The sequence below is a fragment of the Halorientalis litorea genome, assembly GCF_023028225.1.
Lineage (GTDB): Archaea > Halobacteriota > Halobacteria > Halobacteriales > Haloarculaceae > Halorientalis > Halorientalis litorea.
Genome location: NZ_CP095482.1, coordinates 2,307,811 through 2,363,220, shown reverse-complemented (window position 1 = coordinate 2,363,220; position 55,410 = coordinate 2,307,811). Strand labels below are relative to the sequence as shown.

Here is a 55,410-nt window from a genome sequence, read left to right as displayed (position 1 = left end):
ACAGGTCTCGAACTCGCCGTGGCTGCAGTCGTCGTCTTCTACGCCCCTCAGTACCTCCCGCAGAACGTCGTCGAGGGGAGTCTGACGTTACTGGGATTCTAGGCCCGAACGTCGCCGAACCGGCCGTCGTAAAAGATGTGTTCTGGGTGGGTCGGCTCGGTTCCCTGTAGATAGATTCGGTCGAACTTCTTGTACGTGTTCTCCCAGCCGAGGTGGGCGAACTCGGCGGCACACCGCATCCCGTGTGTCGGGCCGTCCCGGTGGAAGACTCGCCGTGGCGCGCCGTCCCTGAGGAGGTCGACGAACGCCTCCTCGTCCGCGGGCGTCTCGGCGAACGCAGTCCACACCTCGCCGACGGTTCGCGGAAGGTGCGCGTACGAGGACCCGAAGGCCGGGAGTCCCGTCTCGCGGGCTATCTCGCGCGCCCGGTCGTTGTGTCGCGCCCAGTGTTTCGGGTTGTACACCTCCACTCCGTCCAACGTCTCCCGGTACTGTCTGATATCGGCGATGTCGAGACTAACCGTGAGGAACTCGGGGTGCGGGACGAGGACGGCGGCGTCCTGTCGGCGGAGTTCTTCCATCACCCCGGCCAGCGTGAGGAAGTCGGGAATCGGGTCCGAGAGTCCGACCGCGAGGACGTGTTTGCGCGTCCGCCACGTCCCGGTGAACAGTTCACGGGCTGGAACGACGAGCAACTCGTCGTCGGAGAACCGCCGTGCAGTCTCGCGAATGTCCGGCAGGCGGGTGAAGTGGGGCGCGTACACCAGCGCGTCCAATCCCCGTTGTTTCGCCCGGCGGACCACCGACTCGTCGAGAACCTTCACGTGCATATCGACACGGAACTCGTCTCCCTCGCCGACGCTCTCTGCCATCGGAGCGGCGATTCTGCGGGTCGAGACATAGGGATTCTGGTTCACACTCGCCCGACTGGCCAACGTTTATGCCCACCCGCCGAGATTCCTCGGGCAATGCCACACTGGGAGTGCGCGATTGCGGGCGACGGGGAGCAGTTCGAGCGCGTCGAGGACCTCATCGTCCACCAAGCGACCGACCACGAGCGCGTCGAGTGTGCGGTCTGTGGGACCGTCCTCCCGGACGGCTACTTCGCCATCCGGCACGCCTTCGACGAACACACCCGCGCCGAGTACGTCCGTGCCTACGACGCCGCGAGCGACGAAGTGCGCCAGCGCGAACAGGTCAAAGAAGCCATCGAGAGCGAAGCAGACATCAAAGAAGTCATCGACCGTCTCGAAGGGAACGGCAGCGGTGTCTAACCACCTTTTTCTGTCGTTCGAGAGAGTGTAGCTCTCTCGTGATGACGAAAGACGCCGCTGGCGTCTTTCGAACCACTCCTCGAAAAACGTGGGCGAAAAAGCGGAACTCGCGAAGCGAGTTCCGTGAACCGCGCATCACCGGCGCGCGGATGCTCTCGTACCGCTCCACACTGTTCTGGTAAGCAAAGCGAACGGGAGCACGAGGAACGTGTTAGCGTTCCTCGGAGTCTGCTCACGGTTACACCGTTCGCAGGTCAGAGGAGCTACCGCTCCTCACTATCCAGCACCCGAATCTGGTCTCCGCGCACGGTGACGGGAATCGGGACCGTCGCCTCGTACAGTTCGACTGTCACTTGGTCCTTGCCCTCGTCGATGCGCTGGACTTGCGCTTTCTCGCCTTTGAACGGTCCGGCGACGAGTTCCACGATGTCCCCTTCGGCGATGCCCTCCACGTCTGGTTTCGGCGAGAGGAAGTGCTCGACTTCCGCGAGCGAACTCTCGCCGGGGACGACGCCGCGCATGTGGGGAATCTCGTCGGCAATGCGCTCGAACACCGCCTCGTCGTCAGCCTCGACCATCACGTAACTGGTCAGGCTGTCGGGCGCGAGGGCCGCGTGAATCGACGGCTCCTCGCGGTTCATAATCATGTCCGCGACGGTGCGTTCTTGGCTGGCCGTTGTCTTGACTGCGTAGATACCCATGGTCAGGCGGGGATGAAACTCATGATGACGAAGATGATGAACCCCAGCAAGCCGACGAGGACGATACCCGCGCCCGCGATTTTGGCGACTTGCGAGAACTCTTCCCACGACGGCGTGCTGGCGAGTTTCAGCACCCTGACGTAGGACGTGAGGTCGTACGGTACTTGCATACGCGGTTGTACTCTCTCACCCTTTTTCTATCTATTGATGCCGACCCTCGACTCACGACGGTCGGCGACACGGCAGAAATCACGGCACCGCACCCCTCGGGGCCGCCGCGTTACTCCACGTAGTCGATGTCGTCGCCGAGGTTCTGGGCGGCCTGTTCGGCCTCGGTTTCGTTCTGCCCGTATATCTGGGGGCTCTCGACGCCGGTGACGACGATCATCGTCTCCATCTTGCCCTCGAAGTCGTCGTTGACCGACGCCCCCCAGATGATGCGGGCGTCCGGGTCGATGCGGTCGTAAATCTCCTCGACGACGCCTTCGGCCTCCTCGATTGCCATGTCGGGACCGCCGACGACGTTGACCAGCGCGGAGTTCGCGCCGTCGAACTCCACGTCCAACAGCGGCGAGCGCAGTGCCGACCGAATCGAGTCCTGAGCCTTGTTCTCGGAATCGCTCTCGCCCAACCCTATCATCGCGACGCCGCCGTTCTCCATGATGGTGCGAACGTCGGCGAAGTCCACGTTGACCAGTCCGGGCTTGGTGATGAGTTCCGTCATGCCCTTGACCGAGCGCATCAACACGCGGTCACAGATTTTGAACGCGTCCTGCAGGGGCATCGAAGGGGCGTAGTCCAGCAGACGGTCGTTCGGCACGACGATGACCGTGTCGGAGACTGCGCGCAGTCGTTCCAGCCCGGCGTCGGCGTTGGCACGACGGCGTTCACCTTCCGCAGTGAACGGGATAGTGACGATAGAGATAGTGAGTGCCCCGGCCTCCTGTGCGGCCTGTGCGACGACGGGGGCCGCACCCGTCCCCGTCCCGCCGCCGAGACCGGCAGTGACGAACACCATGTCGGAGCCGTCGATAGACTGCTGGATGTCCTCGATGTTCTCCTGTGCGGCCTCTTCGCCGATTTTGGGGACCGACCCCGCACCGCGTCCGCCGGTGCGTTTCTTCCCGATGAGAATCTTGGTGTCGGCTTTCACCTCGTCGGCGAGGTGCTGGGCGTCGGTGTTGGCGGCGACGAGTTTCGCCCCGTGGATGCCCTCCTCCATCATCCGCGTGACCGTGTTCCCACCCGCACCGCCACACCCCACGACGGTGATTTTCGTCTCGAGGTCTTTGACGACGCTGGCGAGTTCCTCGTCCGTCATCTGTCCGGACGTGGAGACGTCCTCCGCTGCAGCCGTTCCGCTCCCGTCCGTCGCCTCGTCTCTCCCCGACTGCTCGCGCTCCGCTTCGGCGTCCTCCATTGCGTCGTCGATAATCGAATCCATATTTAAATATCCGATTGTGTACCAGTCATAATTATCTTTCCCATCGTGTCAAATTCACTGTGGTTTCGGCGACGCAGCTGTAAGCACGAGTTACGCCCTAGACGGGGAACCGATAGACTTCCTCGGTCCGCACCACGTCGGGCGGGATGGTCGAGCCGTCGACTTCGACGGCCTCACCGTCCGCGAGGCGGCCGTAGGCGGGTCCTTCCGGCACGCCGAGGGACGCTGCCTTCGACGGGTCGAACCGCGTCGTCCGGACGACGAGTTCGTCCTCGCGGCGTTCCACGTCGTCGTACGCCATCCGGAGTACGTCGAGGAAACCGTCGAGCAGTGTGTCGTAATCTCCACGTGAAAGGAACGCCCCCCGGTCGCCGACGCGGGTCCCGCCCTCGCGGGTCTCGAACGCGAGGGCTGTCTCGGCGACGAGCGTGCGCGTCCGCTCCCGGTCGATGCCCTGCACCTCTGCGAGCAACTCGGCGGGGAACTCGATTGTCTCGACGGACACGTCCGGGGTGACTTCGGTGGCGGCCGTCCCGAACCGGAGACCCGCCGAAACCGGCTGCAGTACCGATTCGAGGCGGTCGACGAGCGTGAGGGGCACGCCCGCGACGGCCCGGACCCACGTCTCCCCGACGACGCGGCACCCGAGGTCCGAGACGACCGCTTCGAGAGTCGGCCGGTCGCCGTCCACGACGGCGTAGTCGGCACTGCTCGCCTCGATTGCGTCCCGGAGCACCGCCCGGTTGGCCTCGGGGTCGCCCATCGCATCGAGTCCCCAGTCGGCGGCGACGTGTCCGACCGCCCACTCCGTCTCGCGGACGATTCGCTCGAACCGCGGGGTGTAGTGGCCGCCGCCGAACCCGACGATGTGGCGGCGCGTAGCACCGTCGCCGCTGTCCTCGACCGGCCGGTCGGGGTCCGCGTCACGCAAATCGAGGATGGCGTTCGCCACCGCCCGGGCCGCGTCGGGGTCCTCCCACTGCGGTTCGGCACTGCCGAGTTCCACGAACATCGAGGGGACACCCACGTCGGATGGGCCGTGATGGGTACACTCCATGCCCACGTCGTAGCCCTCTGGTGCGTGCTCCCGGAGCGCGTCGAGGACCCGACTGTGTGCGTTCGGACACGCCCGTGCGAGGGCGTTCGAGTCCCCGCCGTGTTCGGCCGGCCCGAAGTTCCCGGTGTGGTGGGCCGTCAGGAGTTTTCCCGTCTCGCCGGCGTGGCGGGATGCGAACACGAGCAAGTCCGGGTCGTCGAACACGTCGGCCACGCCGTCGAGGCGGAGGTGCAGTCGCTCGAACGTTCGGAGTTCGACGCCGTCGAGGCGGTAGACGGTGCCGCCGCCCTCGGCAGGGGGACGGGTCTCGTCGGACGTTTCGGTCCAGTCCCGCAGGTCGAGCAGGTGGTCACCGATGTGTGTCGAGGCACTGTCGGCGTGACTGACGACGATTCCCAGCATCAGTCGGCCCTCTCGACGTGGACGGGGTCCCGCCCCATCGCAGTTCTGACCGTATCTCCGGCGATGCCGAACAGTCGGGCGACGGCCCGCCGCCGGGCCACGAACAGGGCCGTCCCCACGAGGAGGTAGAGGGCGGTGTAGGCGAGCAACAGGTCGTGGCTCGACACCGGCAGTGCCACCCAGTCGCGGATGATGGCGAACTCCAAGAGGACCTGCGAGATGAACAGGGCGAACAGCAAGAGTGCCTCGCGGATGGAAATCTCGAAGTTACAGATGACCGCCAGCGCGAAGAAGGACTGGGCCGCAGTAATCCAGATTTCCGCGCTCTGTCGGAGGTCGAACGGGAGGGTGCCGTACTGTCCGAGGGCGATGGAGTACACCACGGCGATGGTCCCGATGAGGAGCGTCCACTGGTTCAGCTTCGAGGAGATGAGGGCGTTGAACCCCGCCGTCGAGCGGGCCTTGTTGACGAGGACGGCGACGACGATGAGTTCCGGCGACTCGCTGGCGAGCGGCGCGACCCACTGAATCATGAAGAACTCGGGGATGCCGTTCTGGATACCGATTTCCTCCAGTCCGTGCGCGAACGGTTCGACGGCACTGAATATCATCGCGCCGGAGTAGCCAAAGAGGACGAGGACGGCGAGCGGTCGCCACGGCACGGACCACTCTTGCAGATACCTGGGGACGCCGACGGTGTGTTCGGAGGGTTCCACGTCGGATTTCAGGACCAGACCGATGTAGGCGACGTACAGGCCGACGAGGAACAAGGTATCGAACAGGCCGATGCCGCCGCCCAGCGGGACGAGAAACGCCCACAGTGTGGCGAGCGTGAGAAAGGCGATTTCGGTTGCGATGTCGGTGTCGAGTTGTACGGCGTCGGTGAACCGCCCCGGCCGCTTCTGCACGGCGGGGTCCTTCGTCCGGGTGGCGCGCCAGACCGTAAAGACGGCGATGCCGGCCCAGCCGATGCCGATGAGGATGCGGTTCGCGCCAGTCATGTTGGCGATGGCGAGGTTGGCTTTGTGGCACGCCTCCGCCAGCGGCGTCGCCTGTGCTTCTATCTGGGCGGCGGTCAACTGCCCGCAGGCCGCCGTCGTCGCGCCGCCAGCCCCGGCGTTCCACGCGTACAGGGCGTCAACCGCGTACTCGGGTGCGACGGCCAGCACCGCGAGGACGGCGATGGCGAAGGCTCGGGGCACGTCCTTCTCGGCCGTCTCGGCACCCCACGCGAGGAGGAACGACGCCCCGAGAATGGAGAGTCCGCTGACGGCTACGACCGTGCCGAGACCGAGAGCGAGGCCGGTCGCGGCGACGACGACCCACGGCAGTGTCAGTAGCATCGCGCCGGCCACCGCGACGAGCGGATGACGGAGACGGGTCACTACACGGAGTGAGACAACACCCGCACGAGTGTCTTACGGAACTTCGAGCGGTGCGTTCATGTCGGTCCCGTCGGTGGCGTCTGACATGGACGTGTACGGACTCGTCGGGAACCCGGTCGGCCACTCCCTCTCGCCACCGATGCACGAAGCGGCGTACGAGGTAGTCGGACTGGACGCGCGATACGTCACCTTCGAACCGCCCGCCGACGCCGGCGGAGCCGCGGTCACGGCCGCCGAGACGCTCGGTGTCGCGGGGTTGAACGTCACCATCCCGTTCAAACAGGACGTACTCGATGCGGTCGACCCGGCCGACATGGCGGCCCGCATCGGTGCGGTGAACACCATCGATTTCAGCACGGACCCACCGACCGGCTACAACACCGACGCGGTCGGTGCCACACGCGCGCTTACTCATCACGGTGTCGGCCTCGCCGGACGGGCAGTCGTCGTCGGTGCTGGCGGTGCAGGCCGGGCCGTCGCGTTCGGTCTCGCCGACGAAGGCATGGACGTGGCAATCGCCAACCGGACGGTCGAACGCGCGACGGAGTTGGCCGCGGAGGTCCCGGGCGCGACCGCTCACGGTCTCGACGGCCTCGACGAACTGGTCGCAGAGGCGGACGTGCTCGTCAACGCGACGAGCGTCGGGATGGAGGAAGACCGGTCACCGGTCCCGGCCGACGCACTCCACGCGGACCTCGCGGTGCTCGATGCGGTGTATGACCCGATTAACACACGCCTACTCCGGGACGCCGAGGCCGCCGGGGCGACGACGGTCGACGGCGCGTGGATGCTCCTGTATCAGGGGGTCGAAGCCTTCGAGCGATGGACCGACGAGGCCGCTCCGGTTGATAAAATGAACAGTGTTCTGCGGGAGCGAATTTAAGGGGGCGGGATAACTACATCGGGACATGGGATTGTTCAGTCTAGTGAAGACGGTCATGGGGCTCGGTACGGGGTCGGAGTCGCGTACTGGCAGAACCAACCACGACGACGTAGACGTGACAGTCGAGCACGAACCGGACACGGAGAGCGAAGATGCCGTCAAAGGCACCGGTGACGACCTCTCGGTCGAACCGGACGCCGAAGCCTTCGAGGAGGCCGAAGCTGCGGCCGTCGAGGGCGTGACCGAGGACGAGGAAGCGGCCGAAGACGTTGCGGCCGACGAGGACACGACAGGTGACGAGGAGAGCGACGACGCGGCCGTCACCGTCGCCCCCGACCTCGATTCGGACGACGACGTCGACACCGTCTCCGGCATCGGACCGTCCTACGCCGAACGACTCGGCGAGGCGGGCATCGAGACGGTCGGTGACCTCGCGGCGGCCGACCCGGCGGACGTGGCCACCCGCTCGGACCTCTCGGAGAAGCGCGTCACCGGGTGGGTCGCGACGGCCCGCGGCGACGAGTAGAACCGCAAGACGATTACGTTCAGTTCTCCTTCCTTCGTCCATGCAGGCGGTCGTAACTGACAGGGACGACTACCGGGACACGGCAGCGGCAGTCAGTCCCGGGACGCGCGTCCCCGTCGAACTTCGGGTCACCGTCTCGGACCCGTTCACGGCCTATCGCCGTGCCCGACGCGGTGACGGTGGCGACGCCTACCTCGCGACGACCGGCGGGCAGTCCGGGTGGGGCTACTTCGGCGTCGACCCGATAGACCGCATCAGCGTCGGCCCCGACGACGGGTCCGCGCTCGCCGCGCTGACCGACCGGCTCGCCGCAGACTCGCTCGAACGCGGCGACTGTGCCGTCCCCTACCCCTGCGGTGCAATCGGCTGGCTCTCCTACGACGTGGCACGGGAACTGGAGGCACTCCCGGCTGACGCCAACAGGGACCGCGCCCTGCCGCGCCTCCAGATGGCGGCTTACGATTGCCTCGCCGCGTGGGAAGAACCACGCGAGTCGCCGACGACGCTCCGAATCACGGCGTGTCCCCGCGTCGACCCTGCGGGCGATGCGGGGTCGCCGCCCGGCGACGCCTACGACGAGGGGGTCGCCCGCGCCCGCTGGCTCGCGGAACGCGCCACCGAGGGGGACCCGACGGTCGGGGACCCACCGGTCGACGCCCCCGCCGCGCGGTTCGAGAGCGACTGCGGGAAGACTGCGTTCGCGGACCGCGTGCGTCGCGTCAAGGAGTACGTCCGTGACGGCGATACGTTTCAGGCGAACGTCTCCCAGCGGCTGACGGCCCCGGCGGCGGTCCACCCCGTCGCGGCGTTCGACGCCCTCCGAGCGGTGAACCCCGCACCCTACTCCGCGCTGGTGGAGTTCCCCGGCGTGGACCTCGTGAGTGCCAGTCCCGAACTGCTCTTGGCGCGGGACGGGGACCGCATCGTCACCGAACCCATCGCCGGGACGCGACCCCGCGGGGAGACTCCCGAAGCCGACGAGCGGTTGGAGACGGACCTCCGGGTGGACGAGAAAGAGCGGGCCGAACACGCGATGCTGGTCGACTTGGAGCGCAACGACCTCGGGAAAGTCAGCGAGTTCGGGAGCGTCGAGGTGACGGACTACCGTCGGGTCGACCGCTACAGCGAGGTGATGCACCTCGTCTCGGAAGTGGAAGGGCGACTGCGCGAGGGTGCGGACTTGGGCGACGCCATCGCGGCCGTCTTTCCGGGCGGGACCATCACCGGGGCACCGAAACCCCGGACGATGGAGATAATCGACGAGGTGGAGGCGACCCGCCGCGGCCCCTACACCGGAAGCATCGGCATCTTCGGGTTCGACGGGCGGGCGACGCTGTCCATCGTCATCCGGACGCTAGTTCGGTACCGCGAGCAGTACCACCTCCGGGTCGGTGCGGGCGTCGTCCACGATTCGGACCCCGAGCGGGAGTACGCGGAGACGCTCGACAAGGCCCGCGCGCTGGTGACTGCGGTGGACGAGGCGTTGGGCCAACGCGGCGACCTCACGGTCGCGTCGGACGGCGGACGGGCAGTATCGCGCTCCGAGGAGGGTGAGGACACGTGAAGGTACTCGTCGTGGACAACTACGACTCGTTCGCCTACAACCTCGTCCAGTACGTCGGCGAGGTGGTGACCGACCCCGCGTGGGGCGTAGTGGACGCGCCCGACGCAGGCGACGTTCTCGTCCACCGCAACGACGCCGTGACACCCGCCGACATCCGCGAGCTGGACCCAGACGGCATCGTCGTCTCACCCGGCCCGGGCACGCCCGCCGACGCGGGCGTCTCGACGGCCGTGTTCGCGGACCTCGACTACCCGACGCTGGGTGTCTGTCTCGGCCATCAAGCGTTGTGTGCGGCACACGGGGCCACCGTCGGCCACGCCGAAGCGGTCGTCCACGGCAAGCCCTCGATGGTCGAACACGACGGGCGCGGCCTGTACGCCGACCTCCCGGAACGGTTCGAGGTGGGCCGCTACCACTCGCTGGCCGTCGAACGGGCCGAGCTACCGGACTCGTTGACGGAGACGGCGTGGACGGCTGGCGGGGCCGAGACCAGTCACCGCGAGGGGCACGTCGTGATGGGCGTCAGACACCGCGAGAGACCACACTTCGGCGTACAGTTCCACCCCGAGAGCATCCTGACGGACACGGGCAAACGACTGTTGGCGACCTTCTGTGACACATGTCAGAGTACCAGTACCACGTAGACGGGTCCCTCGTCCCGGCCGCGGACGCGACGGTGAGCGTCCGGGACCGGGGGTTCATGTACGGCGACGCGGCGTTCGAGACACTGCGGGCCTACGGCGGGACCCCCTTCGAGTGGTCCGCCCACGCCGAGCGGTTGCGACAGACCTGCGAGCTGTTGGGGTTCGCCGACGCAGTGCCCGACGACTTACGCGAGCGCGTCGAGGAAACGCTCGCGGCCAACGACCTGACCGAGGCGTACGTCCGGCTCTCGGTCACGCGGGGCGTCCAACCCGGGAAACTCACCCCCGACCCGGACGCCGACCCGACGGTGGTCGTCCTCGTGAACGAACTGCCCCGAGGCGGCGTCGACGGGACGACGCCGTGGGACGACCACGCCACCGTCCAGACGGTGAAGACCCGCCGCGTCCCCGACGACGCCGTTCCCGCGAATGCCAAGACCCACAACTACCTGAACGGCGTCCGTGCCCGCCTCGAACTCCGGCGGGCGGCGACCGAGGAGTACCGGGCCGACGAGTCACTCCTGCGGACAGTCGACGGCCACGTCGCGGAGGGGGCGACGAGCAACGTCTTCTTCGTCGACAGCGGGATTCTCAAGACGCCGAGCGAGGATTGTGACATTCTTCCGGGCGTGACGCGGGACGTGGTGCTAGACCTCGCTCGCGAGGAGGAGTTCCCTGTCGAACCCGGACAGTACAGCGTCGGGGACGTGCGCGGCGCGGACGAGGCGTTCCTGACGAACTCGACGTGGGAGATACGCCCGGTCGATACCGTCGACGGCATCGATGTCGGCACCGGCCCGATGACGAAACTGCTGACGCGACTGTTCGACCAGCGCGTCGAGGCGCGGCACTACTGACGGTACCGACCACCGGCGGCACCCCCGCCTCGCTCACCCGGCGAGGACGACGACGGCCGCGACACCGACGGTGAAGACGGCCACCGCAGTCCCGACCAGCAGGAACAGCCAGCCACCGTTGCTCATCGGTTCCCCTCCAACGTGTCGGTCGGTTGCATCGGACCAGCTTACGGGTCGGACCCACATATGCGCGTCGTCACGACGAGGGCCGGTCAGATGGTGACCCACGCCACGCCGCCGGCGAGGAGGAGGGCGACCACCCAGACCACCAGTCGCTCGACGGAGACGAGCGCGGTTCGGTCCTGACGGAGTTTCATGTCACCACGGGCGTGTGCCACGGCCGTAAGTGCCCCGGAACCGCCGACCCGTTCTTTTCAAGTGTCTCAACACAGTAGGGTTGGGCAACGAATGAGCGAGGACTTCTACGAGGTGCTGGGCGTCTCCCGGGACGCCAGCGAGGACGAGATACAGCGGGCCTATCGGGAGAAGGCACAGGAGTACCACCCCGACGTGAGCGACGACCCGAACGCCGAGGAGAAATTCAAGAAGGTACAGACCGCAAAGGAGGTGCTGAGCGACGAGGAGAAACGCCAGGCGTACGACCGCCTCGGCCACGAGCGGTTCAAGCAGGCACAGAAACAGGGTGGGTTCGACGGCGGTGCTGGCGCGGGTGGCCGCGGTGCCGGCGGCGGCAACCCGTTCGGCGGCGGCGGTGGCGGCGGCCCGTTCGGCGACATGAGCGACATCTTCGAGCAGTTCTTCGGCGGTGGCGGCGGCCGTCAAGACGGCCCACGGCAGGGTGCAGACCTCAGGACGACGATGGAGATATCCCTGTCAGATGCCCACGAAGGTATGGAAAAGCAGGTAACCATCACCCGACCCGAGACGTGCGGCGACTGCGAGGGAACCGGGCACCCGCCGGGGTCCGACGCCGAGACCTGTCCCGAGTGTGAGGGCCGCGGGCAGGTCACCCAAGTCCAGCAGACGGCGATGGGGCGCGTCCAGCAGACCACGACCTGTCGCCGGTGCAACGGCGAAGGGACGCTGTACGACGAGCGGTGTTCGACCTGTCGCGGCGAGGGGCAGGTCCGCGATGAGGTGAGTCTCTCCGTCGAGGTGCCGGCGGGCATACAGGACGGACAGACGCTCCGGATGGAGCGAGAGGGCGCGCCCGGCGAGAACGGCGGCCCGCGCGGGGACCTGCTCATCGAGGTCTCCGTCGCGGACCATCCCGACTTCGACCGCGAGGGCGAGGACCTCTACTACCGACACGCCATCTCGTTCCCGCAGGCCGTCTTCGGCGACACCGTCACCGTCCCGACCCTGTCCGGCGACGTAGAACTCGACGTGCCCGCGGGAACCCAGAGCGGCGAGGTGTTCCGCCTCGACGGCAAGGGGATGCCACGCTTGCGCCGCCGCGGCAACGGCGACCTCTACGTCCGCGTGCAGGTGGTCACCCCCGAGAGCCTCAACGACGAGCAACGCGAAGCCCTCGAAGCGTTCGCCGAGGCGGGCGGCGAGGAAGTCGAAGTCGAGCAGGGCTTCTTCGAGCGGTTGAAGAACACCTTCTGAGCGCGCTCCAGACGGCTTAAACGCCCGGGGCGGCTACATCCAGTATGGACGTTCTCGGTGACCTCGTAGCGCGCGAGCGGCGGGCCAAGGAGCCACTCGTGTACTCGGCGGCGTCACAGCCCTACACCGCACACAAGTTCTGTACGGACGCGTGGAAGGCGGCGAACCTCTTTCGCTACCACGGCGTCGGGGACGGGCGGCCCGTCGCACTCGCGGACGAGGCGCGGCCACAGACGCTGCTGGCGTTCTTCGGTGCGGCCCTGATCGGGTCGAGCGCGCGGTTCGGCTTCCCGCCGGCGACGGACGCACGGGTGGCCGTCGGCCCAGTCGCGGCAGTCGAGCCCCTGCCACCGGACGGCGGCCTGAAACGCGTCGCCATCGGCGGCGAACCGGAGAGTCCAGACGTGATTCACTTCGAGCGGGACATCTGGAGCGAGAACCCGACGATGCCGCCTGACCAGCCCTCGCCCGAGGCGACGGTGCTGACGACTGCAGAGGCGGCGTACAGTCACGCCGACCTACTGGGGGCAGCAGCACGCGTCGTCGATTCGACGGGGATAGACGACGGAGACGCCGTCGCGGTCAGAGCTCCGCTCGCTCATCCCGGAACCGTCGTCGCGGGGGTACTCGCGCCACTGTCGGTCGGCGCGGAGCTCCTGTTACCCGGCACCGACCAGACCGGGACGGTTGCGGTCGCTGACGGCGACGCACCCGAAACAACGGTCGTCAGTCCCGACGACGCGGCACCGTGACTACCGCGCGTTATCGATAGCGTCGAGCGCGCCGGGGTTCTCGATGCTGGACATGTCGCCGAGGTCCTCGCCGGTGTAGGTGGCCTCGACGGCCCGCCGGATTATCTTGCCCGACTGGGTCTTCGGGAACTCGTCGACGAACAGCACCTCACGGGGGCGGAACGGCTTGCCCAGTTCCTCGCCGACCATCGCGCGGACTTCCTCACGCAAGTCGTCGTCCTCCGTCCACCCGTCTTCGGTGATGACGTAGAGGACGACGGCCGTCCCAGTGGTGTCGTCCGGGACGCCCACCGCGGCGGCCTGATTGACGCCCTCGTGGTCCATCGCCGCGCCCTCGACTTCCGCGGGACCGACCTTCCGGCCCGCGACGTTCAGGGCGTCGTCGGCCCGGCCGTGGAGGAACCAGAACCCGTCCTCGTCCTTCTGTGCCCAGTCGCCGTGGTCCCACATGTCGTCGAAGGAACTCCAGTACTCCTCCAGATACCGCTCGTCGCCGCTCCACAGGGATTTGGTCATGGACGGACAGGAGTCACGCGCGACGAGGAACCCGCGTTCGTGGGTATCGGCGATGGACTCGCCCGCTGAATCCACGATGTCGATGTCCATTCCGAGTCCCGGCCCGCCGAGCGTGCAGGGCTTGAGGGAGTTGATGGGCATCGGCATGAGGAAACAGCCACAGATTTCGGTGCCGCCGGAGATGTTGATGATGGGCGTGTCGCCGCCGCCGACGTTCTCGTAGAACCACTGCCACGACTCGGGGTCCCACGGTTCGCCCGTCGACCCGAGCAACCGGAGCGAGGAGAGGTCGTGGCCCTCGACCCACTCGTCACCCTTCTTCCGGAGCGCGCGGATGGCAGTCGGGGAGATGCCGAACTGCGTGAGCGAGTGGCGGTCTATCATCTCCCAGAACCGGTCGGGTTCGGGGTGGTCGGGCGCGCCCTCGTACATGAACATCGTCCCGCCGAAGGTGTGGTTGCCGATGAGCGTCCACGGCCCCATCATCCAGCCGATGTCGCTGACCCAGAAGAAGCGGTCGCTGGGCTTGAGGTCGAACCCGAAGTACAGTTCCTTGGCACACTGCATCTGGACGCCGGCGTGGGTGTGGACGATGCCCTTGGGCTTACCCGTCGTCCCCGAGGAGTACAGCAGCATCGACTCCTGGTCGCTGGGCAGTTCCTTCGTGTCGTACTCGTCTGCCTCCGTGGCGACGGCGTCGGTCCACCACTCGTCGCGGCCCTCCGTCATGGGAATCGAGAGGTCCGCGTCCGGGTCGCTCGCGCCCAGTCGGTCGAAGACCACCACGGACTCCACGTCGGTGTCGGCCTGTTCGATGGCCGCGTCGGCCGTCTCCTTCAGCGTCACCGGGTCGCCCCGTCGGAGGAAGCCGTCGCCGGTGAACAGGACCGAACATTCCGGGTCCTCGATGCGTGTCGCGGTGGCGTCGACGCCGAACCCGGAGAAGATGGGCACCGCGATGGCACCGACTTTGAAACAGCCGTACAGGATGGAGATGACTTCGGGGACCATCGGCATGTACAGGCCCACGGTGTCGCCCGTCTCGATGCCGCGCGTTTCGAGGGCGTTCGCCACCTGATTGGACTGTCGCTTGAGTTCGTGGAAGGTGAGTTCCCGCACGTCGCCGTCCTCGCCCTCCCAGATGCAGGCGACCTTGTTGCGCGTCTCGCTGTCGGGAGCGGCGTGTCTGTCGACGACGTTGTGGGCGACGTTGATGGACCCGCCGGGGTACCAGTCGCTGAACTGCGGGCCGTCGGTGTCGTCCCGGACGGTGTCGTACTCCTCGTAGAAGTCGATGCCGAGGTAGTCGACCAGTTCGTCCCAGAACCAGTCGACGCCCGAGGCGTCGATGCCGTCGATGTCTGTCGTCGTCCGCCGGATGAGGTCCTCGTAGTCGTCGATGTCGTGGGTCTGCATGAACTCCCAGACGTTCGTCGACTCGACGAACTCGCGGTCCGGTTCGTGCACCACCTGGTCGATGTCTTCGAGGGACTCCGATGCCATATCCTGTCCCTCGTGGACGGGTGACAAAGTAGTTGTGTCCCACGGGCGACCCGAACCCGGCGATGGCTACGGGATGACGGGGACGCGTGTCAGTCCGCTCGGCGTCCCCGTCTCGGTGACGGCGAGGTCGAACTCCCACCGGTCGGAGCCTGCCGGTGCGGCCGAGGACAGCGAAATGACCGTCTCCGGGAGTCGCCTGCGGAGGTCGACGACGAGCGGTAGCGTCGGGAAGCAGTCGCCCGCCGTCGCGAGCGGGTACGCCGTCAGCGTGACCGTCCACGACTGGCGGCCGAGTACCGCCTCACGGTGCGGCGTGAGGCTGTGGTCGCCGAGGAGGCCGACCCGTTCGAGGCGGCCGAACGTCGCGGTCAGCGGTTCGTCCGTCGACGCCGGGGCGGGGAACGCCGCGGCCGCCCGTTCGAGGACGGTATCCTGTGCCATCGGCGGCAACCGCTCGTCGAGTTCGTTCGCCAGCGTCCTGAGCAGGTGGAGACACAGGTCGTCCGGGTCCGTGACCGACGTGGCGGACTCACAGTAGACGTCCATCACGGCCGACTCGACGCCGTCGTATCCCTCGGCAGAGAGCGTCTGGAACACCGCGGCGGCGACGTTGTGGCAGAACCCGGTGAGCGAGGCATCCGACAGTGCGTCGGTCGGCCCGGGCGACGGCCGCGTCGTCTCCGGAGTGCCGTCGACTGTCGCGGGAACCTCACAGACGATGAAGTCGTAACACGGTGCCTGCGGGTCCCACTGCCGGAGTGCGTCCCGGTACGCCGTCGCCGTCTCGGCCGCCGCCCGCGCCGTCTTGCGGTCGCGGAACCGCTTCCCGCAGACTGGCACCGGCCGTGCCCCCGTCCGCCCACAGACGACGCAGTACTCGCCGTCGGGCACGGCGAGCGTGTCGATGCGGTCCCGGATGTTGGAGAGTGTGTCACCAAGCATTTTAGGTCAGCCTAAAACGATGTCGTCAAAGTACCTTACGGTCGAGGGGACGGGCACGCAGTAAACCCTTATCCACACGGGGGGGCTATAGTCCCGTATGTACGTCCGGGACGCGAAAAACCGTGAGGAGGTCTGGTTGCTGGACCACATCGAGGAGATGGGCCTGGACGAGACGGCCTTCCGGTCGCGCGACTACGTCATCGCAATCGACGAGGAGACCAACGAGAAGGCTGGGTTCGGTCGCATCCGGGTTCACAAGACCGACGACGGCGAACACTGCGAACTCACGTCCATCGGTGTGCTCGGCGGCTGGCGCGGGCAGGGTGTCGGCGCGCACGTCGTCGAACGTCTCGTCCAGAAGGCCGGCGACGAGGGGTTCGAGACGGTGTACTCGTTGAGTGACGCACCCGACTACCTCGCGCAGTTCGGCTTCGAGCGCGTCGAGGAGAGTGCCCTCCCGGAGAAGTTACAGGCTCGCCTCGCCGACAAGCGCGAGAAGTCGGCACCCGAGGCGGTCCCGATGGCCCTGCCGGTCGTGGACTTCGAGGTGCCCGCGCGGTTCCGCGACGCGTTCAAGCACGCCGCCGCCGACGAGGGGAGCGACGAACCCGAGGAAGGCCCGGAGGACTTCGGTATCGACCCGGAGGAGGCGACGTACAAGTACGACACCGGACGCTGAGACGCGAGTCCCGGCGACCGTATCAGCCAATGCTTATGCCCGGCCACGCGTGAGAGTATCGTATGTTCGACGAGGCGGACCTCCGGGAAATCCGCTCGGCTAAAGCCGAGTGGGACGAGGAGACGGTCGGCCCGACCGTAGAGCGGTTCGGCGAGCGTAAAGCGGAGTTCACGACCGACACCGAGGGCCACAGCGTAAAGCGACTCTACACGCCCGACGACATCGGCGACATCGACTACGACGAGGACCTCGGCTTCCCCGGCGAGGCCCCCTACACCCGCGGCGTCTACTCGACCGGGTACCGCGGTCGGTTGTGGACGATGCGCCAGTACGCGGGGATGGGCACCGCACGGGAGACCAACGAGCGGTTCAACTACCTGCTCGACGAGGGACAGACCGGCCTCTCGATGGCGTTCGACCTGCCGACACAGATGGGCTACGACTCGGACAACCCCATGGCCACCGGCGAAGTCGGGAAGACCGGCGTCGCCATCGATTCGCTGGACGACATGGAGACTGTCTTCGACGGTATCCCGCTGGACGAGGTATCGACCAGCATGACCATCAACGCGCCCGCGTCGGTCCTGTTGGCGATGTACATCGCCGTGGGCGACCGGCAGGGCGTCGACCGCGAGGAGTTGCGCGGCACCATCCAGAACGACGTGCTCAAAGAGTACATCGCGCGGAACACCTACATCTACCCGCCGGAGCCGTCGATGCGTATCATCACGGACATCTTCGAGTTCTGTGCCGCCGAGACGCCGAGTTTCAACACCATCTCCATCTCGGGCTATCACATCCGGGAGGCCGGGTCCACTGCGGCACAGGAAATCGCGTTCACCCTCGGCAACGGCATCGAGTACGTGCAGGCGGCCATCGACGCAGGACTCGACGTGGACGAGTTCGCGCCCCAACTGTCCTTCTTCTTCGCGTCCTACAACAACGTCCTCGAAGAGGTGGCCAAGTTCCGGGCCGCCCGGCGGATGTGGTACAAGATAATGGAAGAGCGGTTCGACGCCGAGAACCCCAAGTCGAAACAGCTCAAGTTCCACACCCAGACTGCCGGGTCGACGCTGACCGCCCAGCAGATAGAGAACAACGTGGTCCGCGTGGCCTATCAGGCGTTGGCGGCGGTGCTGGGCGGCACCCAGAGCCTCCACACGAACGGGAAAGACGAGGCCATCGGTCTGCCCACCGAGGAGAGCGTCCGGACGGCCCTGCGCACCCAGCAGATTCTCGCCCACGAGTCGGGTGCGGCCGACACCATCGACCCGCTGGGCGGCAGTTACTACGTCGAGTCCCTGACCGACGACATCGAGGCCGAAGCCTTCGACATCCTCGACACCATCGACGACCGGGGCGGGATGCTCTCGGCCATCGAGAACCAGTACGTCCAGCGCGAGATTCAGGACGTGGCCTTCGAACGCCAGCGCGAACAGGAGGCGGGCGAGCGTATCATCGTCGGCGTCAACGAGTATCAGGTCGAGGAGGAGGGCGACGACGACATAGAGGAGGTGGACGAGGAACTCGAACAGACACAGCGCGAGTCCGTCGCGCAACTCCGCGAGTCGCGCGACGAGGAGGCCGTCGAAGCGAAACTCGACGCCGTCCGGGAGGCCGCCCGGAGCGACGAGAACATCATGCCGTACCTCATCGACGCGGTGAAAGTGTACGCGACGACGGGCGAAATCTGTGACGCGATGCGGGACGTGTTCGGCGAGTATCAGGGCGGCGGCATCTGAGCGGCGCGCTCGCTCGTTTTCGGCGGCTGTCGGTGTGACGAGCGGCGGCGACAGAATTAAGTACGAGTGTAAAGTACGTTTTACTGTAAAGCGAGCTTTACGGAACGGACGCTTTACACCGCCCTGAAACCCATGACGCAACGCCATCCAGTACAGAGAGGACAGCACTACAATCGCATCATCACGGCCGTCTTCGCGGTCGGGTTCCTGAGCTTCTTCGCCGGAATGTGGCTGGACCGGACCTTCGCCGGACTCGTCGTGTACGCGGTCACCGGTCTCGGCGGCGTCGCGGCCCTGCTGTACCTGCAGTTCGTGAGTTCGGTCGAGTTAGTCGACGAGCGTGAACAGCAGTTGCACGAGCGAACCAGCGGCTTCATCGTCATGCTGTTCGCCTACGTCGGCCTGCCCGCTATCATCGGCCTGTACCTGCTCGACGCCATCGGCTACTACACGATACCCCCCGTCGTCTGGGGTGGGATATACGCGTTCGCCGGACTGTACTTGTCGTGGGGTGTCGCGTACCTCTACTACCGCTACCGCACATGAAAAACGACCTACGCGAGCGACGCGAGCGGGCGGGATTGAGTCAGGCTGACCTCGGTGCCGAAGTCGGCGTGACCCGCCAGACGATAAACTCCATCGAGCGGGAGCGGTACGACCCGTCGCTGGAGTTGGCCTTCGAGCTCGCGGCGTTTTTCGACTGCCACATCGAGGACATCTTCGACCCGGCGGGGGTGTGACTACACCTCGATACCCATCATCACCTCGTCCACCGGGTCGCCGTCGATGCGGTAGTGGTCGCTCCGCACGGCCTCGATGTCGCCGCCGTGGTCCTCGAAGAACTCGATTGCGGCCTCGTTGGTCGCCGGGAAACTGTTGTACACCTTCGAGAGGCCCGCGTCGGCGGCCCACTCCAACCCGCGTTCGAGGAGTCTGCTCCCGATGCCGTGACCCCGGTACTCCTCGACGATGCCGACCGTCAGTTCGGCGGTGTGTTCGAGTTTGTCGATTTCGGGCACGTCGAGGTGGACCCAGCCAACTACCTCGTCCTCGACGGTGGCGACGAAGAACACCCGGGACTCGAACTCGTTGTGCCGCAACAGCGACTCCTCGTAGTCGAGTTGCTGGGCGACGTTCTCCGCCTCGATGTACGTCCCCTCGCGTGCCACCTGCCGGACCGTGCCGACGATGCCCGCAATGTCGTCCTGCCGGGCGGGCCGGATGGTCACCGCGATTCCGTCACAGTCCACCTCCCTCTCGTCGCCGACTTCGAGCGCGATTTCGAGTTTCCCGTCGCGCTCCGCGAGATAGCCGTCCCGTTTGAGCATCGAGAGGTGGTGCCCGAACCGCCGCGGTTCGAACCCGAGTGCGTCCCGAACCCGGGCCGGTTCGACGCCGCCGTGACGCTCGACGTACTCGTAGACGCGCTGTCTCTCGTCGGTCAGGTCCACTGGCTCCAGCGACTCCATACCACGCCCATTCGCGGTTGAGACACTTATTCTTGGTGTAAGTTACCACACATCATAGTTGGCCGTGGTTCGACCCCACACCGCTATGTACCCTCCGTGCCGGACGTGTGCGTATGCACTTCGACCACGCTGGTATCGTCACCGACGACGCGGACACACTGGCGGAGACGTACAGCGAACTGCTCGACGTACCGGTCGCCCACCGCGAGACGTTCGAGGGTATGGCCGTCGTCTTTCTCGACACCGGCGACGGCTACTTCGAGTTGCTCGAACCGCTCGACGACGACGCCGCTGTCACGCGGTTCCTCGACGAGAACGGGCCGGGCATCCACCACGTCGCGCTCGCGACGGACGACATCGAGGCGGCACTACGGCGGGCCGACGGGATGGGTGTCGAGCGTATCGACGAGGAGCCACGGCCCGGCGCGTGGGGGCACGAGGTGGCGTTTCTCCACCCGAAGGACACCGGCGGCATCCTCGTCGAGTTCGTCGAACACTGACTACGTGAAGTAGAAGAACGCGAAGGGGACGACGAACAGCAGGACGAACATCAGGATGAGCATTGCTAGGTAGCCGAACGCGGCACCGCCGACGGAGAACCACGACGGGTGGTCGAACTTCTCGCGTATGTCCATCATGCTCGATTCATTCGACCCGTGAAATTTAGTTGTACCGACTCGGCTCAGGCGAGTATCTCGGCGATGCGGCGTGGCTCCCCCGACAGCGTCGGCTCTTCCTCGACGATTTGCAACACCTCGTGGTCCGTCACGTCGGGATAGGACTTTCCGATTGCCTCCTCGACGAGTTCCTTCTCCAGCCTGAAATCCGTGCCCTGATAGACAACATCGACGCCTTGCTCGTCGAAAGATAGAACGGTCATACCGTGCGGTAGTCGGCCGGGCACAAAAAGCGACGCGATAAGCGCGACAGTTGCGTCACCGGTCCGGCGCGGGCCGTCCCGGGTGCCCGAGCACGGCTACGCCGGCGACACCGGCACCGAACCCGACGGCGAGTACCCCGTACAAGAGGAGGTGGACGGGACTCGCCGGCGACAGGAGGAGTTCGAGGGCGACCATCCCGGCGACGTAGGCGACGACCGTCCCGGCGGCGAACGGCCGCGGCCCGATTCCGGTCACGCGACCGAAGGCAGCCCCGAGCGCGACGGCGACCAACACGACGGGCAGGACGACGGCGTCGCCCAGTCCGGCGAGGGCCGGGAGTCGGGACCACACGAGGTACGCCTCCACGGGCGGCCACACCACCGTGCCCGCGACGGCGACGAACACCGCGCTCGCGGCCACGTCCCGGACCGAGCGCTCCATGTCCGAGGCTGTCCGGGCCACTGGGGGTAAGTCTGTGGGTGCGGGAGACGCCCGCTGACGCCGTAACCGCTGGACGGAACGTCTGACGGGCGTCAGACGCCGCCTGTGGATTTAATATCGGTGGCGTCGGACGTTCGGGCGTGCCGCTGCGCTCGGACCCGCTCGACGAACTGCAGATTCCGGACGGGACGACCGTCGAGGAACACGACCTCGTGACCGACGGGGACGTGGTCGTCGGCGGGCAGAGCACCGTCGAGTTCGGCGTCCGCGGTCACTCGGTCATCGGCGGCGAGCGCGTACGCTTCGGCGGCGACATCGAGGCCGAAGGCGACTGCCGCCTCGACATGTGGAGTGACGTGGCCGGAAACGTCCTCGTCGGGGAGAACGCCTACCTCGGCGAACGCGTCCACATCGACGGGCAGTTGATGGTCTCGGGCGACCTCGACATCGGCGACGACGTCGACATCGAAGACGGCTTCGAGGCCAACGGCTGGATAGTCATCCGCAACCCGATGCCGACGGTGGTATTCCTGTTCGTCTACCTCTCACACCTGTTGCGCATCGGCGAGGAGGAGGCCGCCGAGGACGTGATGGCAGACCTCACAGACGGTGACGACCACGGCAACGACCCGGTTCTCATCCCGCGCAGTAGCCGCGTCAGCGACGACGCGTGGCGTGTCTCGACGCCCGCGACGGTCGGCGACGACTGCCGACTACACGGGAACATCCGCGCCACGTCCCTCTCCGTGGGCACGGACAACGAGATTTTCGGCAGCCTCCGTGCCCGGGAAGACGTACACATCGACAGCGGGACGGAGATTACCGGGAACGTCACCACCCGCGACGGGACCGTTCACGTCGCGGCCGGTGCCCGCATCCGTGGCGACGTGTCCGGCCACGACGTGCGCCTCCACGAGGACGCCGTCGTCGAGGGGTCGATTCGGGCGCGCGGCGAGACGATGCTGGTCCGTGACGACGACTTGGCCGACGACAGAGACGCCGACGCAGTACCGGAGACGGACGGCGAAACCGACGAGAGCGATGCCGAGGACGAAGACGAAGCGTCGTCGACGGACGCCAATACCGACGAGGACGACGCTGACGACGAGATGACGGCAGACGACGTTGACGACGAGACGACGGCAGACGACGCTGACGACGCTGACGACGAGACGGCCGACACTGTGCCCGACGACGAGTCCGAACCGGACCGCGAGGAGCGTGTGACTGCATCGGAGGACGACTACCGCGAGAACGGCCACGAGGGACCGGTCGAACCCGGTTCGCAGGCCTGACGCGGTCGGCGAGACCGAAAGCCCCTTCCTCTCCTCCCGGGTACGACCGGGCATGCTTTCGGTCGCGCTCGCCGGCAAACCAAACGCCGGGAAGTCGACGTTTTACACGGCCGCGACACGGGCCGAAGTTGACGTGGGGAACTACCCGTTTACCACCATCGACCCGAACCGTGGCGTCAGCCACGTCCGCACGGAGTGCCCATGTCTGGAGCGCGACGAGCACTGTGGCAACGAGAACTGCCGTGACGGGAAACGCTACGTCCCCGTGGAACTGCTCGACGTGGCCGGACTGGTCCCCGGTGCCCACGAGGGGCGGGGGTTGGGCAACCAGTTCCTCGACGAACTCTCGAACGCCGACGTGATTCTCAACGTCGTGGACGCCGCCGGCGCGACCAACGAGGAGGGCGAACCCGTCGAGGTGGGTGAACACGACCCGGTCGAGGACGTGGATTTCGTCGAGGAGGAGATGAACCTCTGGCTGGCGAGCATCGTCGACCGCAACTGGGAGACGGTCGAACGCCAGTCCCGGTCGCCCGACTTCGACATCGACGAGGCACTCGCCGAGTTGCTGACAGGCGTCGGCGCGACTGACTTGGACGTGGCCCGGTCGCTCCGAGCGCTGGAGTACCCCGAGGACCCCATCGCGTGGACCGACGAGCACCGCGAGGCACTGGCCCGGGACATCCGCGAGCGCACCAAGCCCATCGTCGTCGTCGCGAACAAGGCGGACATCGCGCCGGAGGGTAACGTCGAACGCCTGCGCGAGGCCGCCGAGTACGTCGTCCCCGCCACCGCCGACGGCGAGTTGGCCCTCCGCAACGGGGCCGAGGCGGGCGTCGTGGACTACGACCCCGGCGACGCGGATTTCGAGGTGGTCGGCGACGTGAGTGACGGCCAACGGGAGGGTCTCGAACGCATCCGCGACGTGATGGCACAGTGGGGTGGCACCGGCGTCCAGACGGCTCTGGACACGGCTGTCTACGACTTGCTCGACCAGATTACCGTCTACCCGGTCCAGAACGAGTCGAAGTGGACCGACGGCACCGGTAACGTCCTCCCCGACGCGCACCTGCTCCCGGAGGGAGCGACGCCGACGGACCTCGCCTACGCCGTCCACTCGGACATCGGCGACGGCTACCTCCACGCCGTCGACGCCCGCTCCAAGCGGGACGTGAGCGACGACCACGAACTCGAAGAGGGCGACGTCATCAGAATCGTCAGTACCGCGTCATAGCGGCCGGAACCACACCGACGCGACCAGCACTGCGAGGAACAGGTACGACCCCCTGATGAGGAGCATCGTCGACCGCTCGGGGCCGGCACGGACGGTCAGCAGGGCCACGCCGCCGAAGACGACGGGCGCGAGGGCGGTGCCGGGCGGGAACACGGACGCCACCGCCAGCGCGAGGACGCCCCCCATTCCGACGGCCATCAGGAGGTACGCCGTCGTCCGGGCGCGTGACCGGCCGAGGACGACGGCGACGGTGCGCTTGCCGATGGTGCGGTCGTAGTCGTAGTCCTTGGCGTCGTCTATCACCTTGATGCCCGAGAGGACGACGAGGAAGACGGCGGCGAACGCGACGACTGTCGCGGAGAGTGCCTGTACCTGTACGTAGTACCCGCCGACGAGGGCGAGGGCGATGCCGGCCGGATAGCCCGCCGTCGCGGTGACGGGATTCATGTCGAGTTGTGGCGCGTGGAGGTAGCCGATGACCCACCCCGGGGCGGTCAGCAGGGCGGCAACTGGGCCGACAAGAACGGCGATGGCGACGAAGCACGCACCGAACACGAGCGTCGCGCCGGCGAGGGCGGACCGACAGCCAGCAGCCGTCAACGGGTGGTCGTCGTCCTCGCCACGGACGTGGAAGTCGACGTAGCCGTCCTTGACGTGGGCGGTGTACAGTGCCGCGAAGACGGCCGTCGCGTGGAGCGCGCCGAGCGGGATCGAGAGTCGGCCCGACAACACCGCGCCGAACCACGACGCGGCCACCGGCGGGAGCATGAACACCGGGTGAACCTGCGACCTGAAGGCGCGAACCGCCGCACCGACGCCCGTTCCGTGGCGGGAGAGTGCCATAGACACTACCACGGGTCGGACGAAGATAAATGTAGACCGCACAACGGCTCTCCAGTCACCGGGAGTGACCCGCCTCAGCGGACGGCGGCCGTGGCGTCGCCCATGAGTTCCAGTGCCTCCTTCAGCGTCTCGGTGCCGACAGCGTAGGAGATGCGAGCGGACCCTGCCCCGCCCCCGCCGAAGGCGTCGCCCGGGACGACGACGACACCGTGGTCGATGACTTCGTCGACCCAGCCCTCGGGGACCGACGGCATCGCGTAGAACGCGCCCTTCGGCGTCGGACAGTCCAGTCCCATGTCTTCGAGGCCGTCCAGCAACACGTCCCGCCGCTCCTCGAAGGCAGTGACCATCTCCGCCACGGGGTCCTGCGGCCCGGAGAGTGCGGCTTCGGCGGCGTACTGGGAGGCCGCCGTCGCGCAGGCTTGCCCGTACTGGTGGGCGCGAAGCATCCGCTCGACGCGTCGCTCGCTGCCGGTCACCCAGCCGAGCCGCCAGCCCGTCATCGAGTACGTCTTCGAGCAGGCACCGACGACGACCACGTTGTCCGTTTCGGCGAACTCCAGCGGCGAGCGGTGTTCGCCCTCGAAGACGATGTGTTCGTACACCTCGTCGGAGAGACAGAGTACGTCGTGTTCGTCGGCGATGCGAGCGAACTCGCGCATGTCCTCGGGCGACTGCACCGCCCCCGTCGGATTGGCGGGGCTGTTGACGACGAACACGGCCGTCTCGTCGGTGATAGCCTCCTCGACGGTGGCCGGGTCCATCGTCAGGTCCTCGCGCAGCGGTACCGGCTTAGGCTCGCCGTCGGCGAGGTGGGTGAGCGCGTTGTAGGAGACGAACCCGGGGTCGGGATAGATGACCTGTTCGCCCGGGTCGACGTGAGCTTCCAGCGCGACGTGGAGGGCTTCGCTCCCGCCGGCGGTGGCGATGAACTGCTCGGGGTCGAGGGCCAGCCCGTAATCGCGGTCGTACTTCGCCGAGAGTGCCTCACGGAGTTCGAGCGTGCCCTTGTTCGAGGTGTAGCCGTCGGCCTTTCCGGCCTCGATGGCGTCGATGGCGGCCTGCCGCGCGTGGTCGGGCGTCGGGAAGTCCGGTTGCCCGAGACCGAGGTTGATGGCGTCCTCACCGGCGGCCTCGAACACCTCGCGGATGCCCGAGATGGAGACTTGCTCGATGCGGTGCGAGAACTCTGTCATACCCGCTACCGCGGCCTCTGCCCTCTAAAGCGTCCCGCTCCAGAGCGGCGCGTGTTCAGTCCTCCTCGCGCAGCTCGTCGATGTGGCTCCGAAGCCGCCGGAGGGCGGCGTCGGCGTCCATGTATCCCTGGTCGTACTCCTCGAAGACGGTCTCCGCCTCGCCGAGAAACGCCGCGAGGCGTTCGTCTGCGTCGGTCATGGTTGTGAGTGCGGACGGCACGCGGGTGAAGGTTGCGGAGTGGCGGCGGGGCGGTGCTGGGCCGAGTAGTGGCGGCGTGAAGCGGTTGCGGGGCGGTTGCAGAGGACAAAGCAGGGCGGCCGCGGTGCGGAACGGAGCCAGCGCGGCAAAAAGGTACTACTGGAACCCGAGCGGTTGGGCCTGACTGCTCTCCTCGGTGGCCTGACTCATCTGCTCGGCGAGTTGCTGGCGGGCGTCCGCGACTTCTTCGGCCTGTTCGACGAGCGAATCGGTCGGCGTATCGACGCCGGCGATTGGCTGGATGGCGTCCACTAGAAGGACGCGGGCGGCCTCCGGGTCGGGAAACTGCCTGTTCGACTGGACGACGAGGCCGAGGGAATCGAGGTCACTGCGGTAGGCCTGGTGGAGCAACGCACCGGTCGGGCCAGAAACTAGGCCGCCCTGACGGGGCGTGCCGATGTCGTGGTCGTCGAGGAGTGTATCGGCGTCACCGGTCGAGATGCCGTGGAGTTTCGGACGGCCGTCCTTCTCGGTGGGGAGGCCGCTGAGATACAGCGGGAGGGCGTTCTGCTCTGCGAGCCACCCCGTGAGACAGGTGGCGAACTCGGCGGCCTCGGAAGGCGAGACGGGGACATCGCTCTGGAGGGCGAGCAAATCGTGGTCGGGGGCCGCGTAGATGCGGACCGGCGGTTGGACCGCTCCAGAGTCCTCCTGATAGACCGCCACGTCCGGGAGTCCGTCACAGAAGCAGGACCCGTAGTGTGTCATCGAGAGGTGCTCTACGAGGTGGTCCGTCGCTAGCTTGCCGACCAACCCGACACCGGGGAGCCCTTCCACGAGAACAGGTGATTGGAGGTCGATGGTGTCGTCGTGAATCTGAACGTGTGCCATAGTACAACCAGACTGTCGGGATACATAACACCGCGGGGCGCGAGGGCGGCGTGGGCGTCCGGTCGCCGTCACCCGGTGGCCGCGAGAACGTTTTGTGTCTCGCCGCCGTCGGGTGCGGTATGGGACGCGTCAAACTGTTTACGACGAACGAGTACGAGGGCCAGACGTTCGATGCAGTGCTGGTCCGAGAGCGCGCGGCCGTCTGTGTCGAGCGTGCGGACGAGGCGGACCGACACGACGACGAGGGGACGCTCGTCCGCATCGTGCCACTGGACAAAGTGAATCACGTCGACGGCGACGCGGAGACGCTCCTCGTGGACACGGAGATTCCCGAGTCGTTCTACGGCGGGGGTGAGTACGGGTTCGTGGACACGGCGAAGTTCCCGGAAATCGAGTCCCACCTCGAAGAGTTGGCCGACGAGACGTACTGAGGATAGCCGAGGTTTTTACCCCCCGTCTCGAACGGGCAGGCAATGGAGGTACTGGAGCGGTACGAGTCACTCCTCGACGATTTCGAGGCGTTCACTGCGGCCTGTGAGCGTCCGCTCCCGTCGGTCGTCCGGGTCAACACCATCAAGACGACAGTCGAGCGCGCCCGGCGCGCCCTCGACGAGGAAGCCATCGCGTTCGAGCCGTGTGACTGGCACCCCGGCCTGCTGAAACTCCCCGAGACACAACCCGGTGCCAACTGGCCGTACTACCACGGGTGGCTCCACGGGCAGGAGGAAGTCTCGGCGGTTCCAGCCACCGTCCTCGACCCGCAACCGGGCGAGCGGGTGTGGGACGCCTGCGCCGCGCCGGGGAGCAAGACCACGCAACTCGCCGCGCTGATGGACGACGGCGGCCTGCTCGTGGGGACCGACAGCAACCTCGGACGCATCTCCGCGCTCCGCTCGAACGCCGAGCGACTGGGCGTGACGAACCTCGGCATCACGAACGAGGACGCCCGCGTCCACTCGCTGAAGCCGTGGGGTGGGGAAGAGTACGACCGCGCGCTGGTCGACGCGCCCTGTTCCTGTGAGGGGACAGTACGGAAGAACCCGGACACGCTGGAGGAGTGGTCGCTCGACCACGTGGAGAGTATCGCGACGGTCCAGCAGGGTATCCTCACCCGTGCCGTACAGGCGACACGCGAGGGCGGCACCGTCGTCTACTCGACCTGTACGTTCGCGCCCGAGGAGAACGAGGCCGTCCTCGACCACGTCCTCACCGAGGAGGACTGCCGCCTCGTCGAGTTCGACCTGTCACTCGACACCGCACCGGGCGTGACGGAGTGGCAGGGCGAGACGTTCGACGGCAGCGTCGCGAAGGCACGCCGCATCTACCCCCATCGCAACGACACGGGCGGCTTCTTCTGTGCGAAACTGGAGGTGACGGGATGAGCCCGCTCACGTCGTTCGCGGCACGCTCGCTCCGCTCGCGTGAACACGGTCGTTCCCACTCGCTCGCATCGCTCGCTCGTCTCCCACTCCCTGCTCACACTCACCGCTGGAGGGGGTTCGCGTGAACGACGGCCAACAGTTCGACCGACTCCCCGAGACGGCGGCGGACCGCGAACTCGACCGGCGGCCGACCCGCACAGCGGTCCTCGCGTGGTGGGACGAGCGGTTCGGCATCGACCCGGAGTTCTTCGCCGAGTACACGTTCTGGGAGAAGGGGAAAGGGAAGGTGTGGGCGTTTCGCGCCGACGTGGACTCGCCGGTCCGCGTCGAGAGTCTCGGGATGAGCGTCCTCCGGACCCGCGGCGAACACTGGAAACCGACGACGAACGCCGCCCAGCGGTTCGGCAAGTACGCGACGAAGAACGTGGTGGAACTCTCACGGGCGGAGGCCGAGACGTTCGTCGCGGGCGAGGACCAACCGCTCGACTGGGACGGCGACTGGGGGTACCTCGTCGCCGCCCACGACATCGCCGGGACGACCGAACCGCTCGGTGTCGGTCTCTATCTACACGGAGAACTCCGCTCGCAGATTCCGAAGGGGCGACGCCGAGAGTTAGACTGACCGCGCCCGGTACTCGCCGTATTTGACGCCCAGTGCGAGGCAGACGACGCCGAAGACGACTGTCGACGGCAACACCATCATCAGAATCGTGCCGGTCTCCATCGGAATCGGTGCGGCGATGAGGCCGCCGACGCCGACAGCGATTATCGCCGCGAAGATGACCGCCGTCTTGGTGAGGTCGAACTCCATACGTACGGGACGGACGCGACCGAAATTAGGATTGCGCTTGCCGCCCGCAAGCCATCCGTTCCCCTTGCCTCAGTCTTCGTCGGCCGTGGGGCGAACGAGGTCCGCGAGCGTCACGAGGATGCCGAGGAGCCATCCGACGGGGACGGCGATGCCGAACCACATCCCGGCGTAGGCGACGCCCCGGAGGTCGTAGGTCCGCCGGAGGTACTCCTCCAGCCCCACGAACGCGAGCGGGCCGTTGAGCAGGCGAATCGCGATGTTCTCGCTCTGGGGGAGCACGTAGTCGGCGACGGTGGGCGAGTACAGTGCCGCGACGACTGGCGGGAGGAAGATGGCAGTCATCGCGAAGGGGTAGGCGAACACCACCGTCGTCACGCGCCCGCCGACGCGACGGAACAGCAGGCCGAGTGCCGAGGCGACGATGGCGACGATGGACGCCGCCGCGACGGCGAAGAATCCCGCGGGCGTGAACTGGAGACGGGCGTACGCTGTAAGTCCACCCCAGAACAGGAGCAGAAGGACGGCGACGCCGATGGTCCCGAGTCGCATCGCCGTCCGGTCGAGACGGCGGGTCTGGAACCGGAGGAAGTAGCCCGTCAGCACGAGCGGGTAGAGGAGCGCGATGACGGGCACGCCGAGATAGTACCAACTGTTGTACGTGACTTTCTCGCGTGCGGTCTGTGGCTCCCACTTCCCGAGCACCGAGTTCGACGCCTCGAACTGCCGCGGGAAGAACAACTCCATCCACGTCTCGTGCATCCGCCGCACGTCGTAGCGGATTCCGCCGACAATTCCCGTCTGACTACCCGCGCTCATATCTCTCGCGTTGCGACGCCCCGGGTATAACCATTCTGGCTCGCCCGTTCCGTCGGTGGGTTCCGGTCACCACGCGTCCGGTGCGAAGTCCGGGTGGACCTGCCGGTCCGTCTCGTCGATGGCGTCGATGGCGGCGATGTCGTCCTCTGAGAGGTCGAGCGACAGCGACGCCCAGTTGTCGCGGATGTGTGCCTCGCCCGTCGCCTTCGGGATGGCGGTCACGCCCTTCTCGCGAAGCCACGCGAGACTGACCTGTGCCGCGCTGGCGTCGTGTTTCTCGGCGATTGTGGTGATGGTGTCGTTGTCGAACACCCGACCGCGTGCCAGCGGCGAGTACGCCACCAGTTCGAGGCCGGTTTCGGCGGCGTACTCCCGCAACTCCTCCTGTGGGAGTAGCGGGTGGAGTTCGACCTGATTGGCGAATATCGGGATGTCGGTGTGGTCGCGCGCCGCCTCGATGTGCTCCGGTTCGAAGTTCGAGACGCCGAAGTGCTCGATTTTACCCTCGTCGTGTAGCTGCTCGAACGCCGCGAGCGTCCCCTCGGGGTCGTACTCGCGGGCGGGCCAGTGGATGTAGAGCAGGTCCAGACTGTCGACGCCGAGTTTGTCGAGACTCTCCTCGGTCGAGGAGAGCACGTCGTCGTGAGCGAGGCGCGAAATCCAGACCTTCGTGGCGAGGAACACGTCCTCGCGGTCCACGTCCGCCGCCGCGATGCCCTCGCCGACGGCGGCCTCGTTCCCGTAGGCCTGTGCGGTGTCGACGTGTCTGTAGCCCATCTCGAGGGCAGTCTGTACGCTCTCGGCGCACTGGCCGGGTTCGTCGTTTTGCCACGTTCCGAGGCCGAGCATCGGCATCCCGCTGGCACGCGGCGCGCTCTCGGTCCCGGTGTCCTGGTGAGACATCTCGAAAGACAGGACGAGTCCAGGGCTCAAAGGAATTGTGGACCTGCCGATGGCTCGCGGCCGAACGGGCGGCTACTCGTCCGGTACGTCCTCGCGGCGTCGTCGGAGCGTCGAGAGGTACTCCTCTATCTCGGGGATTCGGTCTGGGAAGGCGTCGGTGGCCATCTCACGGGCGCGTTCCGCCCGGTCGATAGCGCGGTCGTAGCGGTCGGCGGCGCGTTCGTGGTCGCCGTCGTCGGCCGCCTCGCGTGCCACCCCGGCCTCAGTCCGTGCCTCGTCCAAGAGTGTGGTCACCTCGTCGTCGGTCGTCTCCGAATCAGTGTCCGCGTCCGCGTCGCTGTCCGGACCGGAGTTACGAGCGCGCCGAACCGCGTACACCAAGACGGTCACGAACAGGAGGGGGTACCCCATGACGGCCGTGATGCCGAGGCCGACGAGCGGGAAGACGCCGAGGAAGACTGTCGCCGCCGTCGGGAAGTAGTACACGCGACTCGGCGTCCAAACCGGACCGTCCGGTCCCAACCGTTCGGCGTAGACGTGCGCCGCGAAGATGAACCACGAGAGCGGAACGACGACGACAGACAGCACGACCGGTATCGGCCACGGTATCTTTCGCCACCCGCGCGCGAGCGGTCGCATCGCGTCGTGAAACGGCGCGAGCGACTCTTCGACTGACGCCCAGAACGAGTCATCGGACGCCGACGCTGGCTCCGACGAGTCGTTGCCCCCTTCGGAAACACAATCGTGGTCGCCGGGAAGTCGGCAGTCCACGCAGAAGGCGTCCCCACAGTCACGACAGTTGTACGTGTTCTCCACCCGGTCCCCACAGGACGGACACGAAACGCTCATCTACCCGTTCAATGACCGTTTTCTCATTAGTAGCTTGGGGGAACTACGTCGGACCGGCCGTCGTCGGTCAACTCCCGACGTGTTGGCGGGCGAACTGTGCCAACATCGGGAGGTCCGAAAGGTGGAACATCTTCCGCATCGCCATCTTGTCGCCGTTGTTCACCCGGGCGAGGGTGTCGTCGTCGGCACGCTGGAGGTCACGCATCAGCCTGTCGTAGCGGTCGTTCGGCGCGAAGTAGAGGAGTCGCGTCATCAGCAGTCGGGTCCGCATCTTCGGTGCGACCCGGTCGTGCCACAGTTCGTCGTATATCGCCATCTCCTCGGCTGACGTGTCCGGGGTCGCCGGAGTGAGACACCGGTCCGCGGTGATGGCGGCGGCCCGTCCCGACTCCATGCACTTGTGGATGCCTTCGCCCCAGAGCGGGTCGATAGTCGGTACCGTGTCGCCGATGGCCATGAAGTTGGCCGTGCTCATGCTGTCCGGGGGCTGGATGTGGGCCGAGCCACGGTGTTGTTTCCCCGCGATGCGCTCGGCGTTCTCGAAGCGTGGGTCCCGCTCGAGCCAGTAGTCGAGGTAGCCGTCGATGGTCCGGTCGGCGGTGGCGTGTCGCCTGAACTCGTCGTTTTGAATGTAACAGAGGCCGACCTTCGCCGTGTCCGCGCCGGTGTGGAATATCCACGAGTAGCCGCCAGGCGCGAGTTCGTGGTCGAGACGGAGCATCATCGCGTCGGTCAGGTCGGCGTAGTCTGGGTGGTCCAAATCGACACCCTCGAACTCGTACTCGACGCCGATGGCCTGATTGCGGCGTTCGAGGTTGGCCACGCCGAGTTCCTGTGCCAGCGGCGCGGACGGGCCGGTGGCGTCGACCACGATGTCGCCGTATACCTGCTCGCCGCCGTTGTACTCGACGCCGACGATTTCACCACCCTCTAGCACTGGCCCCGACACGCGGGCGTCGAACCGGTACTGTGCGCCGGCCTCGCGGCCCGCGTCGACGAGCCACTGTTTGAAGTCGGCGAACTCCAACACCGCGCCGGCCATGTCGCGGACGAAGTGTTCGTTCGGCGATTCCAACACCACGCTATCGGTAAACTGCATCACCACGTCGTCCGGGACGTTGAACGACGCCATCATCGACGGGAACGTCCCGCCAGTCGACTTGTTGCTCTGGCGAGGGAACTCGTCTTCGGCCTCCGTCTCGAGGACGAGAACGTCGTACCCCCGCTCCGCCACGTCGCGGGCACATTGTGCGCCAGCGGGACCTGCACCGGCGACAACCACGTCGAACTGCTCGGTCATTGGACACTGATTACATTCCATCTCATAAAAAAAGAACGTATCAGCGACGGGCACGCCGATTCGTCGGAAGCCGCCCCCCTTTATCTCACGCCTCGCATCGATTGTGAAAGATTGAAACCGGAGTGTGTGCCAACAGTGGACAATGTTCGACGACCGACCAGTGCGGGGGGACCTCGACGACCACGTCGAGAACGTACTCGACTTGCTCAACGAGTACGATATCAGTCTCTCTGCGAGTACACCCGAGATGGCGCGACAACAGCTCGAAGTGCTGACAGACCTCTCCGGGACCGAACCGGAGGAGGTGGGGGCAGTCACCGACGTGGAGATTCCGGGCGACGCGCCCGACCAACCGGCGATTCCGGCCCGCGTCTACGAACCCACGGGGACCGGCCCGTTTCCGACCGTCGTGTACTACCCCGGCGGCGGGTTCGTCACCGGCAGCGTCGACACGCACGACAACCTCTGTCGCCTGCTCTGTAAGCGGGCCGAGGCCACCGTCGTCTCCGTCGAGTACCGCAAGGCACCGGAGGACCCGTGGCCCGCCGCACCGAAGGACGCCTACGTCGCCGCTCGGTGGGCACAGAGCAACGCCGAGGAGTACGGTGGCGACGGCGACACCCTCGTCCTCGCCGGTGACAGTGCCGGCGGGAACCTCTCGGCAGTCGTCTCGCTGATGGCCGTCGACCGGGGGATGCCCGACATCGACCGTCAACTGCTCCTGTACCCGGCGACGACGTACATGGACCCGATGCAGTCGCGCGCACAGAACGGCGACGGTTACTTCATCACGTCACACGACTTGCTCTGGTTCGCCGCCCAGTACATGGCCGACGAGTTCGACGCGCACAACCCGTGGGCGTTCCCGATGAACGCACGGCCGGAGTACCTCGCCGAGACGCCGCCGGCGTTCGTCATGACCTGTGGCTACGACCCGCTCCGCGACGAGGGACACGCCTACGCCGTCGAACTCGCCGAGGCCGGCGTCGACGTGGAGTACACCAACTACGAGTCGATGATTCACGGCTTCCTCAACATGGAGGGCATCGTCGACCGTGCCTACGACGGCATCGACGAGGTGGCCGAGCAGATTCACGAGGCCTGACCGTTTTGCCGGTCCGGCCGTTACCGTTCGTATGACCGGCCACGAGGGGGCGGTTTCGGTGGTGAGGAGTCGAGTCCCCGACGCCGCCCTCGACGTGCGGCGTGCGGTGTTCGTCGAGGGCCAAGGCGTCGCCGAGGAGCGCGAACTGGACGGCAAGGACGCCGAAGCGACGCACTTCCTCGCTCGTGAGGGCGACGACGTGGTGGGTACCGCCCGCCTGCGCGAACTCGGCGAGAGCGACGGCGACGCCCTCGTCGAACCCGACGCGGTGCTCGGGAACGGGACACCCGTGGGGAAAGTCGAGCGCGTGGCGGTCCGGGAGTCCCGCCGCGGCGAGGGGTGGGGACGGCGGCTGATGGCGGCTATCGAGGACGAGAGCCGCGAACGCGGCCACGCGGTGCTCGTGCTCCACGGGCAAACTCGCGTCGAAGGGTTCTACGAGCGACTCGGCTACGAGACGGTCAGCGACGTCTTCGCGGAGGCGGGGATGCCCCACGTCGAGATGGTCACACGGCTGTGAAGCGGCGCGTGGGCGGTACGGCGAGCATCCGCGCTCGCGGAGCGAGCGCGGTTCCCTCCACGCGAACGGAGTGAGCGTGGAGTGGTTTTTGGCCGAGCTTTTTGCGAGGTGGGTTCGCGGAGCGAACCCGCCGAAGTAAAAAGGTCGTTTAGTAGAACTCGCGAACGAGGTCCATCGCGCCCTCGGGCGCGCCGTCCGGGATGTCGGCCATGCTGTCGGTCAGGCCTTCGCGTTCGTCCCACGGTACCGAGCCCTCGTCCTGATAGATGACGCCCTGATACTCCTTGTCGGCGTCGAGGATGGCGGACTTGGCGTCGTCGTAGTCCGTCGGGTCGTGGTCCGTCTCGCTGAGGTCCACGATGGTGTCACGGAAGTAGTCGTAGGTGTCCACGTCGTTGAACGTGACACAGGGCGAGTAGACGTTGACGAAGCCGAAGCCGTCGTGTTCGATGGCCTTCTTAACGATTTCGGTGTGCCGTTGGGAGTCCGAACTGAACGACTGGGCGATGAACGTCCCGCCCGCCGCGAGCGCGAGCGCGAGGGGGTTGACCGGGGGCTGTTTCGGTCCCTCCGGGGACGTCGACGTCTCGAAGTCCTCGCGCGAGGTGGGCGAGGCCTGTCCCTTCGTCAGGCCGTAGATGCGGTTGTCCATGACGATGTAGGACATGTCCACGTTCCGGCGGACGGCGTGGATGAAGTGACCCGCACCGATGGAGTAGCCGTCGCCGTCGCCGCCAGCGACCATCACTTCGAGGTTCGGGTTGGCTAGTTTCACGCCCATGCCCACGGGCAGTGCGCGGCCGTGAACGCCGTGGAGCGCGTAGCTGTGCATGTATGTGCCGATTTTCCCGGAACAGCCGATGCCGGCGACGACGAACGTGTTGTCCGGGTCGTTCCCGGTGGTCGCCAGTGCCTTCATCATGCCGTTCATCGTCCCGAAGTCGCCACAGCCGGGACACCACGTCGGTTGCTTGTCGGATTTGAAGTCGGTGAATCGTACGTCTGAGCTCATGTGTGTGCCTCCGCGGGTGCCGCGAGTTTCTCCTCGATTGCCTCTGCGAGTTCGTCGGCCTTGAATCGCACGCCGTCATACTTGTTGACACGCTTCACGCGTGTCAGCGCGTCGTGTTCGACGACGTCCGCGAACTGTCCGGTCGCGTTACACTCGACCACGATTACCTCGTCTGCCGCTTCTATCTCCTCGGATAAGTCCGGCCGGGGGAACAGATACGGTACCGAGATGAAGCGCACGTCCGTCCCGGACTCGTCCAAGAATTCGAGGGCTTCCCGCATCGCGCCCTCGTTCGAGCCCCACGAGAGGACGAGGTTGTCGGAGTCGGGGTCACCGAACTCGCGGTAGTCCCACTCCTCCTCCTCGCGGGCCGTCTCGACCTTCCGCTGGCGTTTGTCCACCTGCTCGACGCGTACCTCGGTGTCCTCCGTCCGCCGACCGAGCGCGTCGTGTTCGAGGCCGGTCGTCATGTGGGCACCGCCCTCGACGCCGGGGAACGCCCGGGGGCTGACGCCGTCGGCCGCCGGGAAGTGGGGCTGGAACTGACCCTGTTCGTTCTGCCAGCCGTCGATGTGGTCCTCGTCGACGACTTTGCCGCGGTCGATTTCCACCTCGTCCATGTCGAACGTCTCGGGCGGGAACGTCTGTTCCGTCACGGCCAGCGCGAGGTCCGCGACGAGGAACACCGGCGTCTGGTACTTCTCGGCGTAGTTGAACGCCTCGACCGTCTTCCAGAAACACTCCGCGACGGTTGTCGGCGCGACGACGAACCGCGGAATCTCGCCGTGGCCGCCGTACAGCATCTGGTTCAAGTCGCCCTGTTCCTGCTTGGTCGGCATCCCCGTCGAGGGACCCGAGCGCATCACGTCACAGATGACCATCGGCGTCTCGCTGGTCGCCACGAGGCCGAACGTCTCGGTCATCAGGTCGATACCGGGACCGGAGGTTGCGGTCATCGAGCGCGCGCCCGCCCGTGCCGCGCCCAGCGCGAGGTTGATCGCCGCGAGTTCGTCCTCCGCTTGGACGACTTTGCCGCCGAACGATTCGAGACGGCCGGTCAAATACTCCATCACGTCCGTCGCGGGGGTGATGGGGTAGCCGGCGTAGAACCGACAGCCGGCGGCGATGGCACCCATCCCGATGGCCTCGTCGCCGTTCAGGAGGACATAGTCGTTGTCGGTCGTCTCCAGCGAGTAGTCGAAGTCCGTGTCCGCGAACTCCTCGGCGACGTACTCCTGTCCGAGACGGGCGGCCTTCTTGTTGTTCTCGACGATGGCCTGTCCCTTGTCGGAAAAGCGCTTCTCGAGGGACTCGTCTAAGTTCTCGATGGGGAACTCCGCCACCTCGCAGGCCGCACCGAGGGCGACGACGTTGCGCATGATGGCACCGCCGGCGTCCTCGGCCAGCGACTTCAGGGGGACGTCGAGTCCGACCATCCCTTCGGGTATCTCGACGTCCTGCATCGTGGTCCGCTCGCCATCGTAGATGATGACACTCCCCTCGTGCAGTTCGTCGGTGTTTTCGTGAATCGTGCGCTCGGTCAACGCGATGAGTACGTCGAGGCTGTCGACGACACTCTCGACGCGGTCGACCGAGGTCCGTATCTTGTAGGCCGTGTATCCACCACGGATACGCGACGCGAAGTCCTTCGACGTGAAGACGTGGCGACCGGCACGGGAGAGAGCCTGCGCGAAAATCTTGCCCGTGGAGTCGATCCCGTCGCCAGCTTCGCCGCCGATGGCCCAGTTGAGGTCCTCGGGCATACTACCACCCGAGTACCAACCCGCGGAGCAAAAACCCTTCGCAACCACACCTCTGTTTCTGTGAGAATCGCCCGAAAGAACGTTACAAATACCGTTCTGACAGGAACGAAAGCCCCTTGCTTGGTGGGGAGTGACAGCACCAATATGGAAGACGCTACCGTCACCGTCGCCGACATCGAGTCCGTCGGTGCCGACGCCGTCGCCATCGCCATCGAGTCACCCGAGACGTTCGACGCTCGCCCCGGTCAGTTCGTCAAGTTGGGTGCCGTCGTCGACGGCGAGGAACACAACCGCTTTTACACTATCTCCTCGCCCGACACTGCCGACCGATTCGAGGTGACGGTCGAAATCGACCCCGAGGGCGAACTCGGCCCGTACCTCGACGCGCTCGAACCCGGCGACACGCTCACGATGTCCGGCCCGTACGGCAACGCCTACTACGAGGACGAACCGCGCGTCGTCGTCCTCGCGGGCGGCCCCGGCGTCGGCCCGGCCATCGGCATCGCTCGCCGCGCGCTGGCCGACGGCAACGAGGCCGCCGTCGTCTACCGCGACGGCGCCCCCATCCACGGGGCGGCACTGGACGACATCGAAGCGGCGGGCGCGACGGTCCACGTTCTCGATAGCGACGCGGACATGACCGACGCCGTGCGTGACGTGCTGGCCGGGACGGACGACGAGCAGGTGTTCGTCTACGGGTTCGCGGACTTCCTCGATTCGGCCACCGCGGCCGTCGAGGCGGCCGGGGGGGACTCCGACCGAGCGAAAGTCGAGAACTTCGGCTGAGGCCGCCGCCGGTGGGTCGGCTATTTGATCCCGGGCGGGAACGGACCACGCATGGGAAGACTCACCGACGCACTCGTCGACCGGGTGGCCCCCACGCCGGAGTGGGAGGACGCCATCGTCGCCGACGACCCCACGCTCGAACTCGCACGGGACGTGATGGAGAACCCCGAGACTGTCACGCTCCGGGACGGGCGACAGCTGGGCTACGCCGACGTCGGTGACCCCGACGGCACGCCGCTCGTCGTGTTCCACGGGTTCCCCAACTCGCGAGTCTTCGGCGTGGTGTTCGACGCCATCGGTCGCGAACAGGGCGTCCGAATCCTCGCACCCGACCGCCCGGGGTTCGGTGTCTCGGACCCCGACCCCGACCGCAGACTCCTCGACTGGCCGACGGACCTCGCGGACTTCCTCGACGGACTCGGCCTCGACAGCAGTCCCGTCCTCGGCGTCTCCGGCGGTGGACCGTACGCGGCGGCTTCGGCGGCACTGCTCCCGGAACGCGTCGACCACGCGGGCATCGCGTCCGGTCTCGGGCCGATGGCGGCCGTCGGCGTCCGTGACCGGCTCTGGTACTACACGGCCCGCGGTGCGGGACCGCTGACGAAACTGCTGCTGTGGGCGGCCGGTCGGCAGGCACTCGTGGACCGCGATGCCTTCCTCCAGTCCCTCGCCGAGAGCCGGTCCGACGCCGACGCCGCCCTCTGGACCGGACCGGTCGGGAAAGTCACACACGCGAGCATGGTCGAGGCACGCCGCCACCACGGTCTCGCCCCGCTCGTCACCGAGACGGCACTGTTCGGCCGGCCGTGGGGGATCGACCTCTCGGCCATCGAGGTGCCCGTGACGCTCTGGTACGGCGGTGCGGATACCGTCGTCCCACCGGCGATGGGGCGGTATCTGGCCGACCGGATTCCGACCGCGACGGAACACTACGGCCCGGACCTCGGACACCTCTCGGCGTTCGTCGAGAACGAGCGAGAAATCGTCGAGACGCTGACTGCCTGACTCAGAACGGCCGGTCGAGAACGATGGTCTCGTCCCGGCCCGGGCCGATGCCGACGGCGTACACCGGTGTGTCGAGTTCGTCGCTGATGTAGTCGAGGTACGCCTGTGCGTTGTCCGGGAGCGCGTCGTAGCCGTCGGCGGCGACCGCTTCCCAGTCGGCGTCGGGCCAGCCATCGAACGTCCGGTAGGTCGGGTCACAGTCGCCCCACCGCTCCGTCGTCGGGGGCATCGTCTCCGTCTCCTCGCCGTCGAGCGTGTAGGTGTGCCCGACCTTCACCTCGTCTAGCCCGCCGAGTACGTCGAGGTGGTTGACGGCGATGCCGGTGAACCCGCTGGTGCGGGCGGCGTGGCGGAGCATCGGCATGTCGAGCCACCCGACTCGTCGCGGACGGCCGGTGACGGTACCGTACTCGCCGCCCTCCTCGCGGATGTACTCGGCGAGGTCCTCGCTCTCGTCGTCGCCTTTCAGTTCCGTCGGGAGCGGCCCGGTCCCGACCCGGGAGAGGTAGGCCTTGACGATGCCGATAATCTCGCCCTGCCCGATGGTTGTTGGGCCGACGCCGGTGCCGGTACAGGCCCCGCCGGCGGTGGGGTTCGAGGAGGTGACGTAGGGGTAGATACCGTGGTCGATGTCGATAGAGGTCCCCTGCGCGCCCTCGAACATCACGTTGTCACCGGCCTCGACGTGGTCGGTCAGGAACTCCCCGGCGTTGACCGTCATGTCGTTCTCGCGGAGGCGGCGGCCGTACTCGCTGAACTCCTCGTGGAGGGCGTCGATGTCGAACTCCTCGCCGGCCTCCATGCCGTACACGTCCTCGACGAGTGCCCGCTTCTGCGGGACGACGTACTCCAGTCGGTCACGGAGGGTCTCCGGGTCCAGCAGGTCACCGATGCGGACGCCGCGGCGGCCGGCCTTGTCCTCGTACGTTGGGCCGATGCCGCGGCCGGTCGTTCCGGCGTCGAGGTCGGAGTCGCTCTTCGCTTCCTCTTCGATGCCGTCCAGTACGCGGTGGTACGGGAGAATGGCGTGGGCGCGCTGGGCGACGCGAACGTCGGGGTCGAGGCCGCGTTCGCGGAGCGTGTCGATTTCGTCGAACAGCGTCCGTGGGTTGACGACACAGCCGTTCCCGAGGACGCCGACCTTGCCGCGGATAGCACCGCTGGGGACGAGCGAGAGTTTGTACTCCTCGCCCCCTTCGACGACGGTGTGGCCCGCGTTGTCGCCACCCTGATACCGGGCAACGACGTCGGCGGCATCGCCATAGAGGTCGACGATGCCCCCTTTGCCCTCGTCGCCGAGTTGCGACCCAACGATAGTTACGGTCATCACCGGGGATTGCGCACACCCCGATAAACCGATTACGGTCCCCTCACAATTCCTTCCCGTCGGACGGGACGAAACACGACCCGTTGGCGTGTGTTGGCACCACAAAGCCTTTGTTTCGTGGCCGGGGAGCCAACATAACGCGGTCTCTCTTTAAATACCGCCCGACAGCAACCTTTAAAACCCGCGAACACAAGTTAACAATTGCCATGATAGACAGGCTTGAGAAGGAAGTAGACATGCTCGAACGCCATCTGCAGGTACTGCGGATGGTCATCGAGAACGAGCCTATCGGCATCGTCAAGATGTCGAACGAGACCGGCTACCCACATCACAAAGTCCGTTACTCTCTCCGCGTTCTCGAAGAGGAGAACCTCATCGAGCCGTCGAGTCAGGGTGCGATTACGACGGAGCAGACCTCCGAGTTCGTCGACGACCTCGACGAGAAGATAGACCACATCATCGAGAAACTCGAAGCGATGAAAATCGAAGACGTTGCGGAGATAGAGGGCTGACGAGTCAGATTTCCGGCACTGAGAGATTGAATTTCTGTCCGCGGGCCTCGACTAGACAGAGGTGGAAGCCGTCTTTTCTCGACAGACGCACGTAGCTTTCCCGACTGTCCCGACTGAGCAACCCGCCACCCGTCGCGGCCGACGCCGCTTCCATGGCGTCCGGTTCGAAGAAACTCGACGTGACGAGGAACCCGCCGGCGAGCGAGCCCTTGGACTCGCCGACGCGCTGTGCGGCCGCGATGAGTGACTCCATCATGTCGCCGGTCGCCGGGTCGCGCGACTCGTTCATGTTCGCCACCGCCAGGGGGTTGCCCATCCGGTCGCGCAACACCACGTCGAACCGCTCCTGACTCCGGTGGGTCTCGCCGTCTTCCTGATACTGCACCGAGATGGTGCCGTTCAGTTCCGCCCGGTCGAGACGAGGGAGTGCGTCGTAGATGTCCTTGAGTGCCCCCTCGTGGCCCGTGTCCCGGATTTCGTACGGGAGGACGCGCGCAACCCACTCCACGAAGCGGTACTGGATGGTGTCGGTGAGGAACGCCTCGAACGGTTCGCCGTCGACTTCCACCGCGTCGGCGTCGAACTGCGTGTGATACTGGAGTTCGAGGTTGTCGTTGACCGCGCCGGCCTCCGCGCGGCCGTCGTGGGCGGCTTCGAGCGTGGCTTCGCCCTTGGATTTGTAGCGGACGAACAGGTTCGTCTCGTCGATAGCCTCACCGGGACTCAGCCGTTGGCGGTCGACGACCGAGTCGCCACCGTCGTCGGTGCGAAGTTCGTCTATCCGACGTTCCAGCGACTCGACCTGTGCTTCGAGCTCGTCGCGTTCCTCCCGCACCGCCGCCAGTTCCGACTGGAGTTCGTCGCGTTCGCCTTCGACGGTCTCCAGTTCGGACTCCAGCCGCTCGATTTCGTCCTCGCGCTCGTCGAGTTCGGCTTCGAGTCGCTCGATGTCCGCAGGTGGCTCGGACCCGCGTGACACGCCGCCCTGTGGCTGTTCTGTCGATTCGTGCTGTGGCGTCTCCGCCCGCTCCGCCGGAGGTTGGTCGCCCTGTGGGTCACGCGAACGCCGACCGGTCGCCTGGCCGCCGGTATCGTGTTCGCCACGCGCGTCGTCGCTTCGCTGTGTCGATGGCTGTCGGGCGGGTGTCGAGTCGGCCTGTGTCTCTCCGCCGACGCCACCGGCACCCGCCGACGGGTCGTCGTCGGCGAGGCTCGTCCGGTCGGGGTCGAGCGACGGTATCGAGCGCGTTTCGAGGTCGGAGACACCGCTGCCACCGGCCGGTCCGCCACCGCGGGACCCCCCTCGGCTCTCGCCACCCCTGGTCGGTGATTGTGGCCCCCCGGCGCGTCCGTTCGCGGGACTTTCGTTTCGACCGGTCGACCGCGCCTCGCCGGGTTGTCGGCCGCTGTCCGACTGCTCGCGGCGACGCTCGGACCCGGTGTCCGACGCAGCGTGACCCCGGCGGGATGCCGACGTGTCGGCGTCACCTGTCCGCTCGCGTCCGGTGTCGGTCCGAGAGTCGTCCGCATCGCGGGCCTCCTCGCGTTGCTGGTCGTCCACGTCCCGGTTCGTCTCGCGCTGTCGGGCATCCGCCCCCTGGGTCGCCGTGGACTGCTCGTCGACCTCTCGGCTGGGTGGCTGTGTCTCGCTGTCCGAGTCGTCTGCGGTACTGATAGGCTCGGTGTTCGACCCGCGGTCGCTCGACTGGCCCGTGTCTCCCGGGTGCGGGCGGTCGGGGGTAGCGTCTCCCCCGGCGTCGTCGTCTGCCGTCTCCGCCTCCGTCGGGGGCGCGGAAGGCGCGTCGTCGGAACCGGACTCCGCTGGCTGTGACTGGCCGGCATCGGTCTCCGAATCAGCCGCCGTCCCCGCGGCCGCCGCGGTCCCACCCGTCTCGTCGGCGGGCTCTTCGGGTTCGGGAATCTCGACGATGTCGATGTCGACCTGATACACTTTGTAGATGCCAACCTCGTCGTTGGCCTTCTCGAAGGCCTCGTCGTCGGTGAGGAGTTCCCCGTGCGCGCCGACGAAGGCGACGCTCATCGACTGGCCTGCGTGGTACACTTGGTAGTAGTCGCCACTGAGGACGTTCTCGGAGAGTTCGACGTAGCCGGTGAAGTTGCCGTCCGCGAGCGTGCGGTCGACCTCTTCGAGCGGCGTGTCCTCGGTGTAGTACTGGGCGCGAACCTCGTCGCCCCGCGCCTGCATGACGGCGAGCAGCGGGAGTGCCGGCGAGGGTGCTCTGTAGGCAGGGCCCGAGGCGTCCTCGAAGTCCTCGATGTCGCCGTCGAGAACCCCCACGACTTTGCCCTTCGTCATACACAGCCGCGTCGGTCCTGCCGTGACGATGCCCGAGAAACCGTCAGCTGACAGGTCGTGCAGACCACGGTAGCCGCCCGAGAACGAGCGGGAGTCCCAGCCGTCGACCTGCTCGACCGCGCGTGTCGTCATTGTCACCACCAAGTCCCATGCGAGGCAAATACTTTGCGGGGCACTAACTCGGTGGCGACGGCGAGGAGAGAAGCGAGACGGAACGCTACGCGAACGTCACCGACACGTCGTCGGTTTCGTCCGCGTCCTGCTGGATTTTCTCCCACGCGTTCTCGAAGTCGGCCATCCTGACCTCGGTGCGGTCGTCGCGGATGGCGAACATCCCGGCTTCCGTCGAGATTGCCTTCACGTCGGCCCCCGACGCCTCCTCGGCCATCTCGGCGAGTGCCGCGTAGTCCACGTCGTCGGCGACGTTCATGTCACGCGTGTGAATCTCGAATATCTGCTCGCGGCCCCCGATATCGGGCTTGGGGACTTCGATGAGGCGGTCGAACCGGCCGGGGCGCAGAATCGCGCGGTCGAGCATGTCGAAGCGGTTGGTGGCGGCGATGATGCGAATCTCGCCGCGGTCCTCGAAGCCGTCCATCTCGCTGAGCAGTTGCATCATCGTCCGCTGGACCTCCGCGTCCCCGCTGGTCTTGGACTCGGTCCGCTTGGCCGCGATGGCGTCTATCTCGTCGATGAAGAGGACGGCCGGTTCGTGCTGGCTGGCCAACTCGAAGAGGTCACGGACGAGTTTCGCGCCCTCGCCGATGAACTTGTGGACTAGCTCCGAGCCGGCCATCTTGATGAACGTGGCGTCGGTCTGGTTAGCGACGGCCTTTGCCAGCATCGTCTTGCCCGTCCCCGGCGGCCCGTGCAGGAGCACCCCGCTCGGCGGGTCGATGCCCACGTCGTCGAACATCTCGGGGCTCTTGAGGGGCATCTCGACGGTTTCGCGGACCTCGTCCATCTGCTCCTCGATGCCGCCGATGTCCTGATAGGTCACGTCGGGGCTCTGTTCGACCTGCATGACGCGAGCGCGCACGTCCGTCTCGTCGTCCAGCGACTTCACGATGGACAGCGAGTTGTTGACGGCGACGCGGCTGTCCGGTTCGAGGTCCGCGCGCATCTCGTCGGTGACCTCGGTGAGAGCTTCCTGATTGTTCCCGTGCTGTTTGATGATGACGCCCTCGTCGGTTATCTCTTGGACTGTGGCGACGAACAGCGGGGACTGCTTGAGCTTCTTGTTCTCGTGCGTCAGCCGTTCGAGTTTCTGCTGGTACTTGTTGTTCTCGGCGTTGGCGTCCAGCAGTTTGTCCCGCATCTCCTCGTTCTGCGACTCCAGCACTTCCAACTGCTCCTGGAGCGCGTTGATCTTCTCCTGTTGAGACGCGTCCCCGTCGTACGGGAGTTCGACGTCGTCCACAGTGTCAGTCATTGCCCGCACTAGCAGATGTAGTAATAAGAGGTTTCGGGTAGCCACAGCCACCGAAGCGGCGGCGTTTGCCGGTGATTTCGGGCAGCGTATCTTACCGGGGAGCCCCACGGTGGTATTCTCTTTAGTAATAAAGTAGAACAAGAAATATTATTAGCCTGTATCCGCAAGGATAGGCACATGAGTGTCTCGGAGTCCACACAAGGAGACGCGGAACAGGGTGACTGGGACGACGTGCGCGACCTACCGCCGAGCGCGAAACTCGTGGCGAAGACGCTCGAATACAACGACACGCTGACCCAGAGTCAGTTGGCCGAGGAGACGCTCCTCCCACCTCGGACGGTCCGGTACGCGTTGAACCGACTCGAAGAGGTCGGCGTCGTCGACTCGCGGTTTTCCTTCTCCGACGCCCGCAAGCGCGTCTACGCGCTGACCATCGAGGAAGCGGCCTGAACGACCCGTAACCGCACGCACACCGGTCCTGCCCCGCCGTCGTTCACTTTCACCTCGGTCGCGGAACCACTATACACCGGGGTTCCCAACCACAGGTCAAATGACGCGGGTGTTGCACACCGGCGATACGCATCTGGGCTACCAGCAGTACCACCGCCCGGAGCGTCGCGAGGACTTCCTCGACGCTTTCCGACAGGTCGCCACCGACGCCATCGAGGACGATGTCGACGCCGTCGTCCACGCCGGGGACCTGTTCCACGACCGACGCCCCGCACTCCCGGACATTCTCGGGACGCTGTCGGTCCTTCGGACGCTCGCCGACGCGGATGTACCCTTCCTCGCCATCGTCGGGAACCACGAGACGAAACGCGACGCACAGTGGCTCGACCTGTTCGAGTCCCTCGGCCTCGCCACTAGACTCGGTGCCGAACCGGCGACCGTCGGGAACACGGCCTTCTACGGACTCGACTTCGTTCCCCGGTCGAAGCGGGCCGACCTCGACTACGACTTCGCGGGCCACGACGCCGACCACGCCGCGCTGGTCGCACACGGCCTCTTCGAACCGTTCGACTTCGCCGACTGGGACACCGAACGCCTCCTCGAAGCGTCGTCCGTCGACTTCGACGCGCTCCTGCTCGGCGACAACCACGCGCCCGATACAGTGGAGATGGACGGCACGTGGGTCACCTACTGCGGGTCCACCGAGCGGGCGAGCGCGGACGAGCGCGACGAGCGAGGGTACAACATCGTCGAGTTCGAGGAGGAGGTGTCCATCCGACGACGTGGCCTGCCGACCCGTGAGTTCGTCTTCGTCGACGTGGAACTGGGCGAGGGGGAAGGCGTCGAGCGCGTCCGGGAACAGGTCGGACAGTACGACCTCGAAGACGCGGTGGTCGTCGTCCACGTCGAGGGCGACGGCGACCCGGTGTCGCCCGCCCGCATCGAGGAGTACGCCGACGAGGCAGGCGCGCTAGTCGCTCGCGTCACCGACCACCGGGAGGTGGCCGACACCGAAGACGTTGAGGTGAGTTTCGCCGACCCGGACGATGCCGTCCGCGAGCGCGTGCGCGAACTCGAACTGAGTGACGCCGCCCGCGACATCGACGAGACGGTCCGGGCGAGCAAGACGCCAGACTCGAAGGTGACCGAGGCGGTGGAACGCCGCGTCCGGGAGCGACTCGACGGCGGCGAGGGGGTCGCCACCGACGGTGCCGATGCGGAGACGGACGGAACGGACGACGGGGCGGCGGCCACCGGCGAGGAAAGCGACGGTTCGGCCGAGGACGGCGACGGACAGGTAACCATGGGTGAGTACGAATGAAATTCGAGCGGATTCGGCTGGAGAACTTCAAGTGCTACGACGACGCCGACTTGCGGCTGGACGAGGGCGTGACCGTCATCCACGGGTTGAACGGGAGCGGGAAGTCCTCACTGTTGGAGGCGTGTTTCTTCGCACTCTACGGGTCGACGGCACTCGACAGCACGCTCGACGAGGTGGTGACCATCGGCGCGGAGGAGGCAACCGTCGAACTCTGGTTCGCCCACGGCGGCGAGTCCTACCACGTCGAGCGTCGGATTCGCGTCAGCGGCGACAGTGCCTCCAACTGGAAGTGCGTCCTCGAAACCCCCGGGGGAACGTACGAAGGCGCGCGCGACGTTCGGGAACACGTCACCGAACTACTCCGGATGGACGCCGAGGCGTTCGTCAACTGCGCGTACGTCCGACAGGGCGAGGTGAACAAACTCATCAACGCCTCGCCGGGCGACCGGCAGGACATGATAGACGACTTGCTCCAACTCGGGAAACTCGAAGCGTACCGCGAGCGCGCGAGTAAGGCCCGGCTCGGCGTCAAACACGTCCGAGATGGCAAGCGCGAACTGCTCGAAGACAGGGAGACGGAGATAGAACGCCGGGAGGAGAAGGACCTCCACGGGACCCTGAACAGTCTCGAATCGCGGCTCACCGAAGTCGAGGCGGAGATAGACCGCTACGAGGAGAACCGCGAGGAGGCCGTCCAGACCCGCGAGGAGGCCCAGTCGATACTCGACGAGTACGAACAGCGGCGTGAGGAACTCGAAGACCTGCGCGAGCGCGTCACCGACTTGCGCGAGGAAATCGAGGCGACGGAACGCGAGCGCGACGAGTTGGCCGACCGCATCCGGAACCTGAACGACGAGGTCGACGACGTGCGCGACCGCCGCGAGACTCTCCTCGCGGAGACGGACCTCTCGGACCCGGACAGGGAGGCAGTCGAGGAGCGTCTGACGGCGATAGACGAGCGAATCGAAGACCTACGCGAAGACATCGAGGACCACCGCCTCGCCGTCCAGAACCACGAGCGCGAGGCCGAGAGTCTCCGCGAGGACGCCGCCGACCGCGAACAGCGGGCGACCGAGAAGCGGGACCGGGCCGACGAACTGGAGCGTGACCTCGACGCGACCCGGGAGAAACTGGCCGACCGCCGGGAGAAACTGGCGACGCTGGACGAGCAAATCGAGGCGGCAGAAGAGACGTTCGCGGACGCGCCAGTCGACCCGGACGCAGCCGAGGACCACTGGGACGAACTGGCCGAGGAGGTGAACGAACAGCGCGAACGCGAGGCCGAACTGGAGACGGAACTGAAAAACGCCGAAGCGTCCCTAGAGGAGGCGGAGGAACTGCTCGACGCCGGGAAGTGTCCCGAGTGCGGGCAACCGGTCGAGGACTCGCCACACGTCGCGGCCATCGACGAGTACCGCGAGCGCGTCGCCGACTGCAAGGACGAACTCGTGGACGTACGAAGCGAGCGCGAGCGGCTGGAGGAGGAACTGGACCGCGCGAACGACCTCGTAGACGCGGCGAACGACCTCCAGCAACTCCGGTCGAACCGGGAGAACATCGCACAACTGGTCGAAGAGCAGTCCGAGGGCGTCGCGGAGACAGAGACCCAGATAGCGGAGGCGCGCGAGGCGGCCGAGGAACTCGACGCCGAGGCCGCCGAGAAGCGGGAGGCGGCGGCGGAGGCCGAGACGACAGCCGATGAGCGACGCGAGGCACTCGCCGAGGCCGAGACCGAACGCGAGAACGCGGTCGACCGGCGCGACCGTCTCGAATCGGTCGTCGAGACGTTCGAGCGCGAGAGCGACATCGAGGCCGACGTGGCGCGACTGCGCGAGCAGCGCGAGAACAAAGCCGACCTCAACGACGAACGCCGCGACCGGCTGGCGGACATGCGTGACCGGGAGGAAGACCTCGAAGCCGAGTTCGACGAGTCGGCCATCGAGACAGCCCGCAACGAGCGCGAGCGGGCAACGGACTACATCGAGAAGGTCGACCCGAAACTGGACGAACTGCGCGAGGAGCGCGACGACCTGACCGGTCGTATCGGGGGTGTGAAAAACGAAATCGAAGCGTTGGAGAACCTCCGAGAACAGCGCGACGACCTCGCGGCGACGGTCGACCGCCTCGACACGCTGTACGAGGAAGCCGAGCAGTTACAGGAGATGTACGGGCAACTCCGGGCGGAACTGCGCCAGCGCAACGTCGAGAGCCTCGAACGGATGCTCAACGAGACGTTCGACTTGGTCTACCAGAACGACTCCTACTCGCGTATCGAACTCGACGGGGAGTACGAACTGACGGTCTACCAGAAAGACGGCGGACCGCTCGACCCCGAACAACTCTCGGGCGGCGAGCGCGCGCTGTTCAACTTGAGCCTCCGGTGTGCAATCTATCGCCTGCTCGCGGAGGGCATCGAGGGCGCGGCACCGACCCCGCCGCTCATCCTCGACGAACCGACCGTCTTCCTCGACTCGGGGCACGTCTCACAACTCGTCGAACTCATCGACTCCATGCGCGAGTTGGGCGTCGAGCAGATCGTCGTCGTCAGTCACGACGAGGAGTTGGTCGGCGTGGCCGACGACCTCGTGACCGTCAGGAAGGACGCGACGACGAACCGCTCGACGGTGACCCGCGCGGACGCCGACATCGACGCACTGCCCGCGCTCGATTAGCGGGGCGCGCTACCGGAGACGGGCGAGCGCGTCGGTCGCCATTTCGGTCGTCTCGTAGCCCCGCTCCCCGGCGACGGTCGCCTCGGCGAGCAGTCCGGCGGCGCGGAACTCCGCGAGCAGTCCGTGCAGGTCACTCTCACAGAGGTCGTACCGGTCGAGGAGCGTCCGCACCGGGAGCGGGCCGTCCGCGTCGACGTCCAGCAAGAGGCCGAGCGAGCGGTCGTCGGGTGCGGCGGTGACGACGGCACGGACGGACTCGGGGACGCCTCGGGCGGCGGTCACGAGGGGCGACTCCCCCTCGACGGGTTCGAGCCTGTCGTTGGGGAGGTACTGCTCCTCACCGGTCTCGGGGTCACGGACACGGGCGGAGTCGCCCGACCGCTTCAGCAAGAGATAGTGCGTGCCGGATTCGTCGCGGACGCTACGCATACCCGTCCGTAGCCGGTCGAGCGGGTTAGCCGTTGTGTTGCGAGTCACCGAGCGGGGTCGTGTCGTCGGTAGCCGAGATAGCCGTGAATCAAGAAGGCGATGCCGACGAGGAAGACGAACCCGCCGGCGACCCACTCGCCGCGAAAGAACGCCAGCATCGGGCCGAGCGAGAGGGCGAGTAACGCGACGTTGAAGATAGCGACGAGTTTCCAGAAGGCGCGCACGAGGTCCGCGGACACCTCGTTCTCCGAGGGGTCAGGGGCGTCCGGGACCGACACCTCCGGGACGTCGGGGCCGATGTCCGCCAACGGGTCCATCTCCTCGGACGCCCCGGGGTCGTCGGGTTCGTCGGGCCACGGGTCCTCGGGGCCCCCGGCGTCGGAACTGGTCACTGTCGGGGGTCGGGCGACCGGCGAGAAAAACCTTCCGCGCTACGCCGCGTCTTCGAGTGTGACCGCTCGGGTCGTCTGTACCCACGCGAGGGGGTTCTCCGCGTCGTAGAGGACGACACCGTCGTCGGTCTCGTAGGCTTCTATCGTCTCGACACCGTCCGGGTCGCCGGCCCCCGCCCGTGGTTCCATCGCGCTGTCCGACTCCGACCGACGTTCGCGTGCGCGGTCCGTCATATGGTCTTCACACCATGGTAATAGTACACACAGTATATACCTTGTGGGAGTGTCAAAGCTACGACCGGGCGGCCGACCACCGGGATTTTAGTCGGCGGTCCCGAACGGAGTGACAGCATGGACGGGACCGGGGCAAACGGACAGACAGGACTCGGCGATTTCGCAGGCGGGAGCGGCGGCGACGGCGACGAAGCGGCCGCCGACGCCACCCGTGACGCGGAGGCCGAGGCGCGGGCCGTCGCCGGCCGCGGCGGGTCGTCGTTCGAGGTCGTCGACGTAGACGAGTTCAAGTATCCCGAGGCCGACGGCGAGACGACGCTCGCGGTGACGCAGGTCGACTACACCGTCGAGTACAGTGCCGACGGCGAAGAGTACCCCGTCATCCACGTCTTCGGTCGCACTCCCGATAACCGCGAGACGGTCCACGTCGAGGTGTACGAGTTCCGCCCGTACTTCTACGCGCCGACCGACTCGCTCGACCCCGCGGACTTGGAGCGCGGTGCCATCACGGGCTACGAGGAGACCGACGGGGACGGCGACCCCTACGAGTCGATTCGGGGCGAACACCTGACCAAGATATTCGGCCAGACGCCCCGCGACGTGGGGCAGATGCGCGACGAGTTCGACCACTACGAGGCCGACATCCTGTTTCCCAACCGGTTCCTCATCGACAAGGACGTGACCAGCGGGATTCGGGTCCCGACGCGCCGCGAGGGCGACGGCGACGACGGCCCCCTTCGCGTGCCACACGAGGAGGTCCGGGCCGTCGACGCCCACGCCGAACCGCGCGTGAACACCTTCGACATCGAAGTCGAGGACCGGCACGGCTTCCCCGAGGACGGCGAGGAGCCAATCGTCTGTCTCACCTCCCACGACTCCGACGACGACGAGTACGTCGCGTGGCTGGCCGACGCTGACGCGGGGACCGACGCCCCGGAGTCCCTCGACGGCTACGACCCCATCGAGGACGACTTCGAGGCCGACGTGCGCGTCTTCGAGACGGAGGAAGCGATGCTCGACGCGTTCGTCACCTACATCGAGGACACCGACCCGGACCTCGTGACGGGGTGGAACTTCACCGACTTCGACGCGCCCTATCTGCTCGACCGCATGGAGGAGCTACAAGGTCCCCACCACGACCACGACCTCTCCATCGACCGCCTCTCGCGGGTCGACGAGGTGTGGCGCGACGACTGGCAAGGCCCGAACGTGAAGGGGCGGGTGGTGTTCGACCTGCTGTACGCGTACCAGCGAACCAAGTTCACCGAACTCGACTCGTATCGGCTGGACGCCGTCGGCGAGCAGGAACTGGGCGTCGGCAAGGAACGCTACCCCGGCGACATCGGTGACCTCTGGGAGGACGACCCGGAGCGACTGCTGGAGTACAATCTCCGCGACGTGGAACTCTGTGTCGAGTTGAACGAGCAACAGGACATCATCCCGTTCTGGCAGGAGGTGGCCTCTTTCGTCGGCTGTAAACTCGAAGACGCGACCACCCCCGGTGACGCCGTGGACATGTACGTCCTCCACAAACTCCACGGCGAGTTCGCCCTCCCCTCGAAGGGGCAACACGACGCCGAGGACTACGAGGGCGGTGCGGTGTTCGACCCCATCACGGGCGTGCGCGACATGGTGACAGTGCTGGACTTGAAATGCTTCAGTCCGGATACTGACGTTCTCACGCCGGATGGGCCCAAGAGTATCACCGAAATCGACGAGGGGGAGGACGTGTACACGCTGGACCCCGACACGTTCGAGTGTGAGGTCAAACCCGTCGCAGAAACCCACGAGTACGAGAACAAATTCGGCGAACTTCACCACCTCTCGGGCAACACGCACGACTTCAAGATCACCGAGAACCACCGGATGCTCTACTCGAAGGAACGTGGCTGGGACGAACAGGACCCGGCGGATTTCGAGTTCGCGGAGTACCGGGATGTCCCCGAATACGAACGATATGCGTTCCCCCAGCACGAGGCGATGGCTGGCCGTTCGCCGGAAACATTCGACCTGATCGACGAGATCGACGGTGGACACGTCGTTGCCTACTACGAGGACGACCTCCGGGAGTTCCGCCATCGGATGCCGGAGCAGGTCACGGACTCACTCGACCTCGTTCACGGTACCTCGGAGGCGATGGGGCTCCAGAAGAAGGTCGGGAAGTATCTAGTACCACTGCCGGTCTACCGCGAATATCGGAATGTCATCGATGAACACGCCGACGAAGTGTTCCTCAAGTACGATGCACAACACCGGGAGACTCCCCTCTCTTTCGAGATGGCTAATTGGCTCGAACTCGTCGGCTGGTACGTCACCGAGGGAAGTGCAGACCGTGCTGCCGGTCGGATCGTCATTCATCAGGACACAGACTCGGAACGGGAGGCAATCTGTCGTCTCCTCGACGAGATGGGCATCAACTACAATGTCGACGAGACCGGAGTCAATGTTTCCAACGAATATCTCCTCGACTGGTTCGTCGAGAACTGCGGGAAAGGATACAGTGAAAAACGGCTTCCGGAGTGGGTCTTCGATTTCGACGGCGAACTCCTGACGGTCCTCCTGAACACGATGATTCGGGGTGACGGGAGCCGCGCGGACTCCGGGCTCGGAAAGTTCTGGACCAAAAGTGAATCGCTCAAGGACGGAATCGCCACCGTCGCTGTTCGCTGTGGCCACAAACCGACGGTCTCGAAACAGTCTGATGGAACGTGGTACGTCTCTGTTGGCAAGCGAGGATCGTTCAAGAAATCGACGAACGCGACCGTCGAAGAACACGACGGCAACGTCCACTGTATTACTGCAGAGGACAACCACGTCGTCCTCGCTGGTCGAAATGGGAACTTCCAGTGGATCGGTCAATCGCTCTACCCGATGTGCATGGTCACCATCAACGCGAGCCCCGAGACCAAGGTCGACCCCGATACCTACGAGGGCGAGAGTTTCAGAGCCCCTAACGGCCAGCACTTCCGCAAGGAACCAGACGGGGCCATCCGGGAGATGGTCGACGAACTCCTCACCGAACGCGAGGAGAAGAAGGCCCGCCGGAACGACTACGACCCGGACAGCCGAGAGTACGAGCGGTTCGACCGACAGCAGGCAGCTGTCAAGGTAATTATGAACTGCTTCACCCCGGATACTGACGTGCTGACTCCCGAGGGTGTCCAGAACATCCGGGACCTCGGTGTCGGTGACGAGGTATACTCGTTGGACCCCGAAACGATGCAGATGGAGGTGAAGCCCGTCGTCGAAACCCACGCGTATCCCGACTACCGCGGTGAGGTGGTCGACATCGAGACGAGCGAAATCGACTTCAACGTGACGCCGAACCACCGGATGCTCGTTCGGAAAAACGAGACGAACGGCATTACGGAGGACGAGTATGACTTCGTCGAAGCTGGTGAACTGGACGACGCGACGAACTACGAACTCCCGCACGACTGGAGCGGACCGGACGGCCAAGAACTCAGTGAAGTAGACTTTACCGAACTACTGGATTGTGAGTTCGAGGTGTGGGCAAACAACGACGTTCACGGGCACACACTCGCGTCCGAAGTCGGCTGGTATCCCGACAAGATAGTTCGACAAGAGGTGGACGATACGGGATACGTGTTTACCGCCGACGAGTTCGAGGAACACCGAGAATATCTGGACGGGGTCTGTTCGGAGTTCTATGTCCACGGTGAGCGTGGCCGGAAGTGGATTCCGCGGTTCTTCGACGGTGACGATTTCCTCGAACTGCTCGCCTGGTACATTACCGAAGGGTCGGTCCACACGTCCGAGGACAAGCAGTTTGGCGAGAATTTCCGTGGGAGCGCGACAACTGTGCAGGTAGCTCAAGATGCTATCGCGGACGGCGGAGCGGCCGACGACCATACTGCCATCGGGAGCCTCCTCGACCGGATGGGTTTCGACCCGTACGTCGACGAGAAGGGGTACCAGTTCACGTCTAGACTGCTCGGTGAGTGGCTCGAAACAACCTGTGGAGCCGACAGCTTCGAGAAGCGGATCCCCGAGTTCGTCTTCGAAGTGAGCGACCGCCAGAAACGCCGCTTCCTCGATACACTCATCGATGGTGACGGAGACTGGCAGACGAACTCGTGGCGGTATAGTACTGCGAGCGAGCGACTCCGTGACGACGTGCTCCGTCTCTGCGCCCACCTCGGCCTCACAGCCAGTTACAACGAGGACAGCGGGACGTACCGCATCTACGTCACCGAGGACAGCAAGAACACGCTCCGGATGCACCGGAGTGCGGAACGCTCGACGGCCGACGACGGCGTCTACTGTGTCACCGTCGAGGACAATCATACGCTGTTAGCGGGCAGGAACGGCAAGTTCCAGTTCGTCGGTCAATCACTCTACGGCGTTCTCGGGTGGGACCGATTCCGCCTGTACGACAAGGAGATGGGCGCGGCGGTCACTGCCACCGGACGGGAAGTCATCGAGTACACTGACGAAGTCGTCGAGAACGAGGGGTACGAAGTAATCTACGGTGACACCGACTCGGTGATGCTGGAGGTTGGTGGCGTCGGACCAGATGATGTCGAGGGCGACGTTGAGGTTACCGACGCCATGCGCGAGAAGCATCCGGAGATGGACGACGAGGAACTCCGCCAGATTGCCGCGACCATCCGCAAGGGCTTCGAGTTGGAGGAGGTCATCAACGAATCGTACGACGAGTTCGCACTCGAACAACTGGACGCAGAGTTCCACCGCTTCGAAATCGAGTTCGAGAAGCTCTACCGGCGGTTCTTCCAAGCAGGCAAGAAGAAACGCTACGCCGGACACATCGTCTGGAAGGAGGGGAAAGACGTCGACGACATCGACATCACGGGCTTCGAGTACCAGCGGTCGGACATCGCGCCGATTACCAAGGAGGTCCAGAAGGAAGTCATCGACCGCATCGTCACGGGCGACGACGTCGAGAACATCAAAGAGTACGTCCACGAGGTGATCGAGGACTTCGAGGAGGGGAACGTCAGCTTAGACGACGTGGGCATCCCGGGCGGTATCGGGAAGAAACTGGACAACTACGACACCGACACCGCCCAAGTTCGGGGGGCGAAGTACGCCAACCTCCTGTTGGGGACGAACTTCAACAGCGGGTCCAAGCCAAAGCGGCTCTACCTCCGGCGGATTCACTCGGACTTCTGGGACCGTGTGGAGGCCGAGCGAGGACT

At 66.0% G+C, this 55,410-nt stretch carries 57 protein-coding genes (2 of these 57 cut by a window edge); 28 read left to right on the top strand and 29 right to left on the bottom strand.

All coding sequences use genetic code 11. The features are described from left to right. Positions 1–102, top strand: partial view of a metal-dependent hydrolase gene (locus MUG95_RS12680; RefSeq protein ID WP_247008305.1) — the end only. It extends 393 nt beyond the left edge of the window; only the last 102 of its 495 coding nucleotides appear in the window; the start codon falls outside the window, past its left edge; the stop codon is at positions 100–102. Here MUG95_RS12680 and MUG95_RS12675 read toward each other — a convergent pair. Then, positions 99–830, bottom strand: coding sequence for a PHP domain-containing protein (locus MUG95_RS12675; RefSeq protein WP_372608203.1), 732 nt, complete (start codon positions 828–830; stop codon positions 99–101). The two genes, MUG95_RS12680 and MUG95_RS12675, sit on opposite strands and share 4 nt — an antisense overlap. A gap of 138 nt (positions 831–968) precedes the next feature. Between MUG95_RS12675 and MUG95_RS12670 the strand changes: the two genes are divergently transcribed. Further along, on the top strand, positions 969–1,274 hold the full coding sequence (locus MUG95_RS12670; RefSeq protein ID WP_247008301.1) for a DUF7565 family protein: 306 nt from the start codon (positions 969–971) through the stop codon (positions 1,272–1,274). 263 nt (positions 1,275–1,537) lie between these two features. Here the strand turns inward: MUG95_RS12670 and MUG95_RS12665 are convergent, their stop codons facing one another. The 5 genes from MUG95_RS12665 to MUG95_RS12645 form a co-directional block, all read right to left on the bottom strand. Continuing rightward, entirely contained in the window at positions 1,538–1,975 is a 438-nt protein-coding gene (locus tag MUG95_RS12665) for a transcription elongation factor Spt5 (RefSeq protein WP_247008299.1), read from the bottom strand. Positions 1,976–1,977: 2 nt separating this feature from the next. Then, positions 1,978–2,145 carry a protein translocase SEC61 complex subunit gamma gene (locus MUG95_RS12660; protein ID WP_247008297.1) on the bottom strand — a complete coding sequence of 56 codons (168 nt, stop codon included), beginning with the start codon at positions 2,143–2,145 and terminating at the stop codon, positions 1,978–1,980. A gap of 110 nt (positions 2,146–2,255) precedes the next feature. After that, the gene (gene ftsZ / locus MUG95_RS12655) at positions 2,256–3,419 is read right to left on the bottom strand and encodes a cell division protein FtsZ (RefSeq protein WP_247008294.1); all 1,164 of its coding nucleotides are present in this window, start codon (positions 3,417–3,419) and stop codon (positions 2,256–2,258) included. A 97-nt stretch (positions 3,420–3,516) separates the two neighbouring features. After that, positions 3,517–4,878 (bottom strand): D-aminoacyl-tRNA deacylase, encoded by a 1,362-nt coding sequence (locus tag MUG95_RS12650; protein ID WP_247008292.1) that lies wholly within the window; start codon positions 4,876–4,878, stop codon positions 3,517–3,519. Then, positions 4,878–6,263 (bottom strand): calcium:cation antiporter family protein, encoded by a 1,386-nt coding sequence (locus MUG95_RS12645; RefSeq protein ID WP_505465469.1) that lies wholly within the window; start codon positions 6,261–6,263, stop codon positions 4,878–4,880. Before MUG95_RS12645 ends, MUG95_RS12650 begins: the two co-directional genes overlap by 1 nt. An 85-nt stretch (positions 6,264–6,348) precedes the next feature. On the opposite strand from MUG95_RS12645, the gene MUG95_RS12640 reads away from it, so the two are divergent. The 7 genes from MUG95_RS12640 (at position 6,349) to MUG95_RS12610 (ending at position 13,061) form a co-directional block, all read left to right on the top strand. Next, complete coding sequence (locus MUG95_RS12640) at positions 6,349–7,146, top strand: shikimate dehydrogenase (protein ID WP_247008290.1); 798 nt, start codon at positions 6,349–6,351, stop codon at positions 7,144–7,146. Between the two features lie 25 nt (positions 7,147–7,171). Next, complete coding sequence (locus MUG95_RS12635) at positions 7,172–7,672, top strand: helix-hairpin-helix domain-containing protein (protein WP_247008288.1); 501 nt, start codon at positions 7,172–7,174, stop codon at positions 7,670–7,672. 40 nt (positions 7,673–7,712) lie between these two features. Next, on the top strand, positions 7,713–9,236 hold the full coding sequence (pabB, locus tag MUG95_RS12630) for an aminodeoxychorismate synthase, component I (protein ID WP_247008286.1): 1,524 nt from the start codon (positions 7,713–7,715) through the stop codon (positions 9,234–9,236). Continuing rightward, positions 9,233–9,880 (top strand): anthranilate synthase component II, encoded by a 648-nt coding sequence (locus MUG95_RS12625; RefSeq protein WP_247008284.1) that lies wholly within the window; start codon positions 9,233–9,235, stop codon positions 9,878–9,880. The genes pabB and MUG95_RS12625 overlap by 4 nt, the downstream gene beginning before the upstream one ends. Then, positions 9,856–10,737 (top strand): aminotransferase class IV, encoded by an 882-nt coding sequence (locus MUG95_RS12620; protein WP_247008282.1) that lies wholly within the window; start codon positions 9,856–9,858, stop codon positions 10,735–10,737. Before MUG95_RS12625 ends, MUG95_RS12620 begins: the two co-directional genes overlap by 25 nt. A gap of 408 nt (positions 10,738–11,145) precedes the next feature. Further along, positions 11,146–12,309 carry a molecular chaperone DnaJ gene (dnaJ, locus tag MUG95_RS12615; protein ID WP_247008281.1) on the top strand — a complete coding sequence of 388 codons (1,164 nt, stop codon included), beginning with the start codon at positions 11,146–11,148 and terminating at the stop codon, positions 12,307–12,309. Between the two features lie 44 nt (positions 12,310–12,353). Beyond that, a complete protein-coding gene (locus MUG95_RS12610; protein WP_247008279.1) occupies positions 12,354–13,061 on the top strand; it encodes a class I adenylate-forming enzyme family protein in 708 nt (235 codons plus the stop codon). On the opposite strand, the gene MUG95_RS12605 is transcribed toward MUG95_RS12610, so the two are convergent. Both MUG95_RS12605 and MUG95_RS12600 read right to left on the bottom strand, forming a co-directional pair. Further along, the gene (locus tag MUG95_RS12605; RefSeq protein WP_247008277.1) at positions 13,062–15,080 is read right to left on the bottom strand and encodes an AMP-binding protein; all 2,019 of its coding nucleotides are present in this window, start codon (positions 15,078–15,080) and stop codon (positions 13,062–13,064) included. 66 nt (positions 15,081–15,146) lie between these two features. Further along, positions 15,147–16,022 (bottom strand): DUF7551 domain-containing protein, encoded by an 876-nt coding sequence (locus MUG95_RS12600; RefSeq protein WP_247008275.1) that lies wholly within the window; start codon positions 16,020–16,022, stop codon positions 15,147–15,149. A gap of 97 nt (positions 16,023–16,119) precedes the next feature. On the opposite strand from MUG95_RS12600, the gene MUG95_RS12595 reads away from it, so the two are divergent. The 4 genes from MUG95_RS12595 to MUG95_RS12580 all read left to right on the top strand — a co-directional run bounded on the left by MUG95_RS12595 (position 16,120) and on the right by MUG95_RS12580 (position 19,183). Continuing rightward, complete coding sequence (locus tag MUG95_RS12595; RefSeq protein WP_247008273.1) at positions 16,120–16,701, top strand: GNAT family N-acetyltransferase; 582 nt, start codon at positions 16,120–16,122, stop codon at positions 16,699–16,701. Between the two features lie 62 nt (positions 16,702–16,763). Further along, positions 16,764–18,443, top strand: a complete 1,680-nt coding sequence (locus tag MUG95_RS12590; protein ID WP_247008271.1) for an acyl-CoA mutase large subunit family protein — start codon at positions 16,764–16,766, stop codon at positions 18,441–18,443. Between the two features lie 132 nt (positions 18,444–18,575). Beyond that, entirely contained in the window at positions 18,576–18,989 is a 414-nt protein-coding gene (locus MUG95_RS12585; RefSeq protein WP_247008269.1) for a hypothetical protein, read from the top strand. Continuing rightward, the gene (locus MUG95_RS12580; protein ID WP_247008267.1) at positions 18,986–19,183 is read left to right on the top strand and encodes a helix-turn-helix transcriptional regulator; all 198 of its coding nucleotides are present in this window, start codon (positions 18,986–18,988) and stop codon (positions 19,181–19,183) included. Before MUG95_RS12585 ends, MUG95_RS12580 begins: the two co-directional genes overlap by 4 nt. Here MUG95_RS12580 and MUG95_RS12575 read toward each other — a convergent pair whose 3' ends face one another. Further along, positions 19,184–19,912, bottom strand: a complete 729-nt coding sequence (locus MUG95_RS12575) for a GNAT family N-acetyltransferase (protein WP_247008265.1) — start codon at positions 19,910–19,912, stop codon at positions 19,184–19,186. It lies immediately after the preceding gene. A 113-nt stretch (positions 19,913–20,025) separates the two neighbouring features. On the opposite strand from MUG95_RS12575, the gene mce reads away from it, so the two are divergent. Next, positions 20,026–20,412 (top strand): methylmalonyl-CoA epimerase, encoded by a 387-nt coding sequence (gene mce, locus MUG95_RS12570; protein ID WP_247008263.1) that lies wholly within the window; start codon positions 20,026–20,028, stop codon positions 20,410–20,412. Here mce and MUG95_RS12565 read toward each other — a convergent pair whose 3' ends face one another. Genes MUG95_RS12565 through MUG95_RS12555 form a run of 3 tightly spaced genes read right to left on the bottom strand, consistent with a single transcriptional unit; the run spans position 20,413 to position 21,234 of the window. Beyond that, the gene (locus tag MUG95_RS12565) at positions 20,413–20,550 is read right to left on the bottom strand and encodes a hypothetical protein (RefSeq protein ID WP_247008262.1); all 138 of its coding nucleotides are present in this window, start codon (positions 20,548–20,550) and stop codon (positions 20,413–20,415) included. It lies immediately after the preceding gene. 44 nt (positions 20,551–20,594) lie between these two features. Then, positions 20,595–20,792, bottom strand: a complete 198-nt coding sequence (locus MUG95_RS12560) for a DUF5800 family protein (protein ID WP_247008260.1) — start codon at positions 20,790–20,792, stop codon at positions 20,595–20,597. Between the two features lie 55 nt (positions 20,793–20,847). Continuing rightward, on the bottom strand, positions 20,848–21,234 hold the full coding sequence (locus MUG95_RS12555) for a hypothetical protein (RefSeq protein ID WP_247008258.1): 387 nt from the start codon (positions 21,232–21,234) through the stop codon (positions 20,848–20,850). A gap of 140 nt (positions 21,235–21,374) precedes the next feature. Between MUG95_RS12555 and MUG95_RS12550 the strand changes: the two genes are divergently transcribed. Both MUG95_RS12550 and MUG95_RS12545 read left to right on the top strand, forming a co-directional pair. Next, positions 21,375–22,529: a polymer-forming cytoskeletal protein gene (locus MUG95_RS12550; RefSeq protein ID WP_247008257.1), complete on the top strand. Its 1,155-nt coding sequence runs from the start codon at positions 21,375–21,377 to the stop codon at positions 22,527–22,529. 52 nt (positions 22,530–22,581) lie between these two features. Next, entirely contained in the window at positions 22,582–23,763 is a 1,182-nt protein-coding gene (locus MUG95_RS12545) for a redox-regulated ATPase YchF (protein WP_247008255.1), read from the top strand. On the opposite strand, the gene MUG95_RS12540 is transcribed toward MUG95_RS12545, so the two are convergent. The 4 genes from MUG95_RS12540 to MUG95_RS12525 all read right to left on the bottom strand — a co-directional run bounded on the left by MUG95_RS12540 (position 23,758) and on the right by MUG95_RS12525 (position 26,892). Further along, the gene (locus MUG95_RS12540) at positions 23,758–24,606 is read right to left on the bottom strand and encodes a UbiA family prenyltransferase (protein ID WP_247008253.1); all 849 of its coding nucleotides are present in this window, start codon (positions 24,604–24,606) and stop codon (positions 23,758–23,760) included. The two genes, MUG95_RS12545 and MUG95_RS12540, sit on opposite strands and share 6 nt — an antisense overlap. Positions 24,607–24,680: 74 nt before the next feature. Next, positions 24,681–25,802 (bottom strand): pyridoxal phosphate-dependent aminotransferase, encoded by a 1,122-nt coding sequence (locus MUG95_RS12535; RefSeq protein ID WP_247008251.1) that lies wholly within the window; start codon positions 25,800–25,802, stop codon positions 24,681–24,683. 55 nt (positions 25,803–25,857) lie between these two features. Then, positions 25,858–26,001, bottom strand: coding sequence for a hypothetical protein (locus tag MUG95_RS12530; protein ID WP_247008249.1), 144 nt, complete (start codon positions 25,999–26,001; stop codon positions 25,858–25,860). A gap of 156 nt (positions 26,002–26,157) precedes the next feature. Next, positions 26,158–26,892 carry a proteasome assembly chaperone family protein gene (locus MUG95_RS12525; RefSeq protein ID WP_247008247.1) on the bottom strand — a complete coding sequence of 245 codons (735 nt, stop codon included), beginning with the start codon at positions 26,890–26,892 and terminating at the stop codon, positions 26,158–26,160. 119 nt (positions 26,893–27,011) lie between these two features. Between MUG95_RS12525 and MUG95_RS12520 the strand changes: the two genes are divergently transcribed. The 3 genes from MUG95_RS12520 to MUG95_RS12510 all read left to right on the top strand — a co-directional run bounded on the left by MUG95_RS12520 (position 27,012) and on the right by MUG95_RS12510 (position 28,896). Continuing rightward, on the top strand, positions 27,012–27,323 hold the full coding sequence (locus MUG95_RS12520) for a hypothetical protein (RefSeq protein ID WP_247008246.1): 312 nt from the start codon (positions 27,012–27,014) through the stop codon (positions 27,321–27,323). Between the two features lie 42 nt (positions 27,324–27,365). Next, positions 27,366–28,274 (top strand): RsmB/NOP family class I SAM-dependent RNA methyltransferase, encoded by a 909-nt coding sequence (locus MUG95_RS12515; protein WP_247008238.1) that lies wholly within the window; start codon positions 27,366–27,368, stop codon positions 28,272–28,274. A gap of 121 nt (positions 28,275–28,395) precedes the next feature. Further along, positions 28,396–28,896: a DUF7122 family protein gene (locus MUG95_RS12510; protein WP_247008236.1), complete on the top strand. Its 501-nt coding sequence runs from the start codon at positions 28,396–28,398 to the stop codon at positions 28,894–28,896. On the opposite strand, the gene MUG95_RS12505 is transcribed toward MUG95_RS12510, so the two are convergent. The 5 genes from MUG95_RS12505 to MUG95_RS12485 form a co-directional block, all read right to left on the bottom strand. Further along, positions 28,888–29,085: a DUF7333 family protein gene (locus tag MUG95_RS12505; protein WP_247008235.1), complete on the bottom strand. Its 198-nt coding sequence runs from the start codon at positions 29,083–29,085 to the stop codon at positions 28,888–28,890. The genes MUG95_RS12510 and MUG95_RS12505 overlap by 9 nt on opposite strands. Positions 29,086–29,154: 69 nt before the next feature. Then, complete coding sequence (locus tag MUG95_RS12500) at positions 29,155–29,901, bottom strand: hypothetical protein (RefSeq protein ID WP_247008232.1); 747 nt, start codon at positions 29,899–29,901, stop codon at positions 29,155–29,157. A 66-nt stretch (positions 29,902–29,967) separates the two neighbouring features. Next, positions 29,968–30,804, bottom strand: a complete 837-nt coding sequence (locus tag MUG95_RS12495) for an aldo/keto reductase (RefSeq protein ID WP_372608175.1) — start codon at positions 30,802–30,804, stop codon at positions 29,968–29,970. A 72-nt stretch (positions 30,805–30,876) separates the two neighbouring features. Then, the gene (locus MUG95_RS12490; protein WP_247008230.1) at positions 30,877–31,653 is read right to left on the bottom strand and encodes an AN1-type zinc finger domain-containing protein; all 777 of its coding nucleotides are present in this window, start codon (positions 31,651–31,653) and stop codon (positions 30,877–30,879) included. Between the two features lie 67 nt (positions 31,654–31,720). Further along, complete coding sequence (locus tag MUG95_RS12485; protein ID WP_247008228.1) at positions 31,721–32,953, bottom strand: digeranylgeranylglycerophospholipid reductase; 1,233 nt, start codon at positions 32,951–32,953, stop codon at positions 31,721–31,723. A gap of 142 nt (positions 32,954–33,095) precedes the next feature. On the opposite strand from MUG95_RS12485, the gene lipP1 reads away from it, so the two are divergent. Beyond that, the gene (lipP1, locus tag MUG95_RS12480) at positions 33,096–34,058 is read left to right on the top strand and encodes a LipP1 family hormone-sensitive lipase (RefSeq protein ID WP_247008226.1); all 963 of its coding nucleotides are present in this window, start codon (positions 33,096–33,098) and stop codon (positions 34,056–34,058) included. 31 nt (positions 34,059–34,089) lie between these two features. Further along, a complete protein-coding gene (locus MUG95_RS12475) occupies positions 34,090–34,578 on the top strand; it encodes a GNAT family N-acetyltransferase (RefSeq protein WP_247008224.1) in 489 nt (162 codons plus the stop codon). A gap of 148 nt (positions 34,579–34,726) precedes the next feature. On the opposite strand, the gene MUG95_RS12470 is transcribed toward MUG95_RS12475, so the two are convergent. Beyond that, positions 34,727–35,590: a 2-oxoacid:ferredoxin oxidoreductase subunit beta gene (locus tag MUG95_RS12470; RefSeq protein ID WP_247008222.1), complete on the bottom strand. Its 864-nt coding sequence runs from the start codon at positions 35,588–35,590 to the stop codon at positions 34,727–34,729. Continuing rightward, positions 35,587–37,353 (bottom strand): 2-oxoacid:acceptor oxidoreductase subunit alpha, encoded by a 1,767-nt coding sequence (locus MUG95_RS12465; protein ID WP_247008220.1) that lies wholly within the window; start codon positions 37,351–37,353, stop codon positions 35,587–35,589. Before MUG95_RS12465 ends, MUG95_RS12470 begins: the two co-directional genes overlap by 4 nt. A 144-nt stretch (positions 37,354–37,497) precedes the next feature. Here MUG95_RS12465 and MUG95_RS12460 point away from each other — a divergent pair, with 144 nt between their 5' ends. Then, on the top strand, positions 37,498–38,139 hold the full coding sequence (locus MUG95_RS12460; RefSeq protein WP_247008218.1) for a ferredoxin--NADP reductase: 642 nt from the start codon (positions 37,498–37,500) through the stop codon (positions 38,137–38,139). 51 nt (positions 38,140–38,190) lie between these two features. After that, complete coding sequence (locus tag MUG95_RS12455; protein ID WP_247008216.1) at positions 38,191–39,144, top strand: alpha/beta fold hydrolase; 954 nt, start codon at positions 38,191–38,193, stop codon at positions 39,142–39,144. A 1-nt stretch (position 39,145) separates the two neighbouring features. On the opposite strand, the gene MUG95_RS12450 is transcribed toward MUG95_RS12455, so the two are convergent. Continuing rightward, positions 39,146–40,471, bottom strand: coding sequence for an adenylosuccinate synthase (locus MUG95_RS12450; RefSeq protein WP_247008214.1), 1,326 nt, complete (start codon positions 40,469–40,471; stop codon positions 39,146–39,148). 206 nt (positions 40,472–40,677) lie between these two features. On the opposite strand from MUG95_RS12450, the gene MUG95_RS12445 reads away from it, so the two are divergent. After that, a complete protein-coding gene (locus tag MUG95_RS12445) occupies positions 40,678–40,983 on the top strand; it encodes a hypothetical protein (protein WP_247008212.1) in 306 nt (101 codons plus the stop codon). Between the two features lie 4 nt (positions 40,984–40,987). On the opposite strand, the gene MUG95_RS12440 is transcribed toward MUG95_RS12445, so the two are convergent. Together MUG95_RS12440 and pan1 are read right to left on the bottom strand one after the other, a co-directional pair. Further along, on the bottom strand, positions 40,988–43,432 hold the full coding sequence (locus MUG95_RS12440; protein WP_247008210.1) for a DUF7527 domain-containing protein: 2,445 nt from the start codon (positions 43,430–43,432) through the stop codon (positions 40,988–40,990). Positions 43,433–43,517: 85 nt separating this feature from the next. Continuing rightward, complete coding sequence (gene pan1 / locus MUG95_RS12435; protein WP_247008202.1) at positions 43,518–44,732, bottom strand: proteasome-activating nucleotidase Pan1; 1,215 nt, start codon at positions 44,730–44,732, stop codon at positions 43,518–43,520. A gap of 177 nt (positions 44,733–44,909) precedes the next feature. Here pan1 and MUG95_RS12430 point away from each other — a divergent pair, with 177 nt between their 5' ends. From MUG95_RS12430 to rad50, 3 genes are all read left to right on the top strand, one after another. After that, entirely contained in the window at positions 44,910–45,182 is a 273-nt protein-coding gene (locus tag MUG95_RS12430) for a helix-turn-helix domain-containing protein (protein WP_247008200.1), read from the top strand. Between the two features lie 100 nt (positions 45,183–45,282). After that, a complete protein-coding gene (gene mre11, locus MUG95_RS12425; RefSeq protein WP_247008198.1) occupies positions 45,283–46,503 on the top strand; it encodes a DNA double-strand break repair protein Mre11 in 1,221 nt (406 codons plus the stop codon). Beyond that, complete coding sequence (rad50, locus tag MUG95_RS12420; protein ID WP_247008196.1) at positions 46,500–49,175, top strand: DNA double-strand break repair ATPase Rad50; 2,676 nt, start codon at positions 46,500–46,502, stop codon at positions 49,173–49,175. The genes mre11 and rad50 overlap by 4 nt, the downstream gene beginning before the upstream one ends. A gap of 9 nt (positions 49,176–49,184) precedes the next feature. Here rad50 and MUG95_RS12415 read toward each other — a convergent pair whose 3' ends face one another. From MUG95_RS12415 to MUG95_RS12405, 3 genes are read right to left on the bottom strand one after another with little or no spacing between them, the layout of a single operon-like run. Continuing rightward, a complete protein-coding gene (locus MUG95_RS12415; protein ID WP_247008194.1) occupies positions 49,185–49,604 on the bottom strand; it encodes a DUF7346 family protein in 420 nt (139 codons plus the stop codon). A gap of 44 nt (positions 49,605–49,648) precedes the next feature. Continuing rightward, the gene (locus MUG95_RS12410) at positions 49,649–49,996 is read right to left on the bottom strand and encodes a DUF7322 domain-containing protein (protein ID WP_247008192.1); all 348 of its coding nucleotides are present in this window, start codon (positions 49,994–49,996) and stop codon (positions 49,649–49,651) included. A gap of 39 nt (positions 49,997–50,035) precedes the next feature. After that, positions 50,036–50,230: a DUF7331 family protein gene (locus MUG95_RS12405; protein ID WP_247008190.1), complete on the bottom strand. Its 195-nt coding sequence runs from the start codon at positions 50,228–50,230 to the stop codon at positions 50,036–50,038. 117 nt (positions 50,231–50,347) lie between these two features. Here MUG95_RS12405 and MUG95_RS12400 point away from each other — a divergent pair, with 117 nt between their 5' ends. Then, positions 50,348–55,410 carry the 5' portion of a DNA polymerase domain-containing protein gene (locus MUG95_RS12400; protein ID WP_247008188.1) on the top strand. It continues 223 nt past the right edge of the window, so the window shows 5,063 of its 5,286 coding nt (coding positions 1–5,063); the start codon lies at positions 50,348–50,350; its stop codon lies off the right edge, out of view.

Excerpts from the sequence above, each read along its gene's own strand:
- MUG95_RS12640 (WP_247008290.1), top strand. The coding sequence starts at position 6,349 with ATGGACGTGTACGGACTCGTCGGGAACCCGGTCGGCCACTCCCTCTCG.
- MUG95_RS12540 (WP_247008253.1), bottom strand. The coding sequence starts at position 24,606 with ATGGCACTCTCCCGCCACGGAACGGGCGTCGGTGCGGCGGTTCGCGCC.
- MUG95_RS12470 (WP_247008222.1), bottom strand. The coding sequence starts at position 35,590 with ATGAGCTCAGACGTACGATTCACCGACTTCAAATCCGACAAGCAACCG.
- MUG95_RS12650 (WP_247008292.1), bottom strand. The coding sequence starts at position 4,878 with ATGCTGGGAATCGTCGTCAGTCACGCCGACAGTGCCTCGACACACATC.
- MUG95_RS12675 (WP_372608203.1), bottom strand. The coding sequence starts at position 830 with ATGCACGTGAAGGTTCTCGACGAGTCGGTGGTCCGCCGGGCGAAACAA.
- mre11 (WP_247008198.1), top strand. The coding sequence starts at position 45,283 with ATGACGCGGGTGTTGCACACCGGCGATACGCATCTGGGCTACCAGCAG.
- MUG95_RS12555 (WP_247008258.1), bottom strand. The coding sequence starts at position 21,234 with ATGGAGCGCTCGGTCCGGGACGTGGCCGCGAGCGCGGTGTTCGTCGCC.
- mce (WP_247008263.1), top strand. The coding sequence starts at position 20,026 with ATGCACTTCGACCACGCTGGTATCGTCACCGACGACGCGGACACACTG.
- MUG95_RS12500 (WP_247008232.1), bottom strand. The coding sequence starts at position 29,901 with ATGAGCGCGGGTAGTCAGACGGGAATTGTCGGCGGAATCCGCTACGAC.
- MUG95_RS12670 (WP_247008301.1), top strand. The coding sequence starts at position 969 with ATGCCACACTGGGAGTGCGCGATTGCGGGCGACGGGGAGCAGTTCGAG.
- MUG95_RS12610 (WP_247008279.1), top strand. The coding sequence starts at position 12,354 with ATGGACGTTCTCGGTGACCTCGTAGCGCGCGAGCGGCGGGCCAAGGAG.
- MUG95_RS12620 (WP_247008282.1), top strand. The coding sequence starts at position 9,856 with ATGTCAGAGTACCAGTACCACGTAGACGGGTCCCTCGTCCCGGCCGCG.
- MUG95_RS12575 (WP_247008265.1), bottom strand. The coding sequence starts at position 19,912 with ATGGAGTCGCTGGAGCCAGTGGACCTGACCGACGAGAGACAGCGCGTC.
- pabB (WP_247008286.1), top strand. The coding sequence starts at position 7,713 with ATGCAGGCGGTCGTAACTGACAGGGACGACTACCGGGACACGGCAGCG.
- MUG95_RS12465 (WP_247008220.1), bottom strand. The coding sequence starts at position 37,353 with ATGCCCGAGGACCTCAACTGGGCCATCGGCGGCGAAGCTGGCGACGGG.
- MUG95_RS12415 (WP_247008194.1), bottom strand. The coding sequence starts at position 49,604 with ATGCGTAGCGTCCGCGACGAATCCGGCACGCACTATCTCTTGCTGAAG.
- MUG95_RS12530 (WP_247008249.1), bottom strand. The coding sequence starts at position 26,001 with ATGACCGACGCAGACGAACGCCTCGCGGCGTTTCTCGGCGAGGCGGAG.
- MUG95_RS12560 (WP_247008260.1), bottom strand. The coding sequence starts at position 20,792 with ATGACCGTTCTATCTTTCGACGAGCAAGGCGTCGATGTTGTCTATCAG.
- MUG95_RS12535 (WP_247008251.1), bottom strand. The coding sequence starts at position 25,802 with ATGACAGAGTTCTCGCACCGCATCGAGCAAGTCTCCATCTCGGGCATC.
- MUG95_RS12565 (WP_247008262.1), bottom strand. The coding sequence starts at position 20,550 with ATGATGGACATACGCGAGAAGTTCGACCACCCGTCGTGGTTCTCCGTC.
- lipP1 (WP_247008226.1), top strand. The coding sequence starts at position 33,096 with ATGTTCGACGACCGACCAGTGCGGGGGGACCTCGACGACCACGTCGAG.
- MUG95_RS12595 (WP_247008273.1), top strand. The coding sequence starts at position 16,120 with ATGTACGTCCGGGACGCGAAAAACCGTGAGGAGGTCTGGTTGCTGGAC.
- MUG95_RS12490 (WP_247008230.1), bottom strand. The coding sequence starts at position 31,653 with ATGAGCGTTTCGTGTCCGTCCTGTGGGGACCGGGTGGAGAACACGTAC.
- MUG95_RS12605 (WP_247008277.1), bottom strand. The coding sequence starts at position 15,080 with ATGGCATCGGAGTCCCTCGAAGACATCGACCAGGTGGTGCACGAACCG.
- MUG95_RS12525 (WP_247008247.1), bottom strand. The coding sequence starts at position 26,892 with ATGGCACACGTTCAGATTCACGACGACACCATCGACCTCCAATCACCT.
- MUG95_RS12475 (WP_247008224.1), top strand. The coding sequence starts at position 34,090 with ATGACCGGCCACGAGGGGGCGGTTTCGGTGGTGAGGAGTCGAGTCCCC.
- pan1 (WP_247008202.1), bottom strand. The coding sequence starts at position 44,732 with ATGACTGACACTGTGGACGACGTCGAACTCCCGTACGACGGGGACGCG.
- MUG95_RS12440 (WP_247008210.1), bottom strand. The coding sequence starts at position 43,432 with ATGACGACACGCGCGGTCGAGCAGGTCGACGGCTGGGACTCCCGCTCG.
- ftsZ (WP_247008294.1), bottom strand. The coding sequence starts at position 3,419 with ATGGATTCGATTATCGACGACGCAATGGAGGACGCCGAAGCGGAGCGC.
- rad50 (WP_247008196.1), top strand. The coding sequence starts at position 46,500 with ATGAAATTCGAGCGGATTCGGCTGGAGAACTTCAAGTGCTACGACGAC.
- dnaJ (WP_247008281.1), top strand. The coding sequence starts at position 11,146 with ATGAGCGAGGACTTCTACGAGGTGCTGGGCGTCTCCCGGGACGCCAGC.
- MUG95_RS12580 (WP_247008267.1), top strand. The coding sequence starts at position 18,986 with ATGAAAAACGACCTACGCGAGCGACGCGAGCGGGCGGGATTGAGTCAG.
- MUG95_RS12405 (WP_247008190.1), bottom strand. The coding sequence starts at position 50,230 with ATGACGGACCGCGCACGCGAACGTCGGTCGGAGTCGGACAGCGCGATG.
- MUG95_RS12660 (WP_247008297.1), bottom strand. The coding sequence starts at position 2,145 with ATGCAAGTACCGTACGACCTCACGTCCTACGTCAGGGTGCTGAAACTC.
- MUG95_RS12505 (WP_247008235.1), bottom strand. The coding sequence starts at position 29,085 with ATGGAGTTCGACCTCACCAAGACGGCGGTCATCTTCGCGGCGATAATC.
- MUG95_RS12515 (WP_247008238.1), top strand. The coding sequence starts at position 27,366 with ATGGAGGTACTGGAGCGGTACGAGTCACTCCTCGACGATTTCGAGGCG.
- MUG95_RS12460 (WP_247008218.1), top strand. The coding sequence starts at position 37,498 with ATGGAAGACGCTACCGTCACCGTCGCCGACATCGAGTCCGTCGGTGCC.
- MUG95_RS12495 (WP_372608175.1), bottom strand. The coding sequence starts at position 30,804 with ATGTCTCACCAGGACACCGGGACCGAGAGCGCGCCGCGTGCCAGCGGG.
- MUG95_RS12450 (WP_247008214.1), bottom strand. The coding sequence starts at position 40,471 with ATGACCGTAACTATCGTTGGGTCGCAACTCGGCGACGAGGGCAAAGGG.
- MUG95_RS12590 (WP_247008271.1), top strand. The coding sequence starts at position 16,764 with ATGTTCGACGAGGCGGACCTCCGGGAAATCCGCTCGGCTAAAGCCGAG.
- MUG95_RS12485 (WP_247008228.1), bottom strand. The coding sequence starts at position 32,953 with ATGACCGAGCAGTTCGACGTGGTTGTCGCCGGTGCAGGTCCCGCTGGC.
- MUG95_RS12635 (WP_247008288.1), top strand. The coding sequence starts at position 7,172 with ATGGGATTGTTCAGTCTAGTGAAGACGGTCATGGGGCTCGGTACGGGG.
- MUG95_RS12585 (WP_247008269.1), top strand. The coding sequence starts at position 18,576 with ATGACGCAACGCCATCCAGTACAGAGAGGACAGCACTACAATCGCATC.
- MUG95_RS12445 (WP_247008212.1), top strand. The coding sequence starts at position 40,678 with ATGATAGACAGGCTTGAGAAGGAAGTAGACATGCTCGAACGCCATCTG.
- MUG95_RS12545 (WP_247008255.1), top strand. The coding sequence starts at position 22,582 with ATGCTTTCGGTCGCGCTCGCCGGCAAACCAAACGCCGGGAAGTCGACG.
- MUG95_RS12430 (WP_247008200.1), top strand. The coding sequence starts at position 44,910 with ATGAGTGTCTCGGAGTCCACACAAGGAGACGCGGAACAGGGTGACTGG.
- MUG95_RS12520 (WP_247008246.1), top strand. The coding sequence starts at position 27,012 with ATGGGACGCGTCAAACTGTTTACGACGAACGAGTACGAGGGCCAGACG.
- MUG95_RS12600 (WP_247008275.1), bottom strand. The coding sequence starts at position 16,022 with ATGCTTGGTGACACACTCTCCAACATCCGGGACCGCATCGACACGCTC.
- MUG95_RS12665 (WP_247008299.1), bottom strand. The coding sequence starts at position 1,975 with ATGGGTATCTACGCAGTCAAGACAACGGCCAGCCAAGAACGCACCGTC.
- MUG95_RS12455 (WP_247008216.1), top strand. The coding sequence starts at position 38,191 with ATGGGAAGACTCACCGACGCACTCGTCGACCGGGTGGCCCCCACGCCG.